This window comes from Pallidibacillus pasinlerensis, assembly GCF_009996845.1.
Taxonomy (GTDB): Bacteria; Bacillota; Bacilli; order Bacillales; family Caldibacillaceae; genus Pallidibacillus; species Pallidibacillus pasinlerensis.
The window spans coordinates 1-57,671 of record NZ_JAACYS010000008.1 but is presented as its reverse complement, the minus strand read 5'-3'; the positions used below and the strand labels follow the sequence as shown (position 1 = coordinate 57,671).

Annotated in this window: 59 protein-coding genes (1 of these 59 running past the window's edge); 53 read left to right on the top strand and 6 right to left on the bottom strand. The window is 34.4% G+C overall.

The genetic code is table 11. The features are described from left to right. The 23 genes from spoIIIAA to GW534_RS03150 all read left to right on the top strand — a co-directional run. A protein-coding gene (spoIIIAA, locus tag GW534_RS03260) for a stage III sporulation protein AA (protein WP_161919623.1) crosses the window boundary here: on the top strand, positions 1 to 255 show its 3' end. 672 nt of this gene lie to the left of the window's left edge; 255 of the gene's 927 nt are visible here — the last part of the coding sequence; its start codon lies beyond the left edge, outside the window; the stop codon is at positions 253 to 255. Continuing rightward, on the top strand, positions 252 to 767 hold the full coding sequence (spoIIIAB, locus tag GW534_RS03255; RefSeq protein ID WP_161919622.1) for a stage III sporulation protein SpoIIIAB: 516 nt from the start codon (positions 252 to 254) through the stop codon (positions 765 to 767). The genes spoIIIAA and spoIIIAB overlap by 4 nt, the downstream gene beginning before the upstream one ends. A 26-nt stretch (positions 768 to 793) precedes the next feature. After that, positions 794 to 1,000: a stage III sporulation protein AC gene (gene spoIIIAC, locus GW534_RS03250; RefSeq protein WP_161919621.1), complete on the top strand. Its 207-nt coding sequence runs from the start codon at positions 794 to 796 to the stop codon at positions 998 to 1,000. Positions 1,001 to 1,014: 14 nt separating this feature from the next. Then, on the top strand, positions 1,015 to 1,404 hold the full coding sequence (gene spoIIIAD, locus GW534_RS03245) for a stage III sporulation protein AD (RefSeq protein ID WP_312854624.1): 390 nt from the start codon (positions 1,015 to 1,017) through the stop codon (positions 1,402 to 1,404). 33 nt (positions 1,405 to 1,437) lie between these two features. Further along, entirely contained in the window at positions 1,438 to 2,649 is a 1,212-nt protein-coding gene (gene spoIIIAE / locus GW534_RS03240; protein WP_161919620.1) for a stage III sporulation protein AE, read from the top strand. Between the two features lie 13 nt (positions 2,650 to 2,662). Then, entirely contained in the window at positions 2,663 to 3,295 is a 633-nt protein-coding gene (gene spoIIIAF / locus GW534_RS03235; protein WP_161919619.1) for a stage III sporulation protein AF, read from the top strand. Between the two features lie 2 nt (positions 3,296 to 3,297). Next, positions 3,298 to 3,942, top strand: coding sequence for a stage III sporulation protein AG (gene spoIIIAG, locus GW534_RS03230; protein ID WP_161919618.1), 645 nt, complete (start codon positions 3,298 to 3,300; stop codon positions 3,940 to 3,942). A 59-nt stretch (positions 3,943 to 4,001) separates the two neighbouring features. Continuing rightward, entirely contained in the window at positions 4,002 to 4,541 is a 540-nt protein-coding gene (locus tag GW534_RS03225) for a SpoIIIAH-like family protein (RefSeq protein ID WP_161919617.1), read from the top strand. Between the two features lie 167 nt (positions 4,542 to 4,708). After that, the gene (gene accB / locus GW534_RS03220) at positions 4,709 to 5,233 is read left to right on the top strand and encodes an acetyl-CoA carboxylase biotin carboxyl carrier protein (protein ID WP_161919616.1); all 525 of its coding nucleotides are present in this window, start codon (positions 4,709 to 4,711) and stop codon (positions 5,231 to 5,233) included. Between the two features lie 11 nt (positions 5,234 to 5,244). Beyond that, positions 5,245 to 6,603, top strand: a complete 1,359-nt coding sequence (gene accC, locus GW534_RS03215; protein WP_161919615.1) for an acetyl-CoA carboxylase biotin carboxylase subunit — start codon at positions 5,245 to 5,247, stop codon at positions 6,601 to 6,603. A 13-nt stretch (positions 6,604 to 6,616) separates the two neighbouring features. Then, on the top strand, positions 6,617 to 7,009 hold the full coding sequence (locus GW534_RS03210; protein ID WP_161919614.1) for an Asp23/Gls24 family envelope stress response protein: 393 nt from the start codon (positions 6,617 to 6,619) through the stop codon (positions 7,007 to 7,009). A 178-nt stretch (positions 7,010 to 7,187) separates the two neighbouring features. Then, the gene (gene nusB / locus GW534_RS03205; protein ID WP_161919613.1) at positions 7,188 to 7,583 is read left to right on the top strand and encodes a transcription antitermination factor NusB; all 396 of its coding nucleotides are present in this window, start codon (positions 7,188 to 7,190) and stop codon (positions 7,581 to 7,583) included. Between the two features lie 19 nt (positions 7,584 to 7,602). Next, positions 7,603 to 8,460: a bifunctional methylenetetrahydrofolate dehydrogenase/methenyltetrahydrofolate cyclohydrolase FolD gene (gene folD, locus GW534_RS03200; protein ID WP_161919612.1), complete on the top strand. Its 858-nt coding sequence runs from the start codon at positions 7,603 to 7,605 to the stop codon at positions 8,458 to 8,460. A 112-nt stretch (positions 8,461 to 8,572) separates the two neighbouring features. Further along, positions 8,573 to 9,928: an exodeoxyribonuclease VII large subunit gene (gene xseA, locus GW534_RS03195; RefSeq protein WP_161919611.1), complete on the top strand. Its 1,356-nt coding sequence runs from the start codon at positions 8,573 to 8,575 to the stop codon at positions 9,926 to 9,928. Beyond that, positions 9,921 to 10,154, top strand: a complete 234-nt coding sequence (gene xseB / locus GW534_RS03190; protein ID WP_161919610.1) for an exodeoxyribonuclease VII small subunit — start codon at positions 9,921 to 9,923, stop codon at positions 10,152 to 10,154. Before xseA ends, xseB begins: the two co-directional genes overlap by 8 nt. Then, complete coding sequence (locus tag GW534_RS03185) at positions 10,141 to 11,034, top strand: polyprenyl synthetase family protein (RefSeq protein WP_407670436.1); 894 nt, start codon at positions 10,141 to 10,143, stop codon at positions 11,032 to 11,034. The genes xseB and GW534_RS03185 overlap by 14 nt, the downstream gene beginning before the upstream one ends. Positions 11,035 to 11,152: 118 nt before the next feature. Continuing rightward, on the top strand, positions 11,153 to 13,045 hold the full coding sequence (gene dxs, locus GW534_RS03180) for a 1-deoxy-D-xylulose-5-phosphate synthase (RefSeq protein ID WP_161919609.1): 1,893 nt from the start codon (positions 11,153 to 11,155) through the stop codon (positions 13,043 to 13,045). A 2-nt stretch (positions 13,046 to 13,047) separates the two neighbouring features. After that, the gene (locus tag GW534_RS03175) at positions 13,048 to 13,899 is read left to right on the top strand and encodes a TlyA family RNA methyltransferase (protein WP_161919634.1); all 852 of its coding nucleotides are present in this window, start codon (positions 13,048 to 13,050) and stop codon (positions 13,897 to 13,899) included. A gap of 243 nt (positions 13,900 to 14,142) precedes the next feature. Further along, complete coding sequence (ahrC, locus tag GW534_RS03170) at positions 14,143 to 14,598, top strand: transcriptional regulator AhrC/ArgR (RefSeq protein WP_161919608.1); 456 nt, start codon at positions 14,143 to 14,145, stop codon at positions 14,596 to 14,598. A 58-nt stretch (positions 14,599 to 14,656) separates the two neighbouring features. After that, the gene (gene recN, locus GW534_RS03165) at positions 14,657 to 16,351 is read left to right on the top strand and encodes a DNA repair protein RecN (RefSeq protein WP_161919607.1); all 1,695 of its coding nucleotides are present in this window, start codon (positions 14,657 to 14,659) and stop codon (positions 16,349 to 16,351) included. A 210-nt stretch (positions 16,352 to 16,561) separates the two neighbouring features. Beyond that, the gene (gene spoIVB, locus GW534_RS03160; RefSeq protein ID WP_161919606.1) at positions 16,562 to 17,845 is read left to right on the top strand and encodes a SpoIVB peptidase; all 1,284 of its coding nucleotides are present in this window, start codon (positions 16,562 to 16,564) and stop codon (positions 17,843 to 17,845) included. A 229-nt stretch (positions 17,846 to 18,074) separates the two neighbouring features. After that, entirely contained in the window at positions 18,075 to 18,869 is a 795-nt protein-coding gene (gene spo0A / locus GW534_RS03155; protein WP_161919605.1) for a sporulation transcription factor Spo0A, read from the top strand. Positions 18,870 to 19,068: 199 nt separating this feature from the next. Next, positions 19,069 to 19,800, top strand: coding sequence for a glycerophosphodiester phosphodiesterase (locus GW534_RS03150; RefSeq protein ID WP_161919604.1), 732 nt, complete (start codon positions 19,069 to 19,071; stop codon positions 19,798 to 19,800). Here GW534_RS03150 and GW534_RS03145 read toward each other — a convergent pair. Next, a complete protein-coding gene (locus GW534_RS03145) occupies positions 19,789 to 20,025 on the bottom strand; it encodes a DUF2627 family protein (RefSeq protein WP_161919603.1) in 237 nt (78 codons plus the stop codon). The genes GW534_RS03150 and GW534_RS03145 overlap by 12 nt on opposite strands. Before the next feature lie 96 nt (positions 20,026 to 20,121). Between GW534_RS03145 and GW534_RS03140 the strand changes: the two genes are divergently transcribed. The 11 genes from GW534_RS03140 to GW534_RS03090 all read left to right on the top strand — a co-directional run bounded on the left by GW534_RS03140 (position 20,122) and on the right by GW534_RS03090 (position 34,197). Continuing rightward, positions 20,122 to 21,813 (top strand): sigma-54 interaction domain-containing protein, encoded by a 1,692-nt coding sequence (locus GW534_RS03140; RefSeq protein WP_161919602.1) that lies wholly within the window; start codon positions 20,122 to 20,124, stop codon positions 21,811 to 21,813. A 135-nt stretch (positions 21,814 to 21,948) separates the two neighbouring features. Then, the gene (locus GW534_RS03135; RefSeq protein ID WP_161919601.1) at positions 21,949 to 23,058 is read left to right on the top strand and encodes a Leu/Phe/Val dehydrogenase; all 1,110 of its coding nucleotides are present in this window, start codon (positions 21,949 to 21,951) and stop codon (positions 23,056 to 23,058) included. 73 nt (positions 23,059 to 23,131) lie between these two features. Further along, a complete protein-coding gene (gene lpdA / locus GW534_RS03130) occupies positions 23,132 to 24,553 on the top strand; it encodes a dihydrolipoyl dehydrogenase (protein WP_161919600.1) in 1,422 nt (473 codons plus the stop codon). A 33-nt stretch (positions 24,554 to 24,586) separates the two neighbouring features. Continuing rightward, positions 24,587 to 25,579, top strand: coding sequence for a thiamine pyrophosphate-dependent dehydrogenase E1 component subunit alpha (locus tag GW534_RS03125; RefSeq protein WP_161919599.1), 993 nt, complete (start codon positions 24,587 to 24,589; stop codon positions 25,577 to 25,579). Positions 25,580 to 25,591: 12 nt separating this feature from the next. Then, on the top strand, positions 25,592 to 26,575 hold the full coding sequence (locus GW534_RS03120; protein ID WP_161919598.1) for an alpha-ketoacid dehydrogenase subunit beta: 984 nt from the start codon (positions 25,592 to 25,594) through the stop codon (positions 26,573 to 26,575). 17 nt (positions 26,576 to 26,592) lie between these two features. Next, positions 26,593 to 27,876, top strand: a complete 1,284-nt coding sequence (locus GW534_RS03115) for a dihydrolipoamide acetyltransferase family protein (protein WP_161919597.1) — start codon at positions 26,593 to 26,595, stop codon at positions 27,874 to 27,876. 221 nt (positions 27,877 to 28,097) lie between these two features. Further along, on the top strand, positions 28,098 to 30,020 hold the full coding sequence (locus tag GW534_RS03110) for a methylmalonyl-CoA mutase family protein (RefSeq protein ID WP_161919596.1): 1,923 nt from the start codon (positions 28,098 to 28,100) through the stop codon (positions 30,018 to 30,020). Next, positions 30,004 to 32,154, top strand: coding sequence for a methylmalonyl-CoA mutase (scpA, locus tag GW534_RS03105; RefSeq protein WP_161919595.1), 2,151 nt, complete (start codon positions 30,004 to 30,006; stop codon positions 32,152 to 32,154). Before GW534_RS03110 ends, scpA begins: the two co-directional genes overlap by 17 nt. Positions 32,155 to 32,157: 3 nt before the next feature. Next, a complete protein-coding gene (meaB, locus tag GW534_RS03100) occupies positions 32,158 to 33,174 on the top strand; it encodes a methylmalonyl Co-A mutase-associated GTPase MeaB (protein WP_161919594.1) in 1,017 nt (338 codons plus the stop codon). Positions 33,175 to 33,192: 18 nt separating this feature from the next. Then, entirely contained in the window at positions 33,193 to 33,630 is a 438-nt protein-coding gene (locus GW534_RS03095) for a BrxA/BrxB family bacilliredoxin (protein WP_161919593.1), read from the top strand. A 54-nt stretch (positions 33,631 to 33,684) separates the two neighbouring features. After that, the gene (locus GW534_RS03090; RefSeq protein WP_202630808.1) at positions 33,685 to 34,197 is read left to right on the top strand and encodes a L,D-transpeptidase; all 513 of its coding nucleotides are present in this window, start codon (positions 33,685 to 33,687) and stop codon (positions 34,195 to 34,197) included. Between the two features lie 29 nt (positions 34,198 to 34,226). Here the strand turns inward: GW534_RS03090 and prli42 are convergent, their stop codons facing one another. Further along, complete coding sequence (gene prli42, locus GW534_RS03085; RefSeq protein WP_161919592.1) at positions 34,227 to 34,322, bottom strand: stressosome-associated protein Prli42; 96 nt, start codon at positions 34,320 to 34,322, stop codon at positions 34,227 to 34,229. 227 nt (positions 34,323 to 34,549) lie between these two features. Between prli42 and mce the strand changes: the two genes are divergently transcribed. From mce to gndA, 5 genes are all read left to right on the top strand, one after another. Further along, a complete protein-coding gene (gene mce / locus GW534_RS03080; protein ID WP_161919591.1) occupies positions 34,550 to 34,954 on the top strand; it encodes a methylmalonyl-CoA epimerase in 405 nt (134 codons plus the stop codon). A gap of 39 nt (positions 34,955 to 34,993) precedes the next feature. Next, positions 34,994 to 36,550, top strand: coding sequence for an acyl-CoA carboxylase subunit beta (locus tag GW534_RS03075; protein WP_161919590.1), 1,557 nt, complete (start codon positions 34,994 to 34,996; stop codon positions 36,548 to 36,550). A 157-nt stretch (positions 36,551 to 36,707) separates the two neighbouring features. Continuing rightward, positions 36,708 to 37,829, top strand: coding sequence for a M20/M25/M40 family metallo-hydrolase (locus GW534_RS03070; RefSeq protein ID WP_161919589.1), 1,122 nt, complete (start codon positions 36,708 to 36,710; stop codon positions 37,827 to 37,829). A gap of 52 nt (positions 37,830 to 37,881) precedes the next feature. Then, positions 37,882 to 39,123 carry a DNA polymerase IV gene (locus GW534_RS03065; RefSeq protein ID WP_161919588.1) on the top strand — a complete coding sequence of 414 codons (1,242 nt, stop codon included), beginning with the start codon at positions 37,882 to 37,884 and terminating at the stop codon, positions 39,121 to 39,123. Between the two features lie 18 nt (positions 39,124 to 39,141). Then, entirely contained in the window at positions 39,142 to 40,551 is a 1,410-nt protein-coding gene (gene gndA / locus GW534_RS03060; RefSeq protein WP_161919587.1) for an NADP-dependent phosphogluconate dehydrogenase, read from the top strand. A gap of 109 nt (positions 40,552 to 40,660) precedes the next feature. On the opposite strand, the gene GW534_RS16885 is transcribed toward gndA, so the two are convergent. Together GW534_RS16885 and zwf are read right to left on the bottom strand one after the other, a co-directional pair. Then, complete coding sequence (locus GW534_RS16885) at positions 40,661 to 40,744, bottom strand: hypothetical protein (RefSeq protein ID WP_377701911.1); 84 nt, start codon at positions 40,742 to 40,744, stop codon at positions 40,661 to 40,663. A 288-nt stretch (positions 40,745 to 41,032) separates the two neighbouring features. Then, positions 41,033 to 42,523, bottom strand: a complete 1,491-nt coding sequence (gene zwf, locus GW534_RS03050) for a glucose-6-phosphate dehydrogenase (RefSeq protein ID WP_161919585.1) — start codon at positions 42,521 to 42,523, stop codon at positions 41,033 to 41,035. Between the two features lie 269 nt (positions 42,524 to 42,792). On the opposite strand from zwf, the gene rnz reads away from it, so the two are divergent. From rnz to GW534_RS03035, 3 genes are all read left to right on the top strand, one after another. Continuing rightward, a complete protein-coding gene (gene rnz, locus GW534_RS03045) occupies positions 42,793 to 43,707 on the top strand; it encodes a ribonuclease Z (protein WP_161919584.1) in 915 nt (304 codons plus the stop codon). Between the two features lie 149 nt (positions 43,708 to 43,856). After that, on the top strand, positions 43,857 to 44,822 hold the full coding sequence (locus tag GW534_RS03040) for an MBL fold metallo-hydrolase (protein WP_161919583.1): 966 nt from the start codon (positions 43,857 to 43,859) through the stop codon (positions 44,820 to 44,822). A gap of 21 nt (positions 44,823 to 44,843) precedes the next feature. Further along, the gene (locus GW534_RS03035) at positions 44,844 to 45,638 is read left to right on the top strand and encodes an SDR family NAD(P)-dependent oxidoreductase (RefSeq protein WP_161919582.1); all 795 of its coding nucleotides are present in this window, start codon (positions 44,844 to 44,846) and stop codon (positions 45,636 to 45,638) included. A 37-nt stretch (positions 45,639 to 45,675) separates the two neighbouring features. On the opposite strand, the gene GW534_RS03030 is transcribed toward GW534_RS03035, so the two are convergent. Both GW534_RS03030 and GW534_RS03025 read right to left on the bottom strand, forming a co-directional pair. After that, complete coding sequence (locus tag GW534_RS03030; RefSeq protein WP_161919581.1) at positions 45,676 to 46,479, bottom strand: zinc ribbon domain-containing protein; 804 nt, start codon at positions 46,477 to 46,479, stop codon at positions 45,676 to 45,678. 173 nt (positions 46,480 to 46,652) lie between these two features. Continuing rightward, a complete protein-coding gene (locus GW534_RS03025; RefSeq protein WP_161919580.1) occupies positions 46,653 to 47,441 on the bottom strand; it encodes a histidinol-phosphatase HisJ family protein in 789 nt (262 codons plus the stop codon). 116 nt (positions 47,442 to 47,557) lie between these two features. Between GW534_RS03025 and hisZ the strand changes: the two genes are divergently transcribed. The 11 genes from hisZ to GW534_RS02970 all read left to right on the top strand — a co-directional run bounded on the left by hisZ (position 47,558) and on the right by GW534_RS02970 (position 57,635). Further along, positions 47,558 to 48,559, top strand: coding sequence for an ATP phosphoribosyltransferase regulatory subunit (gene hisZ, locus GW534_RS03020; protein WP_161919579.1), 1,002 nt, complete (start codon positions 47,558 to 47,560; stop codon positions 48,557 to 48,559). A 1-nt stretch (position 48,560) separates the two neighbouring features. Further along, a complete protein-coding gene (gene hisG, locus GW534_RS03015; protein ID WP_161919578.1) occupies positions 48,561 to 49,205 on the top strand; it encodes an ATP phosphoribosyltransferase in 645 nt (214 codons plus the stop codon). Further along, positions 49,205 to 50,494, top strand: coding sequence for a histidinol dehydrogenase (hisD, locus tag GW534_RS03010; RefSeq protein ID WP_161919632.1), 1,290 nt, complete (start codon positions 49,205 to 49,207; stop codon positions 50,492 to 50,494). The genes hisG and hisD overlap by 1 nt, the downstream gene beginning before the upstream one ends. 2 nt (positions 50,495 to 50,496) lie before the next feature. Next, a complete protein-coding gene (hisB, locus tag GW534_RS03005; RefSeq protein ID WP_161919577.1) occupies positions 50,497 to 51,081 on the top strand; it encodes an imidazoleglycerol-phosphate dehydratase HisB in 585 nt (194 codons plus the stop codon). A gap of 30 nt (positions 51,082 to 51,111) precedes the next feature. Then, positions 51,112 to 51,717: an imidazole glycerol phosphate synthase subunit HisH gene (hisH, locus tag GW534_RS03000; RefSeq protein WP_161919576.1), complete on the top strand. Its 606-nt coding sequence runs from the start codon at positions 51,112 to 51,114 to the stop codon at positions 51,715 to 51,717. Continuing rightward, positions 51,714 to 52,430, top strand: a complete 717-nt coding sequence (gene hisA / locus GW534_RS02995; RefSeq protein WP_161919575.1) for a 1-(5-phosphoribosyl)-5-[(5-phosphoribosylamino)methylideneamino]imidazole-4-carboxamide isomerase — start codon at positions 51,714 to 51,716, stop codon at positions 52,428 to 52,430. Before hisH ends, hisA begins: the two co-directional genes overlap by 4 nt. Next, positions 52,424 to 53,188, top strand: coding sequence for an imidazole glycerol phosphate synthase subunit HisF (gene hisF / locus GW534_RS02990; RefSeq protein WP_161919574.1), 765 nt, complete (start codon positions 52,424 to 52,426; stop codon positions 53,186 to 53,188). The genes hisA and hisF overlap by 7 nt, the downstream gene beginning before the upstream one ends. Continuing rightward, positions 53,188 to 53,856, top strand: a complete 669-nt coding sequence (gene hisIE / locus GW534_RS02985; protein ID WP_202630807.1) for a bifunctional phosphoribosyl-AMP cyclohydrolase/phosphoribosyl-ATP diphosphatase HisIE — start codon at positions 53,188 to 53,190, stop codon at positions 53,854 to 53,856. The genes hisF and hisIE overlap by 1 nt, the downstream gene beginning before the upstream one ends. A gap of 15 nt (positions 53,857 to 53,871) precedes the next feature. Then, complete coding sequence (gene hisC / locus GW534_RS02980) at positions 53,872 to 54,933, top strand: histidinol-phosphate transaminase (protein WP_161919573.1); 1,062 nt, start codon at positions 53,872 to 53,874, stop codon at positions 54,931 to 54,933. Between the two features lie 295 nt (positions 54,934 to 55,228). Then, complete coding sequence (locus GW534_RS02975) at positions 55,229 to 56,488, top strand: Y-family DNA polymerase (RefSeq protein ID WP_161919572.1); 1,260 nt, start codon at positions 55,229 to 55,231, stop codon at positions 56,486 to 56,488. Positions 56,489 to 57,101: 613 nt separating this feature from the next. Next, positions 57,102 to 57,635, top strand: coding sequence for a hypothetical protein (locus GW534_RS02970; protein WP_161919571.1), 534 nt, complete (start codon positions 57,102 to 57,104; stop codon positions 57,633 to 57,635). The last annotated feature ends 36 nt before the right edge of the window (positions 57,636 to 57,671 follow it).

Sequence of the window (57,671 nt, the reverse complement as noted above, 5' to 3'; positions counted from 1 at the left end):
GTTGATGAGATAGGGAGAAAAGAAGATACTGAGGCGATTTTAGAAGCGGTGCACGCTGGTATCTGCTTAATAATGACAACTCATGGAGATTCATATAAAGACATTTTACAAAGACCAACATTAAAACCGATATTGGACCAAAAAATATTTAATCGTTTTATTGAACTTTCTCGTGGAAAGGGCCCAGGCACAGTCGTAAGTATAAAAGATGAAAATGGAAAAGAACTAGTAAGAAGAGCGAGTGTTGTTACATGATTAAAATCATCGGAGCGATCTGTATCATCATTGCTACAAGTTGGATTGGTTTTGAAGCATCTAAAGCGTTATCCGAACGAACGAGGCAACTACGGATCTTAAGATCTGCTTTACAAAGTCTTGAAGCTGAAATTATGTATGGACATGCCCCGCTTCATGAAGCCTCTAGAAGGATTGCCAAACAAATAAGCAGACCTGTCAGTGAAATTTTTGATTATTTTGCGATGAATTTAATAAAAGCCGACACAACGGCGAGTGATGCGTGGAATAAAGCCTTAGAAGTAGTGTGGAAACGTACAGCATTTAAAACAACGGAACTAGAAATTTTAAAGCAATTCGGGGAAACGTTAGGAAAGCATGACTTAATGCAACAACAAAAGCAGATTCGCTTAGCTTTAACACATTTAGAGCGAGAAGAAGATGAAGCAAGGGAAAAACAAGCTTCTTACGGGAAAATGTTTCGGAATTTAGGCTTTTTAATCGGACTGTTCATTATCATTTTATTAATGTAGATGTTTTGTGATTAGGAGGAAATGCGATGGGCATCGATGTAGATGTAATTTTTAAAATAGCTGGAGTCGGAATCATTGTTGCATTTTTAGTTACCATCTTAGATCAGGCGGGAAAGAAGGAATACTCCCAATGGGTTGTGCTCATTGGTTTCATTTATATACTTTTTCAAGTTGCTACTATTGTTAATGATTTATTTCAAAAAATTAAATCGGTGTTTTACTTCAACGGTTAGAGGGGGGCTTTTCGATTGATATTTTACAAATCATCGGAATTGGTTTAGTTGCCACCTTTTTAGCTTTAATTTTAAAGGAGCAAAAGGCAAATATCGCATTTCTTCTAGTCGTATTTACTAGTTGTGTAATATTTCTTTATTTAATCGATCAAATATATATGATAATCCAAATGATTGAGAGGATTGCGATTAATGCCAATGTAAATTCGGTTTATGTTGAAACAATTTTAAAAATCATCGGCATTGCATATATCGTGGAATTTTCCTCACAAATAACAAAGGATGCGGGTCAAGGTTCAATCGCATCTAAAATTGAGATGGCTGGTAAAATCGTTATTTTAGCAATGGCGGTGCCAATATTAACCATCTTAATTGAAATGATTATAAAAATGATTCCATCTTAAGAGTTGCACGAACACTTATTTTGAGGTGAAAAGATGAAGCAAAGGATTTGGCTGCTTTCCCTAATAATTGGAATCATGTTTATGATTTTTTTTCCAGTTCGTTCCGTTGCAAATTCGCACGAATCAGAAACATATAACGGAGAAGATCCAGTAAATGCAATGGATTTAGTTAACGAACAAATTGATAAGATGGATTTCCATGAAATTGAAAGTTTTTGGAATGAAGTGATTGATAAATATGGTGGCTTTTTACCTGGGGTCGAAAAACAAAGCGTCGTTGAATATATTAAACAGGCTGGAGAATTCTCCTTTAAAGAAATAACGTTAGGAGCCATTAAATATATTTTTCATGAACTTATTTTAAACGGGAAGTTACTAGGAACATTAATTTTATTAACAATTTTAAGTATGTTTCTACAATCCTTACAAAACGCCTTCGAAACTACGACCGTTAGTAAGATTGCATATGCAGTTATATTTATGGTCTTAATGATCCTTGCATTAAACAGTTTTCATTCAGCGATTACGTACGCGTCAGATGCGATTCAGCAAATGATCAGTTTTACAATTGCATTTATCCCGCTACTCCTTGCATTGATTGCCACGAGTGGAAGTATCATTTCAGCAGGATTTTTTCACCCGGTCATTTTATTTTTAACGAATATTAGTGGCATATTTGTGGACAAGGTTGTTTTACCGTTACTATTTTTATCCGTCTTGTTAAGCATTGTTAGCACATTAACAACGAATTATAAGGCGACTAAATTAGCGAGTTTATTACGGAACTGGAGTATTGGACTACTAGGTATTTTTATGACCGTGTTTTTAAGTGTTGTATCGATTCAAGGTTCAGTTACAGCAGTTGCTGATGGCATTGCCATTAAAACCGCAAAATTTGCGACTAGTAATTTTATTCCTGTCGTCGGGAGAATGTTTACCGATGCCGCCGATACGGTTATCAGCGCTTCAATTATTTTAAAAAATACAATTGGACTTGCTGGTGTTGGCATCCTACTATTTATCGTCCTATTTCCAGCGTTGAAAATATTAATTATTGCATTTGTGTATAAATTTTCAGCTGCGCTTTTACAACCTTTAGGTGGAGGACCGATAATTACCTGTCTTGATATTATTTCAAAAAGTATCATTTATCTATTCGCTGCCTTAGGAATCGTTTCGATCATGTTTTTCTTAAGTATTACGGTCATAATTTTAGCAGGAAATATAACATTAATGGTCCGATAAGGCAGGTGTTGAAATGGATTTTTTAACAGAATGGATAACGAATATACTTTTATTTATTATTTTAGCGGCTATTGTTGAACTATTATTACCGCAAACCTCCCTACAAAAATATGTGAAAATGGTCATCGGACTTTTGCTCATAACAATTATTTTAAGTCCAATCTTTAAATTGTTTTCATCGGATATTGAAGATTTATTAAAAAGTGCAACCTCAATTTTTGACGAAAATACAAATGCAAACATAGAAAATTCAATAGAAAATCAGAAAATAGAAATACAAGCTGAACAAAATGCATATATTTTAGAACAAACGGCTGTCCAATTAGCAGAAATGACGGAAAAGGAGTTGATGGAACAATTTGATTATCAATTTAGTGAAGTAGAAGTAGTGATCAATGAAGATTACGAAACCGCCTTGCAATTTGAAGATGTAATGGAAAATCTATTAAGCATTCAAATAACTTTAGTAGAGGCAGCCGAAGAACAACAAGTCGTAAAATTAATTGATGAAGTAAAAATTAATTTAAGTCAACCTGATGAAAAGGAGCTTGAAGCTGATATAGAACCAATCGCCCGTTTTCTAGCTGACAAGTGGGAGGTGGATATGGAGAAGCTTGCGATTACGATCGAAAGGGGGCAAAACTAAAAATGAGTGAAGAAAAAGGACCGCTTTCATTTTTGAAAAACTTACTTTCCTTTAATGGAGATCAAAAATTAACAAAAAAACATTATTTTATCATTGTGCTAGTTGTTGGTATTGCATTTATGTTAATTAGCAATTTCTTTTCCAATAAAAATAATTTGTCCTCGAATCCAGTCCCTGTAACATCTGAAGACGAAGAGCCGATAGAGGAAGTGGAAACATTTGGCAAGGCAACTAATCAACCAACAACGATGCGAGAATACGAGGAACATTTTGAAAATCGTTTAAAAGAAGCGATAGAATCTGCTATTGGGGTAGAGGACGTTACGATAGTAGTAAATCTTGAATCAACTGAAAAGAAAGTTTATGAGAAAAATTTGATTAATAAGAAACAAATTACGAGTGAAACCGATTCAAACGGTGGAAAACGAGAGGTGGAAGATCAGTCCACAGAGGAACAGATTGTCGTTATTCGCGAAGGAGATAAAGAAATACCGCTTGTAAGTGAAACTGAAAAACCCCAAGTGCGCGGGGTGCTAGTAGTGGCAAAAGGTGCTGACAATATTCAAGTGAAAAAATCTATTATTGAAGCGGTAATGCGGGTTTTAGATGTGCCAAGTCATCGTGTATCTGTTTTAGCTAAAAAATAAAAGTTTAATATTTAATTATAAATAATAAATTTATCAAATTTAATATGGAGGGAGTATTGATGATGTTAAAAAAACAAACGGTATGGTTATTAACCATGTTAAGTTTAGTCGTTGTTTTATCAGTCTACTATATAACGGCAGAACCACCAAAAAACGATGTAGCTAGTGTAGATAATGAGCAAAATGCTGAAAATACAGATGAGGGAACAAATACGACAATTACCCAAGTATCTAAAGATGAAGTGTTTGAGGAAATTCGTCTACAAATGATAGATGAACGTAGTCAAAAATTAGAAGAATTGCAACAAATGGCAGGATCCAATGAATTATCTGCAGCTGAAAAAAGCGCTGCAAAGGATGAGATGGAACGCATACAGCAAATTGCGGATAAAGAAAAACTAGTGGAATCTTTAATTGTTTCAAACCTTGGTTATGAAGATGCCCTTGTGCAAGTTGAAGATGATGAAGTTTTAGTTACTGTTAAAGGCATGGAACCTACAAAAGCGAATGCCAATGAAATTATTAAAATAGTAAAAAAGGAAATTGGTAGCTCATTCGTATCTGTTGCTTATGAAAATAATGAAGAAGAAACAAAATAAATATTTAAAAATAGATTTGTATAATAATACAAGTTTAATCAAATTTGATTAAACTTGTATTTATTTTGTAAAGAATATATTTACATTCCTATTGGACTAAAATAAAATTATATCGTATAGTTTTAATAGCTAGTACTAATTTTTAGTAATCTATAAGGGGTGTCATTATGTTAAAAATACAAGAAATTCGTGAACTAATTAGGCTTGTGGATCAATCTAGTCTCGATGAATTTAAATTACAGCATGATGGTTTAAAAATAACGATGAAAAAAAATAAATCTGTTGTCGTTAATGAACAACCAGTAACGAAAGAAGTAGAAGCTGTAGCTAGTGTAGCTCAACCTGTAACTCAACCAGTTGAACAAGCAACTCCGTCAGTTGAAGTTCAAGCTCAACCAAAAGTTGAACAAGTTGAAGCAAAAGAAGAAACAAGTGCAGTAGTTGATGAAAATTTACATAAAATTACATCACCAATGGTCGGTACATTTTATCGTAAACCAAATCCAGATGCCGAGCCATATGTAAAAGTTGGCGATAAAGTAAACTCAGACACGATTGTTTGTATTGTAGAAGCGATGAAATTATTTAACGAAATTGAAGCAGAAGTAGAGGGAGAAATTGTTGAAATTCTTGTTGAAGATGGCCAATTAGTTGAATTTGGTCAACCTCTGTTTTTAGTGAAGACAAATTAAGAGGTGGTACTGTGTTAAAGAAAATATTAATTGCTAATAGAGGTGAAATTGCCGTACGAATTATCCGTGCTTGTAAAGAGCTTGGGATTGAAACGGTTGCGGTTTATTCAGAAGCAGATGGTGAAGCACTCCATGTTCAAATGGCGGATGAAGCAATTTGTATCGGTCCGAAACAATCTCAGGATAGTTATTTAAATATGGCAAATATTATAAGTGCGGCAACATTAACAGGGTGTGATGGAATCCATCCAGGATACGGCTTTTTAGCTGAAAACGAAAATTTTGCGAACCTTGTTAAAGAATGTCAACTAACGTTTATTGGTCCGACTGCAGAAGCTATTGCAAAAATGGGAACGAAAGACGTTGCCCGAGAAACAATGAGACAAGCAGGTGTACCGATTGTTCCAGGATCTGATGGAATCGTTGAAGATGTTGAGGAAGCGAAAAAAGTTGCCTCAGAAATCGGGTATCCAGTGATTATTAAAGCGACAGCAGGCGGCGGTGGTAAAGGTATACGAGTCGCGTATAATGAAGAAGAATTAATTAAAGGTATTAATATTACTCAACAAGAAGCATTAACAGCCTTTGGTAACCCAGGTGTTTATTTAGAAAAATATATTGAAGATTTTCGCCATGTTGAAGTACAAGTCTTAGCAGACAATTACGGTAATGTCATTCATTTAGGAGAAAGGGATTGTACTGTCCAACGAAGATTACAAAAGCTAATCGAAGAAGCACCTTCTCCTGCATTAAATGATGAAATACGGAATAAAATGGGAGAAGCAGCTGTTAAAGCAGCCAAAGCTGTCAATTATACCGGTGCAGGTACCATTGAGTTTATATTTGATTATCGAAACAAACAATTTTATTTCATGGAAATGAATACAAGAATTCAAGTTGAGCATCCTGTTACTGAATTAATTACAGGCGTTGATTTAATAAAAGAACAGATTCGTATTGCAAGTGGAGAACCATTATCTGTTAAGCAAGAAGATGTTACTTTTAACGGTTGGGCAATTGAATGTCGAATCAATGCGGAAAATCCTGAGAAAAATTTTATGCCATCACCAGGAAAAATTAATGTATACTTAGTTCCAGGAGGAATGGGTGTACGTGTGGATTCTGCGTGTTACCAAGGATATACGATACCTCCATTCTATGACTCAATGGTTGCAAAACTTATTGTCCATGCACCGACAAGAAAAGAGGCAATTGCTCGCATGCAACGTGCGTTAGACGAATTTGTTATTGACGGTGTTCATACGACAATTCCTTTCCATCAAAAAGTGTTACAGCATCCTGCCTTTGTCAGTGGTGAATTTAATACGAAGTTTTTAGAAATGTATGATGTGATGAAAAATAATAAGTAAGGTGGTGTACATAATGGCAGAACATAATGCATTAGAAATGGTGCAAGACGAATTAGGTAAAATTGAAATTGCACCTGAAGTTATTGAAGTAATTGCTGGGATTGCTGCGTCTGAAATTGAAGGCGTCGCTACAATGAGAGGTAATTTTGCAGCTGGTGTTGCTGAACGATTCGGTAGAAAAAATCACGGAAAAGGTATTCGCGTAGATTTATCTGACAATCAAATTAAAATTGATGTTTACTGTGTATTAAATTATGGAGTTTCTATTCCAAAGGTTGCTCAACAAATTCAAGATAATATCCGTCAAGCATTACTTAACATGACAGGATTAGAAACAGATGAAGTTAACATTCATATTGTGAATGTTAATTTTGAAAACTTAGAGGATAATAAAGAAGAAGAATAAAAAAACGTTTACAAAGCAGGGTATTTTACCTGCTTTGTTTTCTTTTGCGAAATTCTTCTAACTGTATTTTCTTTTTCAAGGGAATTGTGATATTATTTTTTGTGTGTTTTATTAGAAAACTTTTTTAATACAATTAAATCTTAAATTTTATTTATACATAAGAAGGAGTATGTCTCATATGAGTAGAAGGGCAGCCCGAGAAAAAGCATTACAGGCAATGTTTAAAGTTGATGTAGGAAAGAATGATCCAGAAACAGCTTTAGATCATATAGTTGAAGAAGGATTTAGTGAAGAAACATTCTTACACGACTTATTTTTTAATACAATGAATCATTTAGAAGAAATCGATCAGCTTATTTCAAAACATTTAGAAAATTGGACATTAGCGCGTTTAGCAAATGTAGACCGCAATGTACTACGAATTGCGGTAAGTGAAATGAAATACATTGATGATGTACCAATTGCTGTAACGATAAACGAGGCAGTCGAATTAGGAAAACGATTCGGCGATGAGAAATCAGGACGTTTCATTAATGGTGTTTTATCAAAAATTAAAGATGAATTAAATCGTTAATTTAACAGGAGGGTTTACTATGTCTGGCCAAATCATCAGCGGAAAAGAAATTGCAGCTAAAAAAAGAGAAGAAATTAAAGCGAAAGTTGAACAATTAAAGGCAAAAGGAATCCAACCTGGGCTTGCGGTTATTTTAGTAGGTGACGATCAAGCTAGTGAGCGTTATGTTCGTAATAAACAAAAAGCTTGTGAAGAAGTTGGCATGTATTCTTTATTACAAAAATATGATAGCGACATTACTGAAGATTTTTTAATTAGAAAAATTAAAGAATTAAATAACAATACAGATATACATGGTATTTTAGTTCAATTACCTTTACCGAAGCATATTGATCCACAAGTTGTAATTGAAACGATAAGTGCTGAAAAGGATGTTGATGGTTTCCATCCAGTGAATGTCGGTAAATTAGTAATTGGAGAAGATGGATTTATTCCTTGTACACCTTACGGGATTATGGTTATGCTGGAAGAAATTAATTATGACTTAACTGGTAAAAGAGCGGTAGTTGTAGGTAGAAGTAATATTGTTGGCAAGCCGATGGGTCAATTATTATTACAAAAAAATGCAACAGTAACCTATTGCCATTCGAAAACAGAGGATTTGCCGAGTGTAACTAGAGAGGCTGATGTTTTGGTCAGTGCTGTAGGAATTGCGAACTTCATTACAGCTGAACATGTGAAAGATGGAGCAGTTGTCATCGATGTAGGCATGAATCGTGATGAAAATGGAAATTTATGTGGTGACGTTCTATACGATGCAGTAAAAGATAAAGCATCCTATATTACACCAGTTCCTGGTGGAGTAGGACCGATGACAATTACTATGCTTCTTCAAAATACGTTAAAAGCAGCAGAAAGAATACAAAAAAGTAAATAAACGTATGAGTAGCAGTTCCTTAATTAGGTGACTGCTACTCTTTTTTTTAGTAGAATGTAGTAAGTATAATGTGAAATTAATTTTCAAAGGAACTATTTAAAGGGGAATTCCAATGAAACAAAAACAATATTTAACAGTTGAAGCCTTAACTAAGTATATAAAGCGAAAATTTGATTTTGATCCCCATTTGCAAAATATTTATGTGAAAGGTGAAATTTCTAACTTTAAACGACATACGAGTGGTCATATGTATTTTACATTAAAAGATAAAAAAGCTCGTATTGCAGCGGTTATGTTTGCTAGCTCTGCACGGAATCTTCGTTTTGAACCGGAGGATGGTATGACGGTTTTATTACATGGTGAAGTTACCGTATATGAACCAAGTGGACAGTACCAAATATATGTTAAAGGGATGGAACCAGAAGGAATTGGTGCGTTATATTTAGCTTATGAACAATTGAAAGAAAAGCTGGAACAAGAAGGATTATTTAAATTAGAACATAAACGACCATTACCTCCATATCCAGAAACTGTTGGGGTTATTACATCTCGAACAGGAGCGGCTATTCGTGATATAATTACTACGATAAAACGAAGATATCCAATCGCGAAAATTATGATTTATCCTGCACTAGTACAAGGTACACAAGCTGCACCATCCATTGTTCAAGCGATTGAAACTGCAAATGAAAGGCAAGAAGTAGATGTACTAATTGTCGGCCGTGGTGGTGGCTCAATTGAAGATTTATGGGCATTTAATGAGGAAATTGTTGCAAGAGCTATATTCTCCTCAAAAATCCCAATTATCTCAGCTGTTGGTCATGAAACTGATACAACGATTGCTGACTTTGTTGCCGATATGAGAGCTCCAACTCCAACAGGGGCAGCTGAATTAGCTGTACCAAATATTAAAGATTTATTTGAAAAAATTATAAATCATAAAGTTCGTATAACGAGGGCGACAAAAGAAAAATTAACATTTTATAAAGAGCGATTAAACAGACTGCAAAGATCATATGCCTTTCGTTATCCTGAAAAACTTTATGCGCAAAAAGCTGAACATTTAGATCGGACAATTAATGAAGCAAATCGTTTAATGAAACAAAAAATATTAGACGGAAACCAGTCTTTAATACATTTGGAACAACGCTTAAAAAGACAACAACCTGAGACACAATTAAATTTATCTAAACAAAAAATTGAAGCTTTATATAGACGTTTAAATCGTGTTATAACAACGACAGTTAATCAAAAAAATCAAGCTTTTGCCAACCAGTTAAGTACACTTAATGCTTTGAGTCCTTTGAAAATTATGGAAAGAGGCTACAGTATTGCCTATAATAAGGAGCAAAAAATTATTAAAAGCATTGAAGATGTCAATGTCGGTGAAACAATAACAGTAACATTAAAAGATGGTCATCTCGAAGGAAAAATAGTTGAACGAAAAGAAGGTGTAAGTAATGAGTGAAAAAGAAAAGTTGACTTTTGAAGAAGCGATGGAAAAATTAGAACAAGTTGTAGAAGCACTAGAAGAAGGAGATGTACCTTTAGAAGAAGCTATTGCAAAATATAAAGAGGGTATGGAATTAGCGAAGATTTGTCATCAAAAACTAACAAATGTTGAGGAACAATTAACAGAAATTTTAAAGGAGAATGGTGAAACGGAAAACTTCTCCATTAATGAGGTGGACTAAGTTGCAAATACCAGATTATATGAAAGACCAAATAGAAACAATTAATACTCAACTTAAGGACTATATTCAATCACTGCAAACACCTGAAACATTACGAAATGCGATGGATTATTCGCTTCAAGCTGGTGGTAAACGAATCCGCCCGTTACTTATTTTTTCCACTTTATCAGCTTTTAAAAAGAATCCGTTAATTGGACTACCAGTAGCTTGTGCCGTGGAAATGATTCATACGTATTCATTAATTCACGATGACTTACCAGCAATGGATGATGATGATCTACGAAGAGGGAAACCAACGAACCATAAAGTATTCGGTGAGGCAACAGCCATTTTAGCTGGCGATGGATTGTTAACTTACAGCTTTCAAGTGTTAGCAGAAATGGAACAGTTGTCTGCACATAAAAAAATAGCGCTTATTCGTGAACTTGCGAAAGCTGCTGGTCCAGAAGGTATGGTTGCTGGTCAAGTTGCAGACTTAGAAGGAGAAAATCAAGAATTAAATTTAAATCAATTAGAGTACATTCATAAACATAAAACAGGAAATTTATTAGCCTTTTGTATTAGAGCAGGTGCAATTATGGCTGATGCGGATGAAGAGACTTTAAAGAAATTAGAAGAATATGCTTTTCATATTGGTCTAGCTTTCCAAATTCGTGATGATATTTTAGATATCGAAGGTTCGATGGAACTAATTGGGAAAAATATTGGTCGCGATGTTGAAAAACAAAAAAGCACTTATCCGAAACTTTTAACACTGGAAGGTGCGAAAGAAAAATTAAATGACCATTTATTGAAGGCTGAACAAATTTTACAAAGCTTATCGATTGAACGAAATTACTTGAAATTTATCACAGAACTAATCGGCAAAAGAAACCGTTAACGATTTCCCGATGCTGAATTAGGTAGAAAAAATCTAGATTATTGACATCGTGTTATAATTAAAGATATTCTAAATTATACTGGAGAATAGGAAATCGAATGAAAGTGAGTGATCCAATATGGATCTTAAATCCATAGAAAATCCATCATTTTTAAAGGATTTATCAAAAAAGGAATTAGAACAACTAAGTCTAAATATCCGGAACTTTTTAATTAAAACGCTTTCTAAAACCGGTGGGCATATTGGACCGAATCTAGGGGTTGTTGAATTAACAATTGCATTACATCGTGCCTTTAACAGTCCAAAGGATAAAATTATTTGGGATGTTGGTCATCAAAGTTATGTACATAAAATATTAACTGGCCGGGCTAAAGATTTCGATTCTTTAAGACAATATAAAGGTTTATCCGGTTTTCCAAAAATGAACGAAAGTATTCATGATGTATGGGAGACAGGACATAGCTCAACTAGTTTATCAGCAGCGATGGGAATGGCAATTGCCCGTGATTTAAAAGGGGAAGATCACTATATTGTACCAGTTATTGGCGACGGTGCATTAACTGGAGGAATGGCTTTAGAAGCCTTAAACCATATTGGCCACGAAAAGACAAATATGATTGTTATTCTAAATGATAATGAAATGTCAATTGCTCCGAACGTTGGTGCTCTAGATAATATACTTGGTCGACTTCGTTCCGCGGGTAAATATAACCGAGCAAAAGATGAATTAGAAGCGTTACTGAAAAAAATTCCTGCAGTTGGCGGTAAAATGGCTCAGACTGCAGAACGATTAAAAGATAGTCTAAAATACTTATTAATTAACGGAGTATTTTTTGAGGAGTTGGGTTTTACTTATTTTGGACCAATTGATGGTCATAATTATGATGACCTATTTGAGAACTTAAAGTACGCCCAAAAAACTGAAGGTCCTGTTCTTTTACATGTTGTGACGAAAAAAGGAAAGGGCTATAAACCTGCCGAAAACGATAAAGTTGGTACATGGCATGGTACTGGACCTTATAAAATTGAAACCGGTGATTTTATAAAACCGGTAGACAGTAAACCTGCATGGAGCAAGTTAGTTAGTGAAACAGTTAGGGAACTAGCTAGGGTTGATGAACGTATTGTGGCTATTACACCAGCAATGACTGTAGGTTCTAAATTAGAAGGCTTCCAAGAGGAATTTCCAGATCGAGTCATTGATGTTGGGATTGCAGAACAACATGCAGCTACTGTAGCAGCAGGACTTGCAACACAAGGTATGAAACCATATTTAACAATTTACTCAACCTTCTTACAACGTTCATACGACCAATTTGTCCATGATATTTGTAGACAAAATTTAAATGTGTTTCTTGGAATTGACCGGGCAGGTCTTGTTGGTGCTGATGGAGAAACCCATCATGGTGTTTTTGATATCGCATTTTTAAGACATATCCCGAATATGGTCTTAATGATGCCAAAGGATGAAAATGAAGCGCAGCATATGATTTATACGGCGATTAATTACGATGACGGACCAATTGCAATGCGTTTCCCAAGAGGAAATGTTTATGGGGTTGAACTCGATGAAGAATGGAAGGAAATTCCAATAGGTACATGGGAAGTATTGCGAGAAGGAACAGATTATGCAATAATAACGTTCGGTACAACAATCCCAATGGCTTTAGAAGCTGCGAAAATGTTAGAACGATATGGTATCCAAACGAGGGTTGTTAATGCTCGTTTTATAAAACCGCTTGATGAACAAATGTTGCATAGTATCCTAAATGATCAAATTCCAATTTTAACAATTGAAGAAGCTGTCCTTCAAGGTGGTTTTGGAAGTAGTATTTTGGAATTTGCTTGTGACAATGGTTACACAAACCATGAAATTAAACGGATGGGTATACCTGACCGATTTATTGAACACGGCGATGTCAAAAGTCTTATGCAGGAAATAGGATTAACGACTGATAATATTGTTAAAACTATAAAAAATGAAAAACAAAATTTAATAAAGAGGGCTTGAGAATTTTGGCAAAAAAAGAAAGACTAGATGTAATACTAACTGAACGTGGCCTTTTTGAAACACGTGAAAAAGCTAAACGAGCGATTATGGAAGGGATTGTTTTTTCAAAAGAAGAACGTCTCGATAAACCGGGTGTAAAAGTTCCTGTTGATATTGAAATTACAATCAAAGGTAAAAAAATGCCTTACGTATCTCGTGGAGGTTATAAGCTAGAAAAGGCTCTTAAAGTATTTGATTTAAAAATTAAAGATAAAGTAATGATTGATATAGGATCCTCAACTGGTGGTTTTACTGATTGTGCTCTACAAAATGGCGTAAAATATAGCTATGCTATCGATGTGGGATATAACCAATTAGCTTGGAAGTTAAGAAGTGATGAACGGGTTATCGTTATGGAACGGACAAACTTCCGCTATATTAAACCAGAAGATTTAGAACGTGACATGCCACAATTTGCATCGATTGATGTTTCCTTTATATCATTAAAGCTAATGTTACCTCCATTGAAGAAATTACTAGTAGATGACAGTGATGTTGTTGCTTTAATTAAGCCCCAATTTGAAGCAGGGCGAGATTTAGTAGGTAAAAAAGGCATTGTGCGTGATCCGAAAGTACATATCCAAGTAATAGAGGATATAATTGCCTTTGCCCTTTCGGAAGGATACGATGTCAAAGACTTAACCTTTTCACCGATTACCGGTGGTGAAGGAAATATTGAGTTTTTAATTCATTTAAAATGGCATGTAAAAGAAGATGGCGTAGAAGGAACGAACTTTTTAAACGTTCCAGTAAAAGAAGTTGTCCAATCTGCCCATGAGCAATTAAAAGAAGGAAAAACCGGAAATAATGATTAATTTCATTTTTAGGGGGGCTGTTCACAAAATCAGCCTCCTTTTATTATTTGTAGGACATGTTATGTTCATTTATAAATGTGTATAATTATAAACAGGTTGATGAACTAGGTAAGAATCATTATGTATTAACACTTCTAAATTTTCCTTTTCCTAAATGAATGTAATTTTGTAAAATAGAAGTACAAACATAAACAAAGTTTTAATATTAATAATAAATTAATTGAAATAGAGCAGGTGAAATAATTGACAAGTAAATTACAACGTCATTTAAAAATTCGTGAGTTAATAGGGAAATACAATATTGAAACACAAGACGAGCTAGTTGAACTTATGCAGGAAGCGGGATTCCAAGTAACACAAGCGACAATTTCCCGCGATATAAAAGAGTTGCGACTAGTAAAAGTTCCATTTAAGGATGGACTATATAAGTACAGTTTACCGTCTGATCAAAAATACAATTCTTTAGAAAAGCTCCAAAAATTATTAGTCGATGCCTTTGTTAAAATTAATAGTGCCGGGCATTTAGTTATCTTAAAAACGATTCCAGGAAATGCTAATGCTGTAGGTAATTTAATTGATCAATTAGAATGGGATGAAATTTTAGGTACTGTTTGCGGTGATGATACGTGTTTGATTATCGCTGATACTCCAGAAAATGCAGAAAAAATTAAAGAAAAGTTTTTCGGTATGTTGGAATAATCCTTTAATTATTTGAAATTGAAAAGCAACACAATTGAATAAAAGGAGAGGGAATCGGTTGTTAGCAGAAGTAGCAATAAAAAACTTTGCCATTATCGAATCAGTGACGGTATCCTTTCAAAAGGGATTTACTGTTTTAACAGGAGAAACAGGGGCTGGAAAATCGATAATAATTGATGCAATTCATTTACTAGTGGGCGGACGAGGTTCGTCTGATTTTGTACGGCATGGTGCGGATAAAGCAGAAATTGACGGTTTGTTTTTAATTGATGATGATCATCCAGCAATCGATAAATGTTCTGAATTTGGTATTGAAATTGAAGAGGGTATGTTGTTGTTAAAAAGGGATATTTATCCTACTGGAAAAAGTGTCTGTCGTGTAAATGGTAAACTTGTCACAATTACGATTTTACGGGAAATTGGTAGAACCCTAGTCGATATTCATGGTCAACATGATAATCAAGAAATGTTAAATGAAAAGAGCCATATCCATTTGCTGGATGAATTTGGTGGAGAAACAATTAAAAATGCCTTGAATGAATATCAAGCTATCTATCGCGAATATACAAAAGTAAAAAAGGACCTTGCCTCTTTAAATGAAAATGAACAAATGATGGCACAACGACTTGATTTACTAAAATTCCAACTAAATGAAATTACAGCTGCGGAATTGAAAATTGGTGAAGATGAAGAGTTATTAGCTGAAAAGAAAAAGTTATCGAATTTTGAAAAATTATTCACTAGCTTAACGACAACATACGAAGCTTTGCAAGGTGAGCAAAAAGGGTTAGATTGGCTTGGACTTGCTTTAACTAATTTAGAAGAAGCACAAACGGTAGATGAAGATTTAAAAGAAATGCACGATGTTGTATCAAATAGTTATTATCAAATAGAAGATATCGTGCACACACTTCGAGATAAACTGGATGAATTAGAATACGACCCGAATCGTCTATATGAAATTGAAAATCGCTTAAATATAATTAATCAAATGAAAAGAAAATATGGTGAATCCATTGAGTCAATATTAGAGTATTGTGCAAAAATAGATGAAGAAATTGAAATGATTACGAATCGGGAATCTCATATCGAAACTCTAAATAAAAAGCTACAATCCATTGAAAAGGACTTATTAGTTGAAGCTAATAATTTAACTACATTGCGCAAAAAAGTAGCAAAAAAATTAACAGATTCTATTCATAAACAACTTAAAGATTTATACATGGATAAAACTGTGTTTGAAGTAAATTTTTTTGAAGAAGAAAATGTGGAGTTTCGACCGAACGGTATCGATCAAATTGAATTTTATTTAAGTACAAACCCAGGTGAACCGCTGAAACCATTGGCCAAAATTGCCTCAGGTGGAGAACTTTCCCGTATTATGCTTGCGTTAAAAACGATATTCTCACAACATCAAGGTGTAACATCAATTATATTTGACGAGGTTGATACAGGTGTAAGTGGCCGTGTTGCCCAAGCAATTGCTGAAAAAATTTATAGTATATCTGTAAATTCTCAAGTGTTATCCATTACTCACCTACCTCAAGTTGCCGCCTTATGTGATCATCACTTCTTTATAAGTAAAGAAATTAAAGATGATCGTACATTAACCTCTGTAAAAGTGTTAAGTGAACAAGAACGGATTGAAGAAATTGCACGGATGATTTCCGGCACACATATTACTAGTGCAACCGAAGAACATGCAAAGGAACTCCTTGAATTAGCTTCACAATTTAAATATCAACATAACTAAAACTTTTACACATTAAATCGTTCATCTTTTGATGGACGATTTTTTGCTTTTGCAATATCATTTCTCTTTTTTTACTCCAAATTGTACTAGATCCAAGTTTTTCCATTATGTACAGTATTTTTTTTGTTAACTTGATTATAAATATAGGCTGAATCGGCTAGATTATAAATGTACCCTTTGTGTGGACATGAAGCGAGGAGAGTGAGTGTATTGAATAGAGATAAAATTAGAAAATTATTTGGTTTAATTCTCCTTGTTTCTTTCGTTTATATTGGCTTTTTCTCACCAGTTGGAAAAGTATTAAACAATCCGAATGAATTAACATTGTTAAAAGGACAATCATATGAATTGGCTTCTGCACAAGTAGTCAACGCTGTTTCTGATTCATCCGATAAAATTCACGTATTGAATGATGAAAACTTAATAATAGAAGCATTAGAACAGGGAAAAAGCGATTTGCTTTTTGATATTGCAGGAATCCCAATAAAGAAAGTTAGTGTGAATGTATTAAAGGATTTTAAAGTAATACCAGGTGGACAATCCATCGGTGTAAAGATTAATTCCAAAGGCGTACTTGTCGTTGGACATCATCTAGTAAATACCCCTTCAGGGAAAGTATCTCCAGGTGAGAAAGCAGGTATACAAACTGGAGATTTAATTCTCAGTATCGATGGACAAAAAATCGAATCAATTAATGATGTTGGACCGCATGTTCAAAGATCCGGAAAAGAAGGGAAACCATTAAAAATTGTCGTTCAAAGGAAAGATGAACAATTTGAAACAGATTTACAGCCTGCTATAGATGCATCGGAAGGTAAATATAAATTAGGTTTATATATACGAGACTCTGCTTCAGGTATAGGAACTTTAACCTTTTACGAACCAAAAACGAAAAAATATGGTGCTTTAGGCCATGTTATATCGGATATGGATACAAAGATGCCAATTGTTGTAAAAGATGGCTATATCGTTCCATCTACGGTAACATCCATTCAAAAAGGAGCCAATGGTGCACCTGGTGAAAAATTAGCCAGATTTCTAAATGAAAGAAATATAGTAGGTAATATCCAAAAAAATAATCAATTCGGTATTTATGGGACATTAAACAAAGATTTGAATAACGGAATCTTGAATAAACCGCTACCAATTGCACTATCCCATCAAGTGAAAAAAGGGCCAGCACAAATTTTAACTGTAGTTGATGAAGATAAGGTTGAATTATTTGATATCGAAATCATAAGTTCAACCCCTCAAAAGTTTCCAGCAACAAAAGGGATGGTCATTAAAATTACGGATGAACGATTATTAGAAAAAACGGGTGGTATCGTTCAAGGAATGAGTGGAAGTCCCATTATACAAGATGGGAAATTAATAGGAGCAGTTACCCATGTGTTTGTCAATGACCCATCAAGTGGATATGGTGTTCATATTGAATGGATGTTAAATGAAGCAGATTTAAATATATATGTTAAGGGTGAAGAAAAAGCGAGCTAATTAGCTCGCTTTTATCTTTTAATACTTAGTCATTTGAAATATTTGCGGAAGTTAAGTAATATATTTATTAAAATCTTTCAAAATATTGCATAATTAGGGAGGAATGGATTACTTTATATATAGGTAGTAAAAACGACATTTTTTCAATTTTATAAAAGGGTTTTTATTAGCAATTGTCGAAATTGTAAATTACAATGAAATTTAAATACGTTTAGGGGAGGAAATCTGGGTGAAGAATATAAAAGTTTGCATAGTTGATGATAATAGAGATCTTACGGTACTTTTAAAGGATTATATAAATAATCAAAAAAATATGGAAGTTGTTGGGATCGCATATAACGGTCAAGAGTGTCTGAAGATGTTAGAAAACATTCGTCCAGATGTATTAATTTTAGATATTATTATGCCACATTTAGATGGTTTAGCTGTTCTGGAAAAACTAGCTGAGGATAAAAACCCACCAAAAATTATTATGTTAACTGCATTTGGTCAAGAAGATGTGACGAAAAAGGCAGTTGAGCTAGGTGCTTCTTATTTTATTTTGAAACCTTTCGATATGGAGTATTTAGTAGCGCAAATACGTCAAGTAATGGGGAAAGGCGGCACTCAGAGAAAAACGTCAAATATAAACAATAATCCTTCCATCATTATTCAACAATCCGATGAACCGAAAAGTTTAGATGCGAGCATAACAAGTATAATTCATGAAATTGGTGTACCAGCACATATAAAAGGCTATTTATATTTACGTGAAGCTATTGCGATGGTGTACCATGATATAGAATTATTAGGATCGATTACAAAAGTGTTATATCCAGATATCGCTAAAAAATATAATACTACGGCTAGTCGTGTAGAACGGGCAATTCGTCATGCGATTGAAGTTGCTTGGAGCAGAGGAAATATCGAATCGATTACGAATTTATTCGGATATACGGTAAGTATGTCAAAAGCAAAACCTACAAACTCAGAATTTATTGCAATGATTGCAGATAAATTAAGATTGGAACATCAGGCTTCATAATCATGGGATTTTATATATTTAGTGCAAGTTAATGATCGAGTGATGATTACTCGGTCTTTCTTTTATTATTCATTGAGAATCATTCGTACAGTTTTTAACTATTTCCTTTTAATTCTCATAAAAATAAATACACCTGTTCATTAACAGGTGTATTGTTTCTTTCTTGCCGATTTTAATAACATTATGAAGGGGTTGAATCATGACTTATATATTTGCCCACCGAGGTTCTACTGGTACACATCCAGAAAATACAATGTCTGCCTTTCAAGAAGCAGCACGAGTAAAAGCTGACGGAATCGAATTAGATGTGCGGCTGTCAAAAGATGGAGAAGTTGTGATTATTCATGATGAAACTGTAGATCGAACGACAGATGGCAAAGGCTATGTTAAAGACTTAACTGTAAAAGAGTTAAAATCATTAAATGCTGGTGCTAAATTTAAAGGAGGTATACATCAAGCTGAAATTCCTTTGTTAAAGGAATTTTTAGAATGGTTCAAAACTACGAATTTAGTATGTAATATCGAGTTTAAAACTCGCTCAATAAAAAATTATGACTTAGAAAGAAAAACGATTGCCATTGTTAAAGATATGCATTTAGATGATCGCATAATTTTTTCATCCTTTAATCATTTTTCTATTGTTTATGCATATCGTGTTGCTCAAAATATTGAAACTGCACCACTTTATTCAGAAAGTATTTTTAACCCATGGATCTATGCAAAAGCAATTCGTGCTAAAGCGATACACCCGAATTTTCGTTCATGTCCAAACGAATTAATAGTAAAAACACAAAAACACGGAATAAAAGTTCGACCTTATACAGTGAATGACAAAAAGGAATGGTTACGTTTATTTAATTGTCGAGTAGATGCAATTATAACGGATTATCCAGAAAAGGCGAGAGATTTTAGAGAGCAATTATTTACTTAATCTTCTCTTTTTCACCCTTTGTCTCTTTTTATCACGATGATAAATAAAACCGCCGATAAATCCGATACCTATAATAATCATGACAAAGCCAATTAATGCTTGGAGCCATAAGTAGGGAAATGGCCAGTGCAACTCATTAAATAATGTATCTCGAATATATTTTATACCGATTGTTGCTATTACACCTGGGATTAATAAGAGTAAGAAAGCGATAAATCGTGCCATTTTGTTATTCCTTTCAATGTAATATTCTATATATTGACTATGGTTTAAATTATCTAAATTGTCAAGAATTTTAAAATGGAAATAGGGGGTGTTTCAATGCAAAATGTAGTAATTTTAGGTGCGGGTGAAAAAGGATTAGCCATATTAGAAATTTTACATAAGGAAAAGGATTTTAACATTGTAGCTATTATTGATCAGGATAAAAGTGCACCGGGATTATTAGCAGCTGAAAAATTAGGCGTACCGACCGCTATGAACTTTTCTAATAATATGGAAAAGGATATACATGTCGTCTTTAATACAACTGAAAACAAGGATATCCCCAATCCCAAGATTAAAAGCAAAATGATCATCTGTGAGCCGATTTTGTCCCTAATCTTAAAACAGAAAGAGGCAATCCGCCAATTAACGAAAAAAACGGATGATTTAAATGAAATGCGTACAATGTTAGAAGCAATTATCCACTCGAGTGATGATGCAATTTCGGTTGTAGATGAAAAGGGAATTGGGATTTTAATTAACCCAGCCTATACTCGTTTAACCGGACTAACAGAAAATGAAATTATCGGTAAGCCAGCGACTACTGATATATACCGTGGTGAAAGTATGCATCTCCAAGTTTTAAAAACAAGAAAACCTGTAAGAGGTGCGAAGATGCTAGTCGGACCACATAAAAAGGAGGTGGTAGTCAATGTAGCACCAATTATAACCAATGGTAAATTAAAAGGTAGTGTTGCAGTCATTCATGATATGTCTGAAATTCGAGAGTTAACTACCGAATTGGAAAAGGCGAAGGAAAGAATTCGTACATTAGAAGCTAAATACACTTTTGAAGATATTGTAGGCACGACAGATGAAATCGTTATTGCAATTGAACAAGCAAGAAAAGCGGCTAAAACACCAGCTACTGTTTTATTAAGAGGGGAATCGGGAACCGGTAAGGAATTATTTGCTCACGCTATACATAATGAAAGTGATCGAAAATACAATAACTTTATCCGTGTCAATTGTGCGGCGATTCCTGAATCCTTGTTAGAAAGTGAATTGTTTGGTTATGAAGAAGGCGCCTTTTCTGGTGCAAAACGGGGAGGAAAGAAAGGATTATTTGAAGAAGCGAATAACGGGAGTATCTTCCTAGATGAAATCGGTGAATTATCGTCACAAATGCAAGTTAAACTATTACGGGTTCTACAAGAAAAGGAAATTATTAGAGTAGGTGGAACAAAGCCAATCCCAGTAGATGTACGAATCATTGCTGCGACAAATAAACATTTGGAAAAGGAAATAGAAAACGGAAACTTCCGCGAAGATTTATATTATCGTCTCAATCGAATTCCGATTCATATACCACCGTTAAGAGAGCGGTTGGAAGATGTACCTAAGTTATGTCATCGACTAATACAAAAAATTAATCATGATTATGGTCGAAACGTAGAAGTTATCGAAAAAGATGCCATTACAATTTTACAACAATATCATTGGCCAGGTAATGTGAGAGAATTAGAGAACATTTTGGGAAGAGCAATTATTTTTATGAATTATAATGAAGCAGTTATTAAAAAAGAGCATTTGCCTCCACTTGCTAAAAGTTCACAACCAGTTTATAAACAGACAGCCGTGCTAGAAAAAACAGAAACATTACAAAAAATGCTTGCTGATTATGAAATGAAAATAATTAAGGAAGTATTACAAAAGCATCGTGGAAATAAAACAAATGCAGCGAAGGAGTTAGGGATTTCAATCCGTAGCTTGTATTATAAACTGGAAAAAATGCAAAATTTTGCATGAAGAATTGTGCATTGTTTGCAAAAAGTTGCACAGAGAATCACTAAAACCCAAAGAAAACGCTTTCAAAATATTGGCACAAATCTTGCATCTTATAAAATGACAGGTGAAGTTTTACTAAAAAGGAGAGAGAAAAAGATGAGACTAGAAATTTTCAAAGAGATGGAGAAATATGATTATGAAGAATTGCATTTTGTACAAGATAAAAATTCTGGATTAAAGGCCATTATTGCAATTCATGATACAACTTTAGGTCCTGCATTAGGCGGACTTCGTATGTGGAATTATGAAAGTGAAGAAGAAGCCATTATTGATGCTTTAAGACTAGCTAGAGGAATGACTTATAAAAACGCAGCTGCTGGGTTGAATCTTGGCGGAGGAAAAACGGTTTTAATTGGTGATCCACGAAAAGATAAAAATGAAGAAATGTTCCGTGCTTTTGGCCGCTTTGTGCAAGGGCTAAACGGTCGTTATATAACTGCTGAAGATGTTGGTACAACAGAAAAGGATATGGATATTATTTATGAAGAGACTGATTATGTTACAGGAATTTCACCAGAGTTTGGATCATCAGGGAATCCATCTCCAGTAACAGCCTATGGTCTCTATAAAGGAATGAAAGCAGCTGTTGAAGAATATTTTGGTGATGCATCATTAGAAGGTAAAACAGTTGCAGTTCAAGGTGTGGGAAGTGTTGCTTATAATTTATGTAAGTATTTGCATGATGAAGGCGCAAATTTAATTGTATCGGATATAAATGAAGATGCAGTAAAAAGGGCAGTAGAAGCCTTTGGAGCAAAAGCAGTAGATCCTAATGACATCTACAGCGTTGAATGTGATGTTTTTTCTCCTTGTGCATTAGGTGGAATCATAAATGATGATACGATACCACAATTAAAAGCTAAAGTGATTGCTGGCTCTGCCAATAACCAATTAAAAGAAGATCGTCACGGAGATAAATTAAATGAATTGGGTATAGTTTATGCACCGGATTATGTTGTAAATGCTGGTGGAGTAATTAACGTTGCTGATGAATTATTTGGTTATAATCGTGAGCGGGCTATGAGAAAAGTAGAACAAATATATACAAATACGAAACGGGTTTTTGAAATAGCTAAACGTGATAATATTCCTACGTACGTAGCCGCAGGTCGTATGGCAGAAGAACGGATTCAAAAAGTTAGAGATTCAAGAACGACTTTTTTACGAAATGAAAAAAATATATTAGCATACCGAACAAATCGTTAATGGATAATGTTTAGGCTCTCATTTGTTTGAGAGCTTTCTTATAGAATGCAAATCCCGATATAGGAGGTAAACTATGGCAAAAGAATATGATTTAGTCGTTATAGGAAGCGGACCAGGAGGATATGTCGCAGCCATTCGTGCCAGTCAACTTGGTCTAAAAACTGCCATTGTGGAAAAAAACAAATTAGGTGGTACATGTCTTCATTCCGGATGTATTCCAACAAAAACGCTATTACGCAGTGCAGAAGTATTTCGGACAATTAAAAATAGTGAACAATTTGGTATTTCATTGGAAATTACTGATGTGAATTTTTCAAAAGTTCAACAACGAAAAAATGAAGTGACGAATCAATTACATCAGGGAATCAAACTTTTAATGAATAAAGGAAAAATGGATGTATATTATGGGACTGGGCGAATTTTAGGACCATCAATCTTTTCACCGATGCCTGGAACTGTATCTGTTGAAATGAACGATGGTAGTGAAAATGAAATGTTAATACCGAAAAATGTGTTAATCGCAACGGGTTCAAGACCAAAACAATTAGATGGGATTGAATTTGATGGCGATTTAATTTTGTCTTCTGATGACTGTTTAAATTTGGAAAAATTACCGAAATCGATGATTATCATTGGTGGTGGTGTAATCGGTGTTGAATTTGCATCGATGTTAGCTGATTTTAATGTTGAAGTTACTATTGTTGAATATGCCAATCGACTTATTCCTACAGAAGATGAAGATATAAGTAAAGAAATGACGAGAAGTTTAAAGAAAAAGGGAGTACAAGTTTATACTAGTGCAAATGTTTTACCAGATACATTGGAAAAGTCAAATGGCGTGAAAATTCAAATCGATTTAAAGGATGAAAAGCTAGTGTTAGAAGCAGAAAAACTTGTAGTATCCGTCGGACGTACGGCAAACATCAATGATCTCGGTTTAGAAAATACAGAAATCGAAGCTAATAATGGGAAAATTGCAGTTAATGATTTTTATCAAACGAAAGAATCTCATATTTATGCTATAGGAGATTGTATAGGTGGGATACAACTTGCTCATGTCGCGAGCCGAGAAGGAATAATCGCAGTTGAACATATGGCAGGTTTAAAACCGACGTTATTTACTGAACGGCAAGTGCCAAGATGTATTTACTCAAATCCTGAAGTAGCAAGTATCGGTTTTACTGAACAGGAAGCAAAGAATCAAGGATTTTCCATTAAAGTTGGCAAAATTCCATTTAAAGCAATTGGTAAAGCTTTAGTTAATGGAAATTCTGACGGCTTTATTAAAATGATTGCCGATGAAAAAACTGATGATTTATTAGGTATTCATCTAATTGGTAATCAAGTAACAGAATTAATCTCGGAAGCAAGTTTAGCAACATTGTTGGAAGCAACACCGTGGGAAATTGCTGAAACTATACATCCACATCCAACATTATCAGAAGCTTTTGCGGAAGTCAGTTTAGCTGTTGATGGAAAGGCGATTCATGGATAATTTTATAAAAATGAATAAAGGGGGCTTTAATAGATGGTTGAAAATCGTCACCAAAAGCTCGGTTTAAGTGACAATGATGTTTTAGAAATGTATGAATATATGGTGCTTGCTCGAAAACTTGATGAACGTATGTGGCTATTAAACCGTTCCGGTAAAATTCCATTTGTAATTTCAGGTCAAGGTCATGAAGGAGCACAAATAGGTGCAGCCTTCGCATTGGACCGAAGTAAAGATTATCTTCTGCCATATTACCGGGATCTTACGTTCGTCCTTGCCTTTGGTATGACTCCTCGAGAAATAATGCTAGGTGCCTTTGCAAAGGATGAAGATCCAAGTTCTGGAGGAAGACAAATGTCGAGCCACTTTGGCCAAAAGAAAAATCGGATAGTAACAGGATCTTCACCAGTAACGACACAAGTACCTCATGCAGTTGGTTTTGCGTTAGCTGCAAAAATGAAAAAACAAAATTTTGTTGCCTTCACTACCTTTGGAGAAGGATCATCAAACCAAGGTGATTTCCATGAAGGATTAAACTTTGCCGGTGTTCATAAATTACCTGTAATTTTCATGTGTCAAAATAACCAATATGCAATATCTGTTCCTATAGAAAAGCAAGTAGCAACGAAAAGTGTTGCGGACCGTGCAGAAGGCTATGGAATGCCTGGATATAAAGTTGATGGCAGTGACCCGTTAGAAGTATATAGTGTTGTAAAAGAAGCAAGGGAACGTGCCATTAAAGGTAAAGGACCGACATTAATTGAAGCGCTTACAATTCGTTTAACGGCCCATTCCAGTGATGATGATGATCGGGCATATCGAAATCCTGAGGAAGTAAAAGAAGCTAGAGAAAAGGATCCGATTTTCACGTTTGGAAAATATTTATATGATGTCGGAGTATTAAATGAAACGAAAGTGAAAGAGTTAGAAGAAAAAATTAAAGGAATTGTAAACGATGCGACAGATTACGCAGACCAAGCCCCATATGCGAAACCAGAAGACGCTTTAAAATATGTATACAAAGAATAGGAGGGATATTTAATGCCAGTTATTTCATATATTGAAGCGGTTACGCAGGCGATTCGTGAAGAAATGGAACGAGACGAAAATGTCTTTATTTTGGGAGAAGATGTTGGTAGAAAGGGTGGTGTATTTAAAGCAACCCAAGGCTTATATGAACAATTCGGAGAGGAACGTGTAATTGATACACCACTTACGGAATCTGCCATTGCCGGTGTTGCAATTGGTGCAGCGATGTATGGAATGCGTCCGGTTGGTGAAATGCAGTTTGCCGATTTTATCATGCCAGCTGTAAACCAAATTATTTCCGAAGCTGCAAGAATTCGTTATCGTTCAAACAATGATTGGCATTGCCCTGTTGTTATTCGTGCCCCATATGGTGGTGGCGTACATGGTGGTTTATATCATTCACAATCAGTAGAAGCGATTTTTGCAAATCAGCCAGGTTTAAAAATTGTTATGCCTTCAACTCCTTATGATGTAAAAGGATTGTTGAAGGCAGCAATTCGTGATGATGATCCAGTGCTGTTTTTTGAACATAAACGAGCTTATCGTTTAATAAAGGGTGAAGTTCCTGAAGAAGATTATGTTTTACCGATTGGAAAAGCAGATGTTAAGCGGGAAGGCGACGATATTACCGTAATAACATATGGATTATGTGTACACTTTGCCCTACAAGCAGCTGAAAAGCTTGCCCAAGAAGATATATCTGCACATATACTTGATTTACGAACAGTGTATCCGTTAGATAAAGAAGCGATTATCGAAGCGGCTGCAAAAACAGGAAAAGTGTTGTTAGTAACTGAAGATAATAAAGAAGGTAGTGTTATGAGTGAAGTTTCTGCAATTATTGCTGAACATTGTTTGTTTGATTTAGATGCACCAATAATGCGATTAGCAGGTCCAGATGTTCCTGCTATGCCGTTTGCGCCAACGATGGAGAAGTTTTTCATGATGAACCCAGAAAAGATTGAAAATGCAATGAGAGAGTTAGCGGAATTTTAGGAGAGGAGGAAGCAATTGTGGGATTAGAAAAGATTACAATGCCTCAGCTCGGGGAAAGTGTTACGGAAGGAACAATTAGTCAATGGCTCGTATCAGTTGGAACGAAAGTAAATAAGTATGATCCTCTTGCTGAAGTGATAACAGATAAAGTAACAGCGGAAGTTCCATCTACCTTCTCTGGAGTCATAAAAGAAATTATTGTCGAAGAAGGAAAAACGGTAGGGGTAGGAGAGACATTATGTACAATTGAAACAGAAACGAGTGAACAAGTTGTTGCCGAAAATAAAATCGAAGTTGTAACTACAGATGTGGTTGAAGAAGTGAAATCTGAACCACAAAAAAAACGGTACTCACCAGCGGTTTTACGACTATCTCAAGAACATGATGTAGATTTATCGAAAATTATCGGAACTGGAAAAAGCGGACGAATTACGAGGAAAGATGTATTACATTATATTGAGAAAAGAAAAGAAGCAGGAATTAAAGAGGAAAGTGTGGCATCTGATACATCTACTGTACAAAAGCCTGTAAAAACTGATGCTTCATTACCTGAAGAGAAAGAAATAAAGCCAGTTGCATCTACTTATTCAACTAAACCTGGAGATGTTGAAATTCCTGTAAATGCTGTCAGAAAAGCAATAGCAACAAATATGATTAGATCTAAACAAGAAATCCCGCACGCATGGATGATGGTTGAAGTTGATGTGACAAATCTTGTCCAATACCGTGATGAAATAAAAGATGAGTTTTTACAAAAAGAAGGCTTTAAATTAACCTATTTTCCATTTTTCGTAAAAGCAGTAGCCCAAGCTCTTAAGGAGTTTCCACAAATTAATAGTATGTGGGCTGGAGATAAAATTATCCAGAAAAAAGACATCAACTTATCTGTTGCTGTTGCAACTGAGGACGCACTTTTTACACCAGTTGTTAAACATGCCGATGAAAAAACGATTAAAGGTATCGCCAGAGAAATTACAGAACTAACTGAAAAAGTAAGAACAGGAAAATTATCATCGGAAGACTTGCAAGGGGGCACATTTACTGTCAATAATACAGGTTCCTTTGGGTCTATACAGTCAATGGGTGTGATTAACTATCCACAGGCAGCTATTTTACAAGTTGAGACAATCGTTAAACGACCGGTCGTAATGAGCAACGGTATGATTGCCGTTCGCGATATGGTGAATTTATGTCTTTCCCTTGATCACCGTGTGTTAGATGGCTTAATTTGTGGAATTTTTTTAAAACGAGTAAAAGAAATATTAGAAAATATGACGAAAGAAAACACAAGTATATATTAATTTTATAAATAAAATATTATATTCCTCACAATCTCTAATGTTTTTCGTGTAGCTTTTCTGTTAATTAAGCTAGAATAAAATGATTGTGAGGTTTTTTTGTTTATTTTATCTATTTCATTCATTTATAAGTATTAGTAATGTTAAAATGTTTCAAAAATTCCTGTTTTTAATATAAGATATTAATATAGTGAATTTTTAGTAGAAACATGGGAGGGTTTTTTTTGAAAGACTTACAAAGGGGAAATTTGCAAGCAGCAATTACGGCCCAATTTCCAACTAGGACATATGAAGATTGGTTGGAAGTAGCCAATAAATCATTAAAGGGGAAAACAGTAAGTGAGTTTGTACGAAATACCTACGAAGATATAAAAATTAAGCCATTGTATACGAATGCGGATTTGCCGAAGAAACAAATTGATTTAGGAGAATATGAATCCGATTGGAAGATCGCTCAACAAATTATAGGTGAATCGATCGAAGAAATTAATAAAAATCTTCATGAAGCGATCGAATACGGACAAAATACTATATCTATTAAAATTCCAAATGATTTAAACAAAAATAATATCGGGAAATTATTTAGTGAAATAAATTTTGACGAATTATCATTTTTTATTGATGGTAAGGAAGAAATTCTGCCGTTTTATCAAATATTGCTCGATTATGTAGAAAATAACAATATTAAAGGCTTTATAGGTTTCGATCCAGTAAGAACAAAAGTTGAAAGTGGAAATGATGATGAAAAATATCTTTTCCAATTATGGATTGATTCAATAAAAACTCTTTCTAAACAAGCTCCAAATTTAAAAACAATTTTTGTTGATGGAAGAGTTTTTGAACAAACAGGTGGAAACGCTGTTCAACAAATTGCCTATACATTATCTAGTGCTGTCGAACAAATTGAACAGCTAAAAAATGCGGATTTTCCAATCGAACAATTTTTCAAAAAAGCCGTTGTAGCTCTCAATGTTCAATCAAATTTCTTTATGGAAATAGCAAAGCTAAGAGCGATTCGTTACTTATGGTATAAGTTAGCTGAAGCATACGATGTCGATAAAACAATGGCGACACTTGATTTATTTGCTGAAACAACATTAATCAATAAATCAAATTTAGATATTTATACAAATATGTTAAGAACTGGTGGTGAGGCATTTGCAGCGGTAGTAGGACAAGTACAAACGTTACGAGTTCATCCGTTTGATGCTGTAAATGAAAATCCTAGCAAACTAGGTATTCGGGTAGCACGTAATATTCACCACCTTTTACGTGAAGAGTCAAGTTTAGCAAATGTTAAAGATCCTGCTCAAGGTTCATATTTTATTGAGAATTTAACAAATGAATTAATTGAAAAATCTTGGCAACTCTTTTTACAAATTGAAAATCAGGGTGGATTTTTGGAAGCGTTTAACAGTGATGCAATTCAGCAACAAATTAATGAAAATCGTGAAAAAGTGTTAGCGGACTTTTATACTCGAAAAACGAAACTTATCGGTACAAATCAATTTGTTGATTTAACCGAAGAACTAAGCACTTCAAAACCGGTTGTTCCTAATAGAAGAAAATTAAAACAAATTTCCTTCAATGAACTAGTAGAAAATATCGCTAAAGACGCTTCAATTCAAGAGTTTTTCATTGAAGGGGAACAAGCAAAACCTCAAAAATTTGAACCATTCCGTTTAAGCGAGGCCTATGAAAATTTACGTTTTAAAGCGTATGAAAGAACTAAAGAAGGTAATGAATTAAAAATCGGTTTAATAGGTCTTGGATTGTTAAAAGATTACAAAAAAGTTACTGATTTCGTCTCAGATTTCTGTGCCGGTGGAGGTATTTTAGCTGAACCACTGCAAGAAGAAATTAATTTAGAAGAAATTCCGACAGTAGTTTCAGGTGCAAAGGAAAAAATAATCGGATTTGCCGGGACAGATGATCAATTTGCAAACGCTAAGTCAATAATTTATAAAACAATTGAACAAAATCGAGATAAAACATACCTTGTAGCAGGACTGAAAAATAAAGAAATGTTAAACGAACTGATAGAGTTAGGTGTGAAGTTTTTTATCGATTCAAAAACAAACCATGTCGAAACATTACAACAATTACATGTCGAACTAGGAGGGGATCAAGATGAGACCGGAGTTTAATAAAATTCAATTGTTTGAAGAAAATAACAAAGTCGCCACATCATCAACTAACATTGAAACATTCAAAACATATGAAAATATTACTATAAAATCCGAATATACGGAAAAAGATATAGCTAATGTAAAACATCTTGATAGTTTACCTGGTCTCCCTCCTTATACACGAGGTCCATATCCGATGATGTATGTAAATCGACCGTGGACGATTCGTCAATATGCAGGTTTTTCAACCGCGGAAGAGAGTAATGCCTTTTATTTACGAAATTTAAAAATGGGACAAAAAGGCTTATCAGTTGCATTTGACTTACCTACACATCGTGGTTATGATTCAGATCATCCTCGGGTTGTTGGTGATGTTGGAAAAGCTGGTGTGGCGATTGATTCTATTTTAGATATGAAAGTCTTATTTAATAATATTCCGCTTGATCAAATGTCTGTTTCGATGACAATGAATGGCGCCGTACTTCCGATTATGGCCTTTTACATTGTTACTGCAGAGGAGCAAGGAGTTCCTCAAGAAAAACTATCCGGTACAATACAAAATGATATTTTAAAAGAATATATGGTACGTAATACGTATATTTATCCACCAAAAATGTCAATGCGAATCATTTCTGATATTTTTGCGTATACATCTAAACATATGCCAAAGTTCAATAGCATAAGTATTTCTGGGTACCATATGCAAGAAGCAGGGGCACCAGCAGATTTAGAGCTCGCTTATACTTTAGCGGATGGTTTGGAATATGTTCGCACTGGTTTACAAGCTGGAATTGATATTGATTCCTTTGCACCACGTCTAAGCTTTTTCTGGGGCATTGGTATGAATTACTTTATGGAAGTGGCGAAACTTCGTGCAGCAAGATTTATTTGGGCTAAATTAATGAGTCAATTTAATCCGAAAAATCCTAAATCTCTTGCATTAAGAACCCACTCACAAACTTCGGGGTGGAGTTTAACAGAACAAGATCCATTTAACAATGTTACAAGGACATTAATTGAAGCCCATGCAGCGGCAATGGGACATACCCAATCACTCCATACGAATGCCTTAGATGAAGCGATTGCTTTACCGACAGATTTTTCTGCACGCATTGCAAGAAATACACAATTATATTTACAAGAAGAAACAGGAATTACCCATACAGTTGATCCGTGGGCTGGTTCCTATTATGTGGAATCATTAACGAATGAATTGATAGAAAAAGCATGGAAGCATATTGAAGTAATTGAACAATTAGGCGGAATGACAAAAGCGATTGAACAAGGTTTACCAAAATTAAAAATTGAAGAAGCAGCAGCAAAACGTCAAGCAATGATCGATTCTGGTAAAGAAAAAATTATTGGTGTAAATATATACCAAGTCGAAGATGAAGAACCAATTGATATTTTAGCGATTGACAATACGAAAGTTCGTGAAAAACAGCTTGAACGTTTACAACAATTAAAGCAATCTCGGGATGAAGAGGCGGTACAAGAAGCTCTTGAAAATCTTACAAAAGCTGCAGAAACAGGTGAAGGTAATTTACTTGAATTATCTGTTGAAGCAGCAAGAAAACGAGCGACTTTAGGAGAAATTTCAATGGCAATTGAAAAAGTTAGTGGTAGACACCGAGCAGCAATCCGCTCAATTAGTGGTGTTTATAGTAATGCTTACGGAGATAAAAAAACAATTGAAGAAATCAAAAAAATGACGGACGAATTTGCTGAATTAGAAGGAAGACGACCACGATTATTAATGGCGAAAATTGGTCAAGACGGTCATGACCGTGGAGCTAAAGTAGTATCTACTGCTTATGCTGACATGGGCTTTGATGTTGATATCGGTCCGCTTTTCCAAACACCAGAAGAAACAGCAAGACAAGCGGTGGAAAATGATGTTCATGCCATTGGTATGAGCTCCCTTGCTGGTGGACATAAAACATTTTTACCACAACTCGTTGAGGAATTGAAAAAGTTAGGTCGAGAAGATATCGTTGTCATCGTCGGCGGAGTAATTCCTGCTAAAGATTATGAATTTTTATTGGAAAATGGTGCGTCAGCAATTTTTGGGCCTGGAACAATTATACCTGAAGCAGCCAAGACTGTACTGGAGGAAATTTATAAGCGACTCGGCTATGAGGAAGTGAACTAAGTCATGGTTGCAAAACGGTTTCATAAGAAAAAAAAACCTATACCAATTCAAGAATATGTTGAAGGAATTAAAGCAGGCGATCGTACAATTTTAGCAAAGGCAATTACATTAATTGAAAGTAATAATCTTGATCATTTTCGTGCCGGTCAACAATTATTACAAGAAATATTACCACTAACGGGAAAATCAATGAGAATCGGAATCACAGGAGTTCCTGGTGCTGGCAAAAGTACTTTTATTGAACGATTTGGAACGGAACTTTGTAAAATGGGAAAGAAGGTGGCAGTTCTTGCAATTGACCCTTCTTCCACTCTTTCACAAGGCAGTATATTAGGAGATAAGACTCGAATGGAAAAGCTTTCTCGTGAAGAGAATGCCTTTATTCGCCCTTCTCCATCGGGTGGAAACTTAGGTGGAGTTCATCGTAAAACGAGGGAGACAATTTTATTATGTGAAGCGGCAGGCTTTGATATGATTCTTGTTGAAACTGTAGGTGTCGGTCAGAGCGAAGTCGATGTTCGGACAATGGTTGATATGTTTTTATTGTTAACGATTACGGGTGCTGGTGACGACTTACAAGGTATGAAAAAAGGAATTATGGAACTTGTTGATGCCATCATTGTTACGAAAGCAGATGGTGACAATAAAGAAAAAGCATTAAAAACAAGAAATGAGTACAATCAGATTTTACGGTTGTTAAAACAAGCAACAGACGGATGGGGAACAAAAGCTGTTGCTTGTTCATCTATTACCGGTGAAGGAATTAACGAAATTTGGGAACTTATTACGAAGTTTTTTGCTGATACGAAAAAATCGGGTGTGTTTTATACAAGAAGAAGAGAACAAACGATAGATTGGTTAATTACTTCGATCAAAGAACGACTTGAGCAATCCTTCTTCCAACATGAACTAGTAAAAGAACAATTACCGATTGTAAAGCGAAATGTTGAAAAGGGTAAATTACCTGTATCGATCGCTGTGGAAAATTTATTATCCGCTTATTTTAATCAGGAACATTAAAACTGGAGTGATTCAACCATGTCAGGACAATTTAATATTTTGATGAATGATTATATTGAACAAGCGAGAAAAGAAATACTCGAAGCAGGCTACGAAGAATTACGCACCCGTGAAGAAGTTGATAAAGCTTTACAAAGAAAAGGAACTACATTGGTAATGATTAACTCTACTTGCGGTTGTGCTGGAAGTATTGCTCGGCCAGCAGCGAAATATGCCCTTGACTATGATGCCAGACCAGACTATTTAGTTACTGTATTTGCTGGACAAGATAAAGAAGCAACAGATCAGGCTAGGAGTTATTTTGAAGATTATCCACCATCTTCACCATCTTTTGCTCTATTAAAAGATGGAATAATATGCGCTATGGTAGAACGTCATGAAATTGAAGGACATACACCTTTTCAAGTAATAGAAAAGTTACAGAAATTGTTTGAAAAATATTGTGAGGAAATTTAGAAAAAATAAATCCACCAGTTTTGATTCATAATAATAAAAAGGCTGGTGGATAAATTGAAATCATTGATATTTATATTATTTTCAATCATAAGCATTTCACCTTTGTGGCCAATCGGTCCCTCTCTAGCAGGTGATCCTTTTATTATAGTAAATAAAGAAATAAATCAAGTTGCATTTATTAAAGACGGTGAGGTCAAAAAAGTTTATAAAGCTGCAACAGGAAAAACAGATGATCTAACTCCGGAAGGTTTGTTTACTGTAACGGTTAAAGCGATCAATCCATATTATCGAAAATTAAATATATCAGGTGGATTGCCTGAAAATCCACTTGGAACAAGATGGATTGGTTTTGATGCACTTGACACAGATGGTAGAACTTATGGAATTCATGGAACAAATAGACCATATTCTATTGGTTATTATGTTTCTTTAGGTTGTATTCGTTTGCGTAATGAAGATGTAGAAGAATTATTTGAATTTGTTCCAATTGGTACTAAAGTTTTTATTACAAAAACATGGAAAAGTTTTGAGCAAATAGGAATCGAAAAAGGAGTCATTTACCCTTAGGAGGATAAATGACCCGCTTAAAGATTGGTTTACAAGAACATTGAAAGTCCAGTAAGAATTGTTGTAGCAACCATTGCAAAAATCATTAAATATACGATAATTTTACGAAGCTTTTTATTTCTCATGATAAATGACCTCCACTGTCTTAACTCTAACATATATTTTAACTTGAATTTATCCTACGAACAAGCATGCTTTTATTTCCTTATTATATTCTTTTTATTTAAAATTAGTGGTTTTATTTTTCGTCAATTTAAATAATTTAAAATAATTAATTATTCTGTTATAATAAATGTATTATAACAATATATTTTTGTTGTATAACAAACTGTTTTTTTAGGGGGAATTATGTATGCAGGGGATTGATCATATTGGAATTGCAGTGAAATCAATTGATGAAGCACTACCATTTTATACAGATATATTGCAATTCAAACATATTGGGACAGAGGTTGTTGAAGAGCAAAGGGTAAAAGTCGCTTTTATTGATGCGATTAATTGTAAAATTGAATTACTAGAACCAACGGATGAAAATAGTACTGTTTATAAGTTTATAGAAAAAAGAGGAGAAGGGATTCATCATATTGCCATAAAAACAGAAAATATTGAGCAAGATATTAAATATTTAAAGGATGAAAAATTACGTCTCATCAATGAAAGTCCAAGAATTGGTGCAGGGGATGCACTAGTTTCATTCATCCATCCAAAATCTTGTGGGGGCGTTTTATATGAACTTTGTCAACATAAAGAAGATTAATATTTAAATAGATTGTTCACAAACAAAGGGGAGACGGAAATGATTGATATAAAAAGACAACAGGATATTTATGATAAAATTCATGAGTTATATGATAAACGAACAGAAATAGAACTTGGTGGAGGGGTAGAACGAATTGATAAGCAACATGAAAAGGGGAAGCTAACAGCAAGAGAGAGAATTGATATTTTAGTTGATGAAGGTTCTTTTGTTGAGCTTAATCCGTTTATAGAACACCGTTCACCTGATCTTGGTAAAGGACCTGGAGATGGAGTTGTTACCGGTTTTGCTAAAATAAATGGGCGACCAATCTATTTATTCTCTCAAGACTTTACTGTATTCGGTGGAGCACTTGGAGAAATGCACGCAAAGAAAATTGCTAATATTATGGATTTGGCTGCGAAAAATGGAGTACCTATCATTGGATTAAATGATTCAGGTGGAGCGAGAATACAAGAGGGAGTTGTTTCTTTAGACGGTTACGGCCATGTTTTCTACCGAAATTCCATTTATTCTGGTGTTGTACCACAAATATCCGTAATTATGGGTCCATGTGCCGGAGGAGCAGTTTATTCACCAGCAATTACCGACTTTGTTATTATGGTTGAAAAAACGAGTCAAATGTTTATCACAGGACCAAAAGTAATTGAAACAGTTACTGGGGAAAAAATTAGTTCTGAGGATTTAGGTGGAGCGAAAGTACATAGTGCGATTAGCGGTAATAGTCATTTTAGTGCTAAAAATGAGGAAGAAGCGCTTCTTTTAGTACGGACATTATTATCATACTTACCAGGTAATAATGAAGAAAAACCACCTGCCATATCTTTTGAAGAAAATGATGATTATCGTCCAGATTTACCTGATATAGTACCTTTTGACACTGTCCGTCCTTATGATATGAAAAAAGTCATTGAACAAGTAGTCGATCCAGGGTCATTTTTAGAGGTTCAAAAGGATTTTGCAAAAAACATTATCGTTGGGTTTGGTAGAATAAGAGGAGAAGTAGTAGGGCTTGTTTGTAACCAGCCAAAGATTCTAGCAGGAGGACTCGATATTGATTCCTCTGATAAAACGGCCCGTTTTATTCGTTTCTGTGATTCATTTAATATTCCAATTATCACATTTGAAGATGTTACAGGCTTTTTCCCTGGCGTAAAACAAGAACACGGTGGAATTATTCGTCACGGAGCAAAAATACTTTATGCTTATTCCGAAGCTACTGTACCGAAAATAACTGTTATTACGAGAAAAGCATATGGTGGAGCATATGTTGCATTAAATAGTAAAGCAATTGGTGCCGATTTAGTGTTTGCTTGGCCAAATGCTGAAATTGCGGTAATGGGGCCAGAAGGAGCGGCAAATATTATTTTTGCAAAAGAAATTAATAATAGTCCGAATCCGGAAGAAACTCGCGCACAAAAGATTAAAGAATATCGTGATAAGTTTGCCAATCCTTATGTTGCTGCGAAAATGGGTATGGTCGATGATGTCATTGATCCACGCGAAACTCGAATTAAACTTGTCCAAGCATTAGATATGTTAAGAAACAAAAAAGAAGATCGCCCAAAGAAAAAACACGGGAATATACCATTATAAAAAATGCCTCCTATATTGGAGGCATTTTTTGTACACGTATACTATTCAAACAATAATATTAATGGTATTTTTTAAATTACCGTTTTATTCAATAATTAAGAATTGAAGGCTTTGGTAAAAACAGTGTATACTAGACTTAATAGAATGGAGGGTTAGCATGATTAATGAGACAAGATTATTAAATGAATTTTTAGAACTTGTACAAATCGACTCCGAAACGAAGGATGAAGGTAAAATTGCTGAAGTTTTAAAGCAAAAGTTTACCGAACTCGGATTAGAAGTCGTTGAAGATAATGCTAAAGAAAAAACAGGTCATGGAGCAAACAATTTAATTTGTACTCTAAAAGGAACGAATGAACAAGCTGATCCAATCTATTTTACATCTCATATGGACACGGTTGTGCCAGGGAAAGGTGTTAAACCTATTGTAGAAGATGGGTATGTAAAATCAGATGGAACAACAATCCTCGGTGCTGATGATAAAGCTGGTTTAGCTGTAATGTTAGAAGTTATTCAAATTTTAAAAGAAAATAATATTGAACACGGCGATATTCAGTTCATTATTACCGTTGGTGAAGAATCAGGATTAGTTGGGGCAAAAGCGCTAGAACCTTCATACATAAATGCAAAATATGGTTATGCACTTGATAGTGATGGTGAAGTTGGAACAATTGTTGTTGCTGCACCAACACAAGCAAAAATTAATGTAACAATAACTGGCAAAAGTGCCCATGCCGGTGTTGCACCTGAAAAGGGAATTTCAGCAATCCAAGTGGCAGCTAAAGCTATTTCAAAAATGCCTTTAGGACGCATTGATGAAGAAACGACAGCCAATATCGGTCGTTTTGAAGGTGGTCAAGCAACAAATATCGTTACAGAAAAAGCATATATTTTTGCAGAAGCTCGCTCACTTGTACAAGAAAAATTAAATAAACAAATTGATGCAATGAAGAAGGCGTTTGAAGAAACGGCAGCAGAAATGGGGGCAAAAGCAGAGGTTGAAGTAAAAGTAATGTATCCATCCTTCAAATTTGGTCCAGAAGATGAAGTTGTTCAAATTGCACAAAAGGCGGCTGAAAAAATCGGACGTACACCAAAACTAATTAAAAGCGGTGGGGGAAGTGATGGTAACGTCATCGCTGGCTTTGGTATTCCAACTGTCGTGTTAGGTGTCGGTTATGAGGAGATTCATACGACAAAAGAAAGGATTCCGGTTAAAGAATTAAATAAATTAGCAGAAATGGTATTAGCAATTATCGAGACTGTAAACAAAAAGTAACTTCTGGTAAAATTACCCATGTGAAGCAAATCATTTGTTGAAGGTGAAAACGATGAGATATGAAACGAAAAGCAGAGCAAGGGTCATATTCCATGTTGATATGAATAGTTTCTATGCTTCAGTAGAAATGGCGTACAAACCTTCATTAAAGGGTAAACCGTTAGCAATTGCAGGCAATCCAGAAGAACGAAGAGGAATTATAGTAACTTGTAGTTATGAAGCGAGGAAGTTTGGTGTCAAAACAACGATGCCACTTTGGGAAGCGAAAAAATTATGTCCTGATTTAATTGTATTACCACCTAATTTTGATCGTTATCGAATATTTTCTCAGAAAATATTCCAAACGTTACGGGACTATACTGATTTAGTTGAACCTGTATCCATTGATGAAGGATATATGGATATAACTGAATATATACAAAAACATCCCGTTTCAATAGCGCAAGATATTCAAAACCGTTTACTAAAGGAATTGGATTTACCATGTTCGATTGGAATTGCACCGAATAAATTTTTGGCTAAAATGGCATCAGATATGAAAAAACCATTAGGCGTTACAGTTCTTCGTAAAAGAGATATTCCAAAAATATTATGGCCAATGCCCGTTTCGGAAATGCATGGCTGTGGTGCAAAAACAACTGAGAAATTAAATGGAATAGGGATTAAAAAAATCGAGGATTTAGCAAAAGCAAATGATGTTCAACTAAAGAATTTGTTAGGGATAAATGGTATACGATTAAAGGAGCGGGCAAACGGCTTTGATCCAAGAAAAGTTGATCCTGATAGTATTAATGATTATAAAAGTATCGGGAATTCAACAACACTTCCTCGCGATATTACTTCAGAAAAGGATTTGCTCAGTATTTTACAATCCCTTGCTCGCACCGTTTCAGCTCGATTAAAAAATAAAGACGTTTTTACAACAAATGTAGCTATTACGATTCGATATAAAAATCGTAAAACAATAACAAGAAGTGAAAAGTTAGAAAATCCAATCCGCGAAGAACAAGATATATACAATCAAGCAAAACATATATTTATGAAACATTGGGATGGCTCGCCTGTTCGACTTTTAGGTATCACAGGAAATGATCTCGTTGAGGAACAACATGTCGTTAAACAACTTGATTTATTCACTTTTGAAGAAGATGCTAAAGAAGAACCATTAATAGAAACAATTGAACAATTAAGAGAAAAATTTGGGCATGATATTATTAAAAAGGGAATAAAAGTCGAACGAAAAGAAGGCCAAACCGATACAAGCTTTGATAAAGATTTTTTAAGGAAAAACTAGAAGGAAAGAGGTAAACAAATGACTAAACAACAAATTGGCGTAGTTGGACTAGCAGTAATGGGAAAAAATTTAGCGTTCAATATTGAAAGTAAAGGATATACTGTATCTGTTTACAACCGTTCTCGAGAAAAAACAGATGCGATGATGAAAGAAGCAGAAGGGAAAAATGTAGTACCAACATATTCTATTCAAGAATTTGTTAATTCCCTTGAACGACCACGAAAAATTTTAATTATGGTTAAAGCTGGGGCAGCTACAGATGCAACAATTGAACAGTTAATTCCATACTTAGATCAAGGTGATATTTTAATTGACGGTGGTAATGCTTATTATGAAGATACGATTCGTCGAAATAAACAGTTAAGTGAATTAGGGTTTAATTTCGTAGGTATGGGTGTTTCCGGTGGTGAAGAAGGTGCCTTAAAAGGACCATCACTTATGCCAGGAGGACAAAAAGAAGCATATGATTTAGTTGAACCAATTGTTAAAGCTATTTCTGCAAAGGTTAATGACGAATCATGTGCAACTTATATTGGTCCAGATGGTGCGGGTCATTATGTGAAAATGGTTCATAATGGAATTGAATACGGTGATATGCAATTAATCGGTGAATCCTATTTCATGTTAAAACATTATCTAGGTTTATCCAATGAGGAATTACATGAAGTATTTACCGAGTGGAATAAGGGTGAACTTGATAGTTATTTAATCGAAATTACTGCTGATATTTTTAGCAAAAAAGATCCTGAAACAGGAAAACATATGGTAGATGTTATTTTAGATAAGGCTGGACAAAAAGGTACAGGTAAATGGACAAGTCAAAGTGCATTAGACTTAGGGATCAATCTGTCATTAATTACGGAATCAGTTTTCGCACGAAATATATCTGCAATTAAAGATGAACGTGTTAAAGCTAGTAAAGTATTATCTGGACCAGTGAAAGAAGTATTTAATGGTGATAAACAAGAATTTATCGAACAAGTTCGCCAAGCATTATACTTAAGTAAAATTTGTTCATATGCACAGGGATTTGCTCAATTACGGGCTGCTTCGAACGAGTACAATTGGGACTTGAATTATGGTGATATTGCGATGATTTGGCGTGGTGGCTGCATTATTCGTGCACAATTTTTACAAAAAATTAAAGAAGCATATGATCGCAATCCAGAACTAGACAACTTATTATTAGATGAATACTTCAAAGGTATTGCTGATCGTTATCAAGAAGCATTACGTAAAGTTGTTGCTACAGCAGCAATAAACGGTATTCCTGCACCATGTTTCTCAAGTGCTCTAGCTTACTTTGATAGCTACCGTTCTGAAACTTTACCAGCTAACTTATTACAAGCACAACGTGATTACTTTGGTGCACACACATTTGAAAGAGTTGATAAAGAAGGAGTATTCCATTTTAATTGGATGGAGTAGGTTAAACCTAGCGAACATCATATTATAGAAAAAATAGGACTGTTCACTAAAATCCATATTGGGTTTTTCTTCGAACAGTCCAATTTTCTTTGCAATTAATAAGAACCGTTTATTTTAACATATGGAGAGGTGTTAAAGAAGTATACTTTTTAAAAACTTTAGTGAAGTAATTAACGTATTGATAGCCTACCATAAATGCCACATCAGTAAATGAAATGATTTCCCGCTGTAAGTATATTTTGCTTCTTCCACTCGTTTGCGATTAATAAATGTACGGATGCAATAAATTTTGGAACGGGGTGTATTGCGCTTTTACATATTATAAGTGGGATGTAAATCTTTCTTCTTATCAGAAGTGGAACAGTTTGTGCAAAACCGAAATTTCCTTCAATCAGGAGATAGGTAAAAAATAACCCAAGAATGCTTGTGATTTATTTACAACCATTCTTGGGTTTGATTAGTAAGTATACATCATTGTTCGTTACTCATCGATAATTGGCCACCATGAGAATCCATCTTTTTCAAGTAGAAGGTCAGCCTCTTTTGGCCCCATTGACCCAGCTCGATAATTCGGGAAATTAGCAGGTTCATTTTCCCATACGGCTGAGATTTCATCAACGAATTGCCAAGATAATGCTACTTCATCCCAATGGGTAAAGTTTGTTGCATCCCCACGTAAGCAATCATATAATAATTTTTCGTAAGCTTCTGGTGTATTCATCCCATCAACACTGGATGTTGAATAATTTAATTTAATCGGTGTAGTAATAATACCTTGCCCTGCTTTTTTAACGTTTAAGTGTAAAGTTATACCTTCATCTGGTTGAATATGAATAACAAGTAGATTTGGCTTTAAATTTGAACCTGACTTAAAGTATAAGTTCATCGGAATATCTTTAAATTGAATTACAATCTTTGTTGATTTCGTTGCCATCCGTTTTCCTGTTCGAACATAGAAAGGTACACCTGCCCAACGGAAATTATCAATTAAAAATTTCCCGGCAAAATAAGTTTCTGTATTTGAATCTTCAGGAACATTCATTTCTTGACGGTAGCCTGGCACCTCTTCGCCGTTAATAACACCTCGATCATATTGTCCCCGAACGAAATATTTATTAATATTTTCTTTATCTACTGGTCGTAGTGCACGTAATACTTTTACTTTTTCACTACGTATTTCATCGGTAGTCAATTTAATCGGCGGTTCCATTGCAAGTAATGTTACCATTTGCATCATATGGTTTTGTACCATGTCGCGAATGGCACCACTTTTATCATAATAATTGGCACGTTCTTCAACACCGAGGGTTTCACTTGAAGTGATTTGAATATTGGAAATGTATCTATTATTCCATAGTGGTTCAAAAATAGCGTTAGAAAAACGGATGACTTCAATATTTTGAACCATTTCTTTTCCTAAATAGTGGTCGATTCGATAAATTTCATCCTCATCAAATGCTTTGCGAATTTGGTTGTTTAACTTAATAGCGGATTGTAAATCGTGACCGAAAGGCTTTTCAATGACTAAACGTTTAAAACCGTTAGTATCTGTTAAACCATCTTCTTTTAAATGTTCGGCAACCGTACCAAAAAATTCTGGAGACATCGCTAAGTAAAAAATTCGATTTCCACCTAACTCGTATTCCTTATCTAATCGATCAACTAATGTTTTTAACTGTTTATAGGATGCGGAATCAGTAACATCATGGGATTGATAATAAAAGTGGGAAGTAAATGCATTTAAGTCTTTTTCATTTTCACTTTCACCGTACGTTAAGATAGAATCTTTAACCCATTCCCTTAATTCAGCATCATTTTTTAGTCTTCTGGCGACACCTACGACAGCAAAACGTTTTGAAAGTTGTCCTTTTTTGTATAGATTATATAAAGAAGGATACAACTTCCTTTTTGCTAAGTCACCAGTTGCACCAAAAAGTAATATTAATGATGAAGGACTTTCAACTGTTTTCACTTTTCCCCCTCTTTCCTTTGTGATAATATTAACAATTAAATTTTACATATGTATCCAATGAATAGCAAATTTGGTACCGTTTACTTTTATTGTTTACTAAAAAAAATTTTATATGTTGTTCAAATAGCAGTTAAAAGCTGTTTATCATATAGAATTAAGCTGTATAATGTTATGTATAAATATTTGAAAAAAAGAGAAGAAACATTGATAATGATAAAGTCAATTATAAATGAAATATAAGAGATTCAAAACTAATTGGAGGAGTTATATTGGAAATTACTTTTTTAGGAACTGGTGCTGGTATGCCGGCAAAATATCGGAATGTGACTTCTATTGCTTTAAAACATTTAGAAGATGGTTCGATTTGGCTGTTTGACTGCGGTGAAGCAACGCAACATCAAATTTTACATACATCAATAAAGCCTCGTAAAATATCAAAAATTTTTATTACTCATTTACATGGTGATCATATCTTTGGTTTACCTGGTCTACTAGGAAGCAGGTCCTTTTTAGGTGGAACCGAGCCATTAACAATTTACGGTCCAAAGGGCATTCGCGATTTTATTGAAGTGAGTTTATCTGTTAGTCAAACTCATTTAAATTATAAAATCGAAATTATTGAGTTTGAAGACGGGCAAATATTTGATGTAGGGAACTTTAAAGTTGAAGCAAAATTATTAGAACATGCTATTCCTTCATATGGTTACCGGGTTGTAGAAAAGGATAAGCCAGGCGTGTTATTAGTTGATAAGTTAAAAGAAATCGGGGTTACACCTGGTCCTCATTATCAATTACTAAAAAATGGGGAAACTATTGAATTAGAAGACGGCCGGTTAATAAATGGTAAAGACTTTTTAGGTCCCGATAAAAAGGGAAGAGTGATCACTATTTTAGGTGATACAAGACCATGTGATCATGCTGTCGAATTAGCAAAAGACGCTGACATATTAGTCCATGAGGCTACACTGGATAAAGAAATGGAAGAGGCAGCCTATGAGTTTTTCCATTCAACAACGCATCAAGCAGCGCAAACGGCAGTAAAAGCACAAGTGAAACAACTTGTAATCACTCATATTAGTTCCCGATATGAAAAACAAGATTGGGTGAGATTGGAACAAGAAACGAAAGAAATTTTTCCTAATACTGTGATAGCGGAAGATTTGAAAAAGATTATAGTGAAATAAATGAGTAAGACTGTTCACTTGGGGTTACATCGTAATTCGTAGAACAGTCTTTTTTAATTTATATTATGTGACAATTTTCGATAAAAAAGATAAACTTATGGTGGAGCTTGGTAAACAACTAAATTATATAAATGGACAAGGGGATTGTTATGGCAGAATGGATTCAGTCAGTAGGGAAAATTTCTGTTCCAACACCACTTCCAATTGGAAATGTTAATATGTTTCTATTAAAAGGGGATGCGTTAACACTTGTTGATGCAGGCATTAAAACTCAGGAAGCGTGGGAAGTGTTTAAACAAGAGTTAAGTGAGTTAGGCTATTCTCCTAATGATATTGAACAAGTAATTTTAACTCATCATCATACAGATCATGTTGGTTTATTGGAACAGTTTTCGAATGTGAAAATTTATGGACATGAATATGGTAGAAAATGGCTAAAAAAAGAACCGGCATTATGGGAAGAAATTGTAGCATTCTTCACTAAAATTTATAAACAATTCGGTATTCCGTCCAAATATTACGAAGGCTTTAAAGACTTTCGCCTGCTTGATAAACTTGCTTGTGAGAATCAAGAGTTATTTGGAACTTTATCAGAAGGAATGACAATACCAGGTCATCCGAATTGGGTAATTTATGAAACACCAGGGCATTCGCAAAGTCAGCTTAGTTATTATAATGAGAGGGAAGGGCTGTTAATTGGTGGAGATCATATTTTAGCTAGCATGTTTTCAAATCCAGTTATAGAGCCACCGTATAACCCTGGAAAGGAACGACCGAAACCAATTCTTGATTACCTTCGCTCATTAGAAAAAATTAAACAAATTCCAGTCGATGTCGTTTTTCCAGGTCATGGACCTGAAGTAAAACAAGTATATTCGTTAATTGAGCGACGAGTTTCTAGATTTCATGATTCCGCAATGAAAGTTAAAACTGACTTATTAAATAAACAAATGACAGCCTTTGAACTTAATAAATTAATCTTTCCAAAAGCCTATGGAAAAAATATGCCAATGACCATTTCACAAACCGTTGGATTTTTAGATTATTTAATATCGATTGAAGAAATTAGGTTGTTAAATGAACAAGAAACTCATTACTTTATTGCAAACAACTAGGTAATTTAACTGGAGGAAATAATGAATCAGCGCATTAAAGGAAAAACAATTTTTATCACCGGTGCATCAAGCGGTCTTGGTGAACAGATTGCATATAATTGTGCAGAAAGTGGCGCAAACTTAATATTAGCTGCGAGACGTTATGATAAATTAATAAAATTAAAAGATGAATTAATTGATAAATATAAAGTAGAAGTAGCTATATACCAATTAGATGTCGGAAATTTACTTGAGGCAGAAAAAATATTAGAGCAGATTATTCAAGAAGTTGGCACTGTTGATATATTAGTTAACAATGCTGGTTTTGGAAAATTTAAATATGTTGTTGATACATCTATCGAAGAAACGGAAGTCATGTTTCGCGTAAACGTACTCGGTTTAATCGCTATTACGAAAAAAATATTACCCATCATGATCAAACAAGGGTCTGGTCATATTATAAATATCGCTTCTCAAGCTGGAAAATTAGCGACTCCTAAATCAAGTATTTATGCTGCTTCAAAGGGAGCGGTTATAAAATTTTCTGATAGCCTCCGCTTAGAAGTAGAAAAGAACCATATATATGTTACAACTGTAAATCCTGGTCCGATTCGAACGAATTTTTTTGAAATAGCTGATGCCACGGGAAAATATTTAGATAATGTCGGAAGGTGTGTTTTAAATCCTGAAAAACTAGCGGAAAAAATCGTAAAACGTATGTTAACACGTACTAGGGAAATAAATCTACCAATATTTATGAATATCGGCAGTAAAGTTCATGCGCTGTTTCCAAGCTTAGTAGAAAAGTTAGCGAGAAATGCATTTAATAAAAAATAAAATTAGGAGGCTGAATTTTATGAGCCTCCTTATTTTGTTAGAAAAATAAATTAGAGAAAATAGAAGTTGAAAATAATGAATTTAATAAAATTACAGTAGCTGCAATAATTAGACTTCCATATAAAGGTTCAAACTGCTCTTTTGTTTCCTGGGCATACATTTGGATTGTTAATACAATAATGAAATATAATACGGCGTTACTTATTCCGCTCGCATAGTTTTGTAGCCATGTTAAACCTATTAATGCAAAAAGAAATATTAGCACATTACAAACTAGGAGAATAATAGCGAGGGTCCCGAAGCGGCCAACAATATGGTTAAAATCGACATTGATTCTCATAAAATTTTTAACGAAAACGAATATTAGTCCGACAGTAAGGGTAAAAATTGCAAGATTAATTAGTAAGTAAGAAAAAAAGGATGAGAAGAAACTATGGCTAGCTCCGCCAAAAAAAGATAATGCCCGATCGAAATGAATATAAACCATCGCTATTGCAAGTCCATAAAAAAGCGCTGAAAGTACTAAAATAATATAGCCAAATATAACTCTAGCTTCACCTTGATGTTTTGCATATTGGGTTGGTTTTTTTAATCCGTTTATAAAGAATGTTGCAAAGTGATTAAAGAAACTTTCTTTTTGTGCCTGATTAGGTGCGATTTGGACTTGCATCTGTTGACCATCATTATTTTTAGTTACAAACGTTTTGATTTTACGATTATACTCTTTCCTTTGTAATTTCTCACGATCTATATTTACATCTATTTCTTCATAAGAATATCCACAATAAGGGCAAAACTTCGCTCCTTCTTGATTTTGTTTTTGACATTGCGGGCAAACCAATCGTAATCCCCCCTATAATTTACTTCTACTCATAAACATTATATTTATAATGTGAATGAATATATAACTTCTATATAAATTAAAATTTGTGTCGGAAAATTTTTTTATTATTAATTCGTACTGAAAACGTAAAAAGAGTATCCAAAAGTTTAAAACTTTTGATACTCTTCTCTTTAACCAAGTTTATGAAATATTGGCTGTTGACTTTCGAATGTAGCAACATATTTAAAACCAAGATTTTTTAACAAATCAACAGAGTAATCATAGTATTCTGCTAGACGTTCTGGTTTATGGGCATCGGAACCGATTGTAATAATCTCTCCACCCAACTCTTTGTATAGCTTTAAAATATCAAGGTGAGGATGGACACGACCAATTCCATAATAAAAACCGGATGTATTAATTTCGATGCCTTGTCCGTTTGGAATAATTTCCTTAAAAATTTCCTCAATAATATCGAGACACATTCCGAGACCATCTTCGTACTTATATCTAGTTACTAAATCTAGATGTCCTAAAATATTAAAGCGTTTAAACTTTTGAATACACTCAAATAGTTCAGTGTAAAATTCTTCATATGCTTGATCTAATGACTTACCTTTGAAAAATTCACCGAAATGCAAGTCTTTTTTCTTAGCTGCGTGCATCGAACAAATAATAAAATCAAAATATTCATTGCTTGTTATTTTTTCATAACTATCGAGAACATGCGGTTGCACACCTAGTTCAATTCCTTTTCGGATTTTTATTTTATCTCCGTAAGTCCTTTGCATTTCCTTAATTTTTTGATCGTATTTTTCAAAATCTAAATCGAAGGTCCAATCCTGATCAGGATAATCTTCATCGTAATGTTCCGTAAAACACATCTCTTTAATTCCTTTTTTTATAGCTTCTTTTACCATTTCCTCCATCGGTGTATCACAGTCTTCACTAAAAGAACTGTGTAAATGAAAATCAAACATTTTTTCACCTTCTAAAATTTTTTTGTATATTTTAATAATACTACATGCTTTTATTTTGATAAAGTGTTAAAATACTAATTAATTAAATTATTAACAAATTAAAAGGTTGTGTTGTTATGGAGAAACTGAGTCAGCTTGTTCCGAAAGGAGTCAATGATTTACATGGAGAAGATTTCGAGGTAAAAGAACAAACAATTATAAAATTGAAGAACCTTTTTAAGCAATATGAATACAAACAAATTCAAACGCCGGTATTTGAGTATTATGATTTATTTAACAAAATTGAAGGAACGTTGAATAAGGATCAAATGATTAAGCTCATTGATACCGATGGCAAAATTTTAGTGTTACGCCCGGATGCCACAATTCCGATTGCTAGAATGGTAGCACAAAATTATCAAAACGCTGACCCGGTACAAAGATTTTCTTACGTAACGAGTATTTTTCGAATGAATGAAGATTTACAAAATATCCAATCGCGAGAGTTTACTCAAGCAGGGGTGGAATTGTTTGGGAAAAACGGGGGAGAGGCCGATGTGGAAATTATAAGTTTGGCGATTGAATCGTTACAGGAAGTTGGAGTTGTAAATTTTACAATTGATATCGGTCAGGCGAATTTCTTTAAAAAATTAGTTGAACAAATTGATTTACCTAAGGAAGCGATGAATGATATACAGCGACTAATTGAAGATAAAAACTTTGCTCAATTAAAGAAGAACGTTAATGAATTAGCGATTGATGAAGAGTTAAAAAATGCATTACGAACAATACCTACATTATATGGGGAACCAGAAGAAGTGTTTCGGAGAGCGTTTCAAATTGCGATTAATAATGAAATGACAGATGAAATTCGTCACTTAAAAGCTGTTTATGAGAAATTAGTTGCTAAAGGTTATGAACAATATTTATCCCTCGACCTAGGTTTAATCAACCATTTAAATTACTATACGTGCATTGTTTTTCAAGGTTTTATAACAGGTTACGGCAGTCCGGTTTTACTCGGGGGAAGATACGATAATCTTACGAAACAATTTGGTTATGATACAAAAGCAATTGGCTTTGCCATTTATGTAGATCGCTTAATTGAATCGTTAAATGGAAATAAAGGAGGTGCTTGAGATGAAATATATTACATTCGCCCTTGGCAAAGGTAGACTCGTTAATAATACGATTAATCTATTAAATGAAATCGGGATTGAATTTCCTGAATACCATGAAAATAGTCGAAAACTCATCTTTGAAGATGAGGTAAATAAAATCCGCATTGTTTTAGTTAAAGCAAGTGATGTGGCGGTCTATCTCGAACGTGGGGCTGCTGATATAGGGGTAATCGGAAAGGATACGTTAATTGAATCTGGTGCAAATGTTTATGAAATGGTCGATTTAGGTTTTGGTCGCTGTCGTTTTGCCGTTGCCGGTTTACCCGGTACGGATTTGAATAAAAAACGATTAGTTGTCGCTAGTAAATATCCAACGGTAACAAAGCAATTTTTTGCTAAAAAAGGACAGCTCATTGATACGATTCATTTAAATGGTTCTGTTGAGTTAGCTCCACTGGTAGGCTTGTCTGACTGTATCGTCGATATTGTGGAAACTGGTAGAACCCTTAAAGATAATGGATTAGTAGTTTTAGAGGATATTTGTGAAATTACAGCTCGATTAATTGTCAATAAAGCGAGTTTTAAAACAAAAAATCAGCGAATCAATGACTTAATTCAGCAGATTGAAGCCAGTGTCAGTAAAAAAGGAGATTTAGTAAGATGATGGACATTACAAATGTTTCAAGTATAGAAGAAAGTTTAATTAATGATAAATTGAATCGAACTGAGGCGGATTTTGATCAAATTGATGCAAGGGTAAAAGAAATCATCAATGATGTGAAAAATTTCGGTGATGAGGCTCTAAAAAAATTCACAGAAAAATTTGATGGTGCACAACTTACAACCTTGAAAGTATCTCAAGCTGAAATCGATGCTGCCTATGAATCAATTGACGAAGAATTTATAAACGTATTACAAGAGGCTAAACAAAATATTATTGACTTCCATCAAGCTCAACTTGAAAAGTCATGGTTAAATTATAAAAATGATGGAATTATTTTAGGTCAAAAAGTTACGCCCCTTGATCGAATAGGTGTTTACGTACCGGGAGGAAAAGCGGCATATCCTTCTACCGTACTTATGACCGTTTTACCAGCAGTTGTTGCCGGAGTGAATGAAATTGCTTTAGTATCTCCTCCAGATAAAGATGGAAACGTCCACCCTTATGTTTTAGCTGCTGCAAAAATCGCTGGAGTACAAGAAATCTATAGAGTTGGTGGTGCACAGGCGATAGCTGCCCTTGCATATGGAACAGAAACGATACGACCGGTAGATAAAATCGTCGGACCCGGAAATATATATGTGGCTAGAGCGAAAAAGTACGTGTTTGGTACGGTCGACATTGATATGATTGCTGGTCCAAGTGAAGTTTGCATAATTGCTGATGAAAAACAGAATCCTGTTTTTATTGCTGCCGACTTATTATCTCAAGCAGAACATGATGAAATGGCAGCTAGTATTTTAGTAACGAATTCTACTGAACTAGCCACGGCAGTTCAAAAAGAAGTTGAAAATCAATTAGCCAAATTAGAACGGAAGGACATAGCAAGACAATCGATTGATCAATACGGTCAAATTTTTGTAGTAGATACTTTAGATGAAGCCTTTAATGTGGCAAATATCATTGCACCAGAACATTTGGAATTGTTAGTTGCTGATCCCTTCGCAAACCTTTCGAAAGTAAAACATGCCGGTGCGATCTTTTTAGGGCCCTATGCACCAGAACCATTGGGTGATTATTTTGCCGGACCAAACCATACATTACCAACAAGCGGTACAGCTCGCTTTTCATCACCCCTTGGTACGTATGATTTCTTAAAACGTTCCAGTGTCATTTTTTATAATCAAGAAGAATTAGAAAAGGTAAAAAATCAAGTAGTTCATTTTGCGAATGAAGAAGGGCTAGGAGCCCATGCAAATTCTATCCAAGTAAGATTTAATTGTGAGGTGTAAAAATGAGACAATCAAATGTAAAAAGAACAACAGGTGAAACAGATATTGCGCTTACATTAAATATAGATGGCGAAGGAAAGTTTGTAATTGATACAGGAATCGGATTTTTTAATCATATGTTAACATTGATGACCAAACATGGTTTTTTAGATTTACAAGTAAAATGTAACGGTGATTTGGATGTAGATCATCATCATTCCGTTGAAGATATTGGTATCGTGCTTGGTCAAGCTTTTAAAGAGGCTTTAGGTGATAAGGCTGGAATTCGTCGTTATGCAACGGTTTATACACCGATGGATGAGTCACTTAGTCGAATTTCTATCGATATTTCTGGACGCCCATATTTATATTTTGATGTCAATATGCCTACGGAAAAAGTTGGACAATTTGATACCCAATTAGTAGAAGAATTTTTCCGGGCCTTTGTGAATCAAGCGGGCGTGACATTACATATTGAACTACTTCACGGACGAAATAGTCATCATATTATTGAGTCAATTTTCAAAGGTTTTGGTCGTGTCTTAGATGAAGCATCAGCAATAGATAAAAGAATTACTGGTGTTCGTTCAACAAAAGGAATGTTATAAACTTAAAAAAAAAGAAAAGGAAGAAGTCTTATGATTGCAATTATCGATTATGGAGCTGGAAATTTAAAAAGTGTAAACCACGCTTTAAATGATCTTGGATTTCAAACAGAAATTACCGATAATCCCAAAAAGTTATATGAAGCAGATGCGTTAGTTTTACCTGGTGTCGGTGCTTTTAAAGATGCAATGGATCAACTCCATGCTTTAAACTTTATTGATTCAATTAAAGAAAATGTTCAGGCTGGGAAACCGATACTAGGGATTTGTTTAGGACTCCAACTTTTTTATGAAAAAAGTTATGAACATGGTGAGTGGACCGGTTTAGGTCTTTTAGAAGGAGAAGTTGTCCGTTTTGATCAACAATTAAAAGTACCTCACATGGGCTGGAATCAATTAGTCGAGGGAACAAATAGCTGTTTTCATGAAGTTTTACAAAAAAATGAATATGTTTATTTTGTACATTCTTATTATGTAAAACCAAAAAATGTTGATGAAGTGTTATATTGGACAGATTATGGAGTAAAAGTACCAGCTATAGTAAAAAAAGAAAATATTATCGGTATGCAGTTCCATCCTGAAAAAAGCGGTGATACCGGTAAAAAATTATTAAAAGTTTTTGGGGAGTTGATCAAATGATTTTATTTCCGGCAATTGATATACGAAATGGTCAATGTGTTCGTCTGATTCAAGGAGATTATGATAAACAAACTACTTTCGGGGACCCTGTTTTAATAGCAAAAAAGTGGGCAGAACTAGGTGCTGAATATTTGCATATCGTTGATTTAGATGGTGCCCTTGTTGGTAAGACGAGAAATTTTAAGACAATAGAGGAAATTTTACAAGTGATTGATATCCCTGTGCAAGTTGGTGGTGGCATCCGAAATATTGATAGAATTGAGAGTCTCCTAAGCATTGGTGTAAGCCGTGTGATTTTAGGGAGTGCTGCATTACAAAATAAAAAATTTTTAGATGAGGTAGTCACTAAATTTAATGAAAAAATAGTTGTTTCCGTCGATACGAAAAATGGTTTTGTAGCGACGGATGGTTGGACAAAGACTAGTAAAGTCCGTGCATTAGATTTTACAAAACAGCTTGAGGAAAAAGGGGTACAAACGATTATTTATACAGATATTGCGAAAGACGGCATGCTTCAAGGTCCGAATTTTATAGAGCTTGAAAGAATAAACCAGCAAACGACGATGGATGTGATCGCCTCTGGAGGCATAACTAGTTTAGAAGATTTAAAGAAATTAGCCTCATCTAATATGTATGGAGCCATTATTGGAAAAGCTCTTTACACCGATAAAATTAATTTAGAAATTGCGATAAAGGAAGTGGTAGCATGTTAGCAAAACGAATTATTCCTTGTTTAGATGTTCGGAATGGACGGGTTGTTAAAGGTGAAAAATTTAAAAATATTGTCGATATTGATGATCCGGTCAAACTTGCCCAAAAGTACAGTGAACTTGGAGCTGACGAATTAGTCTTTTATGATATTACTGCATCTAATGAAGATCGAGATATTTTTGTCGATGTCGTGGAAAAAACTGCAGAGCAAGTCAGAATTCCTTTTACTGTTGGTGGAGGAATTCGTTCGATCGAGGATTTTCGGAAAGTGCTTAAAGCAGGGGCAGATAAAGTTTCCATTAATAGTGCAGCAGTTAAAAATCCTACCTTAATAAAAGAAGCTGCCGAAAAGTTTGGAAGTCAATGTGTTGTGTTATCTATTGATGCTAAAAAGCAAGAGTCGGGGAATTGGACTGTGTTTATTAATGGTGGCCGCATTGATACAGGTATGGATGCTGTAGAATGGGCATTAAAGGGAGAAAAACTCGGTGCAGGAGAAATTGTGTTAAATGCGATTGATACAGATGGTGTTAAATCGGGCTATAGTATAGATATTACAGGAGAAATTGCAAAAAGCGTAAATATTCCTGTTGTTGCTTCCGGTGGTGCAGGTAAGAAAGAAGACTTTTTAGACGTTTTCAAAAAAGCGAACGCTGATGCCGCTTTAGCAGCATCTGTTTTCCACTATGGTGAAGTTGATATACAAGATTTAAAACAATATTTATTTAAAAATGGAATTGAAGTAAGGGGCGTTCAATGATGAGTATTGAAATAGACCGCATCAAATTCGACGAAAAAGGACTCGTTCCAGCTATTGTTCAAGATATTTATACGGGAAAAATATTAATGCTTGCCTACATGAATAAAGAGTCACTAGAAAAAACGCTTGAAACGAATACAACGTGGTTTTATAGTCGATCGAGGCAAAAACTTTGGAATAAAGGGGAAACGAGTGGTCATGTACAAAAGGTAAAGAGACTTGCTTTTGACTGTGATCGTGATTCGTTACTTGTTGAAGTAGAACAAGTCGGCCCTGCTTGCCATACTGGCCAGATGAGTTGCTTCCATAATGAAATTTTAATAGATAATCAGTTTGAAAGTGATGACAAAAATATTACCGAAGATTTATATGAGTTTTTGAAAGAAAGAAAAGCAAATCCTGTTGAAGGATCGTATACTTCTTATTTGTTTTCGGAAGGTCTTGATAAAATTTTAAAGAAAGTCGGCGAAGAAACGACTGAAGTGATTATCGGTGCCAAAAATAATGATCGCAATGAACTTATTAGTGAACTAGCTGATTTAGCCTATCATTCGATTGTTTTAATGATTGAACAAAATATTTCAATTGATGATGTGAGAAAAGAATTAAGTAAACGGATGAACAAACGCAGGCAAACCGGAAAAGATAGAAGAGAATTAAATATGTAACTAGGAGCGTTAACGATGAGTAAATTTTGGAGTGAAGTAACGAAACATACGGAACCATACGTACCGGGTGAACAACCTCAATCAACATCGATTATCAAGTTAAATACGAATGAAAACCCGTATCCTCCGTCACCAAAAGTACTAAAGGCTATTAAACAACTTGTAAATGGGGATTTAAGATTATATCCTAGTCCGACAGCAGCTGATTTGAAACTTACAGCTGCAAAATATTTCGGTGTTAATGAAAAGCAAGTATTTGTTGGTAATGGCTCGGATGAAGTGTTGGCTTTCTCTTTTTTAGGCTTTTTCAACCCTGGGGAAGAAATTTTCTTCCCTGATATTACGTATAGTTTTTATCCTGTTTATGCTAATTTATATGGTTTAAATTATCGTGAAGTGCCATTAGCGGAAGATTTTACGATACCGGTGGAACAATTTTTTAATTCACCCGGTGGTGTTATTTTTCCGAATCCGAATGCACCGACGGGACTTGCTTTATCATTAGATCAAGTTGAACAAATATTACAACATAATCGAGAAAAAGTTGTGATTGTCGATGAGGCATATATTGATTTTGGTGGCGAGTCTGCTACAGCATTAATTCCTAAGTATGAAAATTTACTTGTTATTCAAACTTTATCAAAATCGCGGTCACTAGCAGGGATGCGAATTGGATTGGCTCTCGGTAATGAACAATTAATTGAAGGATTAGAACGAATTAAAAATTCCTTTAACTCCTATACGTTAGACCGACTCGCGTTAGTTGCAGGTAAGGCGGCGATTGAAGATGTGAATTATTTTAATGAAACCCGTGAAAAAATTATTAATACTAGGGAACGTGTAGCAAAAGAACTAAAAGACTTATCTTTCCACGTATTAGAGTCTAAAACGAACTTTTTATTTATTCGTCATGGAACCGTTCCTTCGCAGCTTATTTATGAAAAGTTGAAGGAGCAGGGGATCTACATCCGGTATTTTAATAAAAACCGTATTGATCAATTTGTTCGAGTGACAATCGGAACTGATGAAGAAATGGACACATTTATAAAAGCAATTAAACAAATTATAGGAAAATAATAAAAGAGACTCCCTTTGGTTGAAATTCACTAAAGGGAGTCTCAATTTTATTTTTATTCAATTAAAGTAAATGCGCATAAAAGCGTTAAAGTTACTTGTTTTATTGAATTTTTTTAAGTGAAATATTTATCTGAAAAAATATTTTTCATCTTGTTCTATAAAATTCCAGTTGAAAACGAACGTATATTCGCATAAAATAAGTAATATAATGAACCGAACATATGTTCTATACAATTGAAACAAATCGAAGGTGAAATCCCTACTAAAGTCGCTTCAACATGAAAGGAGGAACAAGATGATTGATTATGAAAAATTACCGCTAAAGCATATTTTATGCATTGATATTAAAAGTTTTTATGCAAGTTGTGCTGCGGTGATGGAAGGTCTTGATCCATTGGAAAGTTTAGTGGCGGTTATAGGGGATAAAGACAGGGAAGGGAGTATTGTATTAGCCGCTTCCCCACGTTTAAAAAAAGAGTACGGGATTAAAACGGGTTCAAGACTTTTTGAAATCCCGAAGGATCCTCGAATTCATTTGATTGAACCGAAAATGGCAACTTATTTACGGGTTTCAGCTGAAATAACTCGTCTATTTAACCGTTATGTTCCGAAAGAAGCGATTCACGTTTATAGTGTTGATGAAAGTTTTCTTCAAGTTGACGGAACAGATGTTTTATGGGGAGATGTTATTGATATTGCAAGAAAAATTAAAGATGAATTAATGCGTGAGTTTCAATTAACTTGTGCCATTGGCATTGGTCCGAATATGTTGATGGCAAAGTTAGCTTTAGATTTGGAAGCGAAGCATACAGGAATTGCGCTATGGAAATATGAAGATGTGCCGAAAAAACTGTGGCCTGTTTCGCCGTTGAGTGAAATGTGGGGAATTGGCCGACGTTTAGAAAAACGTCTAAATGGCATGGGGATTTTTACTGTCGGTCAATTAGCCAGTTATGACTTAACAAAGCTTGAAAAGGAATTCGGTGTTATGGGGAATCAATTGTATTACCATGCTTGGGGTATTGATTTATCGGAAATTGGTGCACCAATTATGCAAGGACAAATTAGTTTTGGAAAAAGTCAAATTTTACTAAGAGACTATAAAAATGTAAAGGAGATTAAAACGGTCATTTTAGAAATGTGTGAAGAAGTGGCACGAAGAGCACGAAATCATCGGTGTGCCGGCCGCACTGTTACTCTTAGTATCGGCTATAGCCACGAAGAACTAGGTGGCGGATTTAATCGTGCTAAAACGATTGATATCCCAACGAATATAACGATGGATCTTTATAGAATATGTATAGAACTGTTTGATAAATTTTATGATGGTCGAACTGTAAGACAAATAGCAATTTCTCTTTCCAATATTACCTCAGATGAAAATGTCCAGCTTAATCTATTTGAACCAAATCTTTGGAAAAGGAAAAAATTAGGTTATACCGTTGATGGCATCCGCAAACGTTTCGGTTCCGATGCAATCTTAAGAGCCGTTTCTTATACCGAAGCGGGTACAGCAAGAAGAAGGGCTCAACTTGTTGGAGGGCATAAGGCATAAAGTATAACCTTTCTTTTGATTAACAATTAATAAACAATGGGAAGGGGATAAAAATGATTCGTGACCGTGGTCGCATATTAACAATAGTATAATATAAGGGAGGATATAAAGTATTTAATGATATATCCTCCCTTATTTATTTATTGTTGTTGACATACCAGCCCCGTGTTCATACATAGTGTGTTTTCCACCTTGAGGGCAAGGTATGTAAAATGGAACCACAATAATTTCTCCATCCATAAGAACTTCGGTGCTTTCAGCTTGATGATCATGAGTTGAATGATCAGAGGTAGAAGCAAATACACTAGTTGGTAAAATCATTAACATGGTAAAAAGAGCAAAAACTGAAATAGGAAGAAATTTTTTTATAATCTAACCTCCCTTCTTGAATTATCATTATTTTTTTATTATAAATAAAGTTTCTATTATTCTATAATAATACAAAAATATTATATCAAAAAATTACAATAGTTCAAGTTTTAAAACTAATTGATTATTCTGGGAAAATAATATATACCCATTTAAAATGAGTTTAAATAAAGTTTTTAAACAGAATCTATTTCCCTTTTTAAAAACTTTTTAAAGTTTACATATATTTTAAGGAGGAGATTTTATGAAAATGAAGAGAACAAAATACAAATTTTTTACGTTGACCCTATTTACTATTTTTATTTTAATATTAAGTGGTTGTAACGAAAGTACAGGAATGAAAACGTCAGATGAAAATATTAAAACAATTGAAGCTGTATTGCGGAATAATCTTACAGGTCCAGATGATGAACTTAAAGAAATAATAAATGATATGGAAGGTGAAGAAAAACTCAAGGCATTAAATAATTATGATGAAAAATTATATAAAGATTATTTTGCAAATAATACATCCTATCAAGAGTACATTTCTAGCTACGGAACAGTATTATGGGTTCAACCTATAAATAATAATTACAAATTAGAAGTGAAAAATATTGAATTCGAAATGATAAATGATAAAGAGAATATTTATAATTTTACATTAGAATTACAGTACCAAAAGGAAAACAGTGAATCATCAGAAGTTGTAAAAGTGGAAGGGCAAGCAAATTTAAATGATGATCATAAAATAGAAAGTATTTCATATAAAACTGATGTATGGGAAAATTTCAGTTAAAAACAGTTTGAATTATTATTTAACGGTATGATTCTG

Coding starts and splice junctions, on each gene's coding strand:
- spoIIIAF (WP_161919619.1), top strand. CDS start 2,663: ATGGATTTTTTAACAGAATGGATAACGAATATACTTTTATTTATTATT.
- GW534_RS03185 (WP_407670436.1), top strand. CDS start 10,141: ATGAGGTGGACTAAGTTGCAAATACCAGATTATATGAAAGACCAAATA.
- spoIIIAC (WP_161919621.1), top strand. CDS start 794: ATGGGCATCGATGTAGATGTAATTTTTAAAATAGCTGGAGTCGGAATC.
- GW534_RS03140 (WP_161919602.1), top strand. CDS start 20,122: ATGCAAAATGTAGTAATTTTAGGTGCGGGTGAAAAAGGATTAGCCATA.
- GW534_RS03075 (WP_161919590.1), top strand. CDS start 34,994: ATGATTGATATAAAAAGACAACAGGATATTTATGATAAAATTCATGAG.
- hisB (WP_161919577.1), top strand. CDS start 50,497: ATGAGACAATCAAATGTAAAAAGAACAACAGGTGAAACAGATATTGCG.
- accB (WP_161919616.1), top strand. CDS start 4,709: ATGTTAAAAATACAAGAAATTCGTGAACTAATTAGGCTTGTGGATCAA.
- xseA (WP_161919611.1), top strand. CDS start 8,573: ATGAAACAAAAACAATATTTAACAGTTGAAGCCTTAACTAAGTATATA.
- hisZ (WP_161919579.1), top strand. CDS start 47,558: ATGGAGAAACTGAGTCAGCTTGTTCCGAAAGGAGTCAATGATTTACAT.
- GW534_RS03065 (WP_161919588.1), top strand. CDS start 37,882: ATGAGATATGAAACGAAAAGCAGAGCAAGGGTCATATTCCATGTTGAT.
- lpdA (WP_161919600.1), top strand. CDS start 23,132: ATGGCAAAAGAATATGATTTAGTCGTTATAGGAAGCGGACCAGGAGGA.
- GW534_RS03040 (WP_161919583.1), top strand. CDS start 43,857: ATGGCAGAATGGATTCAGTCAGTAGGGAAAATTTCTGTTCCAACACCA.
- meaB (WP_161919594.1), top strand. CDS start 32,158: ATGGTTGCAAAACGGTTTCATAAGAAAAAAAAACCTATACCAATTCAA.
- hisG (WP_161919578.1), top strand. CDS start 48,561: ATGAAATATATTACATTCGCCCTTGGCAAAGGTAGACTCGTTAATAAT.
- hisA (WP_161919575.1), top strand. CDS start 51,714: ATGATTTTATTTCCGGCAATTGATATACGAAATGGTCAATGTGTTCGT.
- GW534_RS03035 (WP_161919582.1), top strand. CDS start 44,844: ATGAATCAGCGCATTAAAGGAAAAACAATTTTTATCACCGGTGCATCA.
- prli42 (WP_161919592.1), bottom strand. CDS start 34,322: ATGAGAAATAAAAAGCTTCGTAAAATTATCGTATATTTAATGATTTTT.
- xseB (WP_161919610.1), top strand. CDS start 9,921: ATGAGTGAAAAAGAAAAGTTGACTTTTGAAGAAGCGATGGAAAAATTA.
- GW534_RS03145 (WP_161919603.1), bottom strand. CDS start 20,025: ATGGCACGATTTATCGCTTTCTTACTCTTATTAATCCCAGGTGTAATA.
- GW534_RS03150 (WP_161919604.1), top strand. CDS start 19,069: ATGACTTATATATTTGCCCACCGAGGTTCTACTGGTACACATCCAGAA.
- GW534_RS03225 (WP_161919617.1), top strand. CDS start 4,002: ATGATGTTAAAAAAACAAACGGTATGGTTATTAACCATGTTAAGTTTA.
- GW534_RS03210 (WP_161919614.1), top strand. CDS start 6,617: ATGGCAGAACATAATGCATTAGAAATGGTGCAAGACGAATTAGGTAAA.
- hisIE (WP_202630807.1), top strand. CDS start 53,188: ATGAGTATTGAAATAGACCGCATCAAATTCGACGAAAAAGGACTCGTT.
- mce (WP_161919591.1), top strand. CDS start 34,550: ATGCAGGGGATTGATCATATTGGAATTGCAGTGAAATCAATTGATGAA.
- dxs (WP_161919609.1), top strand. CDS start 11,153: ATGGATCTTAAATCCATAGAAAATCCATCATTTTTAAAGGATTTATCA.
- hisF (WP_161919574.1), top strand. CDS start 52,424: ATGTTAGCAAAACGAATTATTCCTTGTTTAGATGTTCGGAATGGACGG.
- hisC (WP_161919573.1), top strand. CDS start 53,872: ATGAGTAAATTTTGGAGTGAAGTAACGAAACATACGGAACCATACGTA.
- GW534_RS02975 (WP_161919572.1), top strand. CDS start 55,229: ATGATTGATTATGAAAAATTACCGCTAAAGCATATTTTATGCATTGAT.
- hisH (WP_161919576.1), top strand. CDS start 51,112: ATGATTGCAATTATCGATTATGGAGCTGGAAATTTAAAAAGTGTAAAC.
- GW534_RS02970 (WP_161919571.1), top strand. CDS start 57,102: ATGAAAATGAAGAGAACAAAATACAAATTTTTTACGTTGACCCTATTT.
- GW534_RS03025 (WP_161919580.1), bottom strand. CDS start 47,441: ATGTTTGATTTTCATTTACACAGTTCTTTTAGTGAAGACTGTGATACA.
- scpA (WP_161919595.1), top strand. CDS start 30,004: ATGAGACCGGAGTTTAATAAAATTCAATTGTTTGAAGAAAATAACAAA.
- GW534_RS16885 (WP_377701911.1), bottom strand. CDS start 40,744: ATGGTAGGCTATCAATACGTTAATTACTTCACTAAAGTTTTTAAAAAG.
- spoIIIAB (WP_161919622.1), top strand. CDS start 252: ATGATTAAAATCATCGGAGCGATCTGTATCATCATTGCTACAAGTTGG.
- GW534_RS03125 (WP_161919599.1), top strand. CDS start 24,587: ATGGTTGAAAATCGTCACCAAAAGCTCGGTTTAAGTGACAATGATGTT.
- hisD (WP_161919632.1), top strand. CDS start 49,205: ATGGACATTACAAATGTTTCAAGTATAGAAGAAAGTTTAATTAATGAT.
- spoIIIAE (WP_161919620.1), top strand. CDS start 1,438: ATGAAGCAAAGGATTTGGCTGCTTTCCCTAATAATTGGAATCATGTTT.
- GW534_RS03135 (WP_161919601.1), top strand. CDS start 21,949: ATGAGACTAGAAATTTTCAAAGAGATGGAGAAATATGATTATGAAGAA.
- GW534_RS03120 (WP_161919598.1), top strand. CDS start 25,592: ATGCCAGTTATTTCATATATTGAAGCGGTTACGCAGGCGATTCGTGAA.
- nusB (WP_161919613.1), top strand. CDS start 7,188: ATGAGTAGAAGGGCAGCCCGAGAAAAAGCATTACAGGCAATGTTTAAA.
- gndA (WP_161919587.1), top strand. CDS start 39,142: ATGACTAAACAACAAATTGGCGTAGTTGGACTAGCAGTAATGGGAAAA.
- GW534_RS03095 (WP_161919593.1), top strand. CDS start 33,193: ATGTCAGGACAATTTAATATTTTGATGAATGATTATATTGAACAAGCG.
- GW534_RS03070 (WP_161919589.1), top strand. CDS start 36,708: ATGATTAATGAGACAAGATTATTAAATGAATTTTTAGAACTTGTACAA.
- folD (WP_161919612.1), top strand. CDS start 7,603: ATGTCTGGCCAAATCATCAGCGGAAAAGAAATTGCAGCTAAAAAAAGA.
- spoIIIAG (WP_161919618.1), top strand. CDS start 3,298: ATGAGTGAAGAAAAAGGACCGCTTTCATTTTTGAAAAACTTACTTTCC.